Source organism: Synechococcus sp. N19 (assembly GCF_900474045.1).
In the GTDB taxonomy this organism is placed as follows: Bacteria; Cyanobacteriota; Cyanobacteriia; order PCC-6307; family Cyanobiaceae; genus Parasynechococcus.
The window spans coordinates 217,987-271,602 of record NZ_UCNR01000009.1 but is presented as its reverse complement, the minus strand read 5'-3'; the positions used below and the strand labels follow the sequence as shown (position 1 = coordinate 271,602).

62 protein-coding genes (2 of these 62 cut by a window edge) are annotated in these 53,616 nt (G+C 61.8%); 36 read left to right on the top strand and 26 right to left on the bottom strand.

What is annotated here, in order from left to right; translation table 11 throughout:
• The 5 genes from DXY02_RS06485 to DXY02_RS06470 all read right to left on the bottom strand — a co-directional run.
• Nucleotides 1-169 carry the 5' portion of a hypothetical protein gene (locus DXY02_RS06485; RefSeq protein WP_244276180.1) on the bottom strand. The gene continues 125 nt to the left of window position 1, outside the view, so only the first 169 of its 294 coding nucleotides appear in the window; it begins with the start codon at nt 167-169; its stop codon lies off the left edge, out of view.
• Nucleotides 170-186: 17 nt separating this feature from the next.
• Nucleotides 187-375: a hypothetical protein gene (locus tag DXY02_RS06480; RefSeq protein ID WP_244276179.1), complete on the bottom strand. Its 189-nt coding sequence runs from the start codon at nt 373-375 to the stop codon at nt 187-189.
• Between the two features lie 89 nt (nt 376-464).
• Entirely contained in the window at nt 465-701 is a 237-nt protein-coding gene (locus tag DXY02_RS12215; RefSeq protein ID WP_137024457.1) for a hypothetical protein, read from the bottom strand.
• A 75-nt stretch (nt 702-776) separates the two neighbouring features.
• On the bottom strand, nt 777-944 hold the full coding sequence (locus DXY02_RS13205; RefSeq protein WP_371640002.1) for a DUF4278 domain-containing protein: 168 nt from the start codon (nt 942-944) through the stop codon (nt 777-779).
• Nucleotides 945-1,196: 252 nt separating this feature from the next.
• Nucleotides 1,197-1,595: a hypothetical protein gene (locus tag DXY02_RS06470; protein ID WP_114988642.1), complete on the bottom strand. Its 399-nt coding sequence runs from the start codon at nt 1,593-1,595 to the stop codon at nt 1,197-1,199.
• A 440-nt stretch (nt 1,596-2,035) separates the two neighbouring features.
• Between DXY02_RS06470 and DXY02_RS12210 the strand changes: the two genes are divergently transcribed.
• The gene (locus tag DXY02_RS12210) at nt 2,036-2,479 is read left to right on the top strand and encodes a hypothetical protein (protein ID WP_137024455.1); all 444 of its coding nucleotides are present in this window, start codon (nt 2,036-2,038) and stop codon (nt 2,477-2,479) included.
• On the opposite strand, the gene DXY02_RS12205 is transcribed toward DXY02_RS12210, so the two are convergent.
• Complete coding sequence (locus tag DXY02_RS12205) at nt 2,476-3,288, bottom strand: hypothetical protein (protein WP_137024453.1); 813 nt, start codon at nt 3,286-3,288, stop codon at nt 2,476-2,478. The genes DXY02_RS12210 and DXY02_RS12205 overlap by 4 nt on opposite strands.
• Nucleotides 3,289-3,539: 251 nt before the next feature.
• On the bottom strand, nt 3,540-3,824 hold the full coding sequence (locus DXY02_RS06465) for a hypothetical protein (RefSeq protein WP_244276178.1): 285 nt from the start codon (nt 3,822-3,824) through the stop codon (nt 3,540-3,542).
• Nucleotides 3,825-3,908: 84 nt separating this feature from the next.
• Here DXY02_RS06465 and DXY02_RS06460 point away from each other — a divergent pair, with 84 nt between their 5' ends.
• On the top strand, nt 3,909-4,640 hold the full coding sequence (locus DXY02_RS06460; RefSeq protein WP_114988548.1) for a peroxiredoxin-like family protein: 732 nt from the start codon (nt 3,909-3,911) through the stop codon (nt 4,638-4,640).
• 29 nt (nt 4,641-4,669) lie between these two features.
• On the opposite strand, the gene DXY02_RS06455 is transcribed toward DXY02_RS06460, so the two are convergent.
• Nucleotides 4,670-5,209 carry a rhomboid family intramembrane serine protease gene (locus DXY02_RS06455; RefSeq protein WP_114988547.1) on the bottom strand — a complete coding sequence of 180 codons (540 nt, stop codon included), beginning with the start codon at nt 5,207-5,209 and terminating at the stop codon, nt 4,670-4,672.
• A 44-nt stretch (nt 5,210-5,253) separates the two neighbouring features.
• Between DXY02_RS06455 and DXY02_RS06450 the strand changes: the two genes are divergently transcribed.
• Together DXY02_RS06450 and DXY02_RS06445 are read left to right on the top strand one after the other, a co-directional pair.
• Nucleotides 5,254-6,789: an NAD(P)/FAD-dependent oxidoreductase gene (locus DXY02_RS06450; protein ID WP_114988546.1), complete on the top strand. Its 1,536-nt coding sequence runs from the start codon at nt 5,254-5,256 to the stop codon at nt 6,787-6,789.
• A gap of 43 nt (nt 6,790-6,832) precedes the next feature.
• Nucleotides 6,833-7,033, top strand: coding sequence for a hypothetical protein (locus tag DXY02_RS06445; protein ID WP_114988545.1), 201 nt, complete (start codon nt 6,833-6,835; stop codon nt 7,031-7,033).
• Here the strand turns inward: DXY02_RS06445 and DXY02_RS06440 are convergent.
• Nucleotides 7,019-7,486 carry a WbuC family cupin fold metalloprotein gene (locus DXY02_RS06440; protein WP_244276177.1) on the bottom strand — a complete coding sequence of 156 codons (468 nt, stop codon included), beginning with the start codon at nt 7,484-7,486 and terminating at the stop codon, nt 7,019-7,021. The genes DXY02_RS06445 and DXY02_RS06440 overlap by 15 nt on opposite strands.
• Before the next feature lie 58 nt (nt 7,487-7,544).
• Between DXY02_RS06440 and DXY02_RS06435 the strand changes: the two genes are divergently transcribed.
• Nucleotides 7,545-8,927: a PucC family protein gene (locus DXY02_RS06435; protein ID WP_114988544.1), complete on the top strand. Its 1,383-nt coding sequence runs from the start codon at nt 7,545-7,547 to the stop codon at nt 8,925-8,927.
• Nucleotides 8,928-8,980: 53 nt separating this feature from the next.
• Nucleotides 8,981-10,462, top strand: a complete 1,482-nt coding sequence (locus DXY02_RS06430) for a deoxyribodipyrimidine photo-lyase (protein WP_114988543.1) — start codon at nt 8,981-8,983, stop codon at nt 10,460-10,462.
• Here the strand turns inward: DXY02_RS06430 and DXY02_RS06425 are convergent.
• From DXY02_RS06425 to pyrH, 3 genes are read right to left on the bottom strand one after another with little or no spacing between them, the layout of a single operon-like run.
• Nucleotides 10,459-11,604: an NAD(P)/FAD-dependent oxidoreductase gene (locus tag DXY02_RS06425; RefSeq protein ID WP_114988542.1), complete on the bottom strand. Its 1,146-nt coding sequence runs from the start codon at nt 11,602-11,604 to the stop codon at nt 10,459-10,461. The two genes, DXY02_RS06430 and DXY02_RS06425, sit on opposite strands and share 4 nt — an antisense overlap.
• Entirely contained in the window at nt 11,601-12,149 is a 549-nt protein-coding gene (frr, locus tag DXY02_RS06420; protein ID WP_114988541.1) for a ribosome recycling factor, read from the bottom strand. The genes DXY02_RS06425 and frr overlap by 4 nt, the downstream gene beginning before the upstream one ends.
• Nucleotides 12,150-12,190: 41 nt before the next feature.
• Nucleotides 12,191-12,904 carry a UMP kinase gene (gene pyrH, locus DXY02_RS06415; RefSeq protein WP_114988540.1) on the bottom strand — a complete coding sequence of 238 codons (714 nt, stop codon included), beginning with the start codon at nt 12,902-12,904 and terminating at the stop codon, nt 12,191-12,193.
• 83 nt (nt 12,905-12,987) lie between these two features.
• On the opposite strand from pyrH, the gene DXY02_RS06410 reads away from it, so the two are divergent.
• Nucleotides 12,988-13,182, top strand: a complete 195-nt coding sequence (locus DXY02_RS06410) for a hypothetical protein (RefSeq protein WP_114988539.1) — start codon at nt 12,988-12,990, stop codon at nt 13,180-13,182.
• A gap of 18 nt (nt 13,183-13,200) precedes the next feature.
• Here the strand turns inward: DXY02_RS06410 and cobO are convergent, their stop codons facing one another.
• From cobO to DXY02_RS06395, 3 genes are read right to left on the bottom strand one after another with little or no spacing between them, the layout of a single operon-like run.
• Complete coding sequence (cobO, locus tag DXY02_RS06405) at nt 13,201-13,866, bottom strand: cob(I)yrinic acid a,c-diamide adenosyltransferase (protein WP_114988538.1); 666 nt, start codon at nt 13,864-13,866, stop codon at nt 13,201-13,203.
• Between the two features lie 37 nt (nt 13,867-13,903).
• Nucleotides 13,904-14,536 carry a class I SAM-dependent methyltransferase gene (locus DXY02_RS06400; protein WP_114988537.1) on the bottom strand — a complete coding sequence of 211 codons (633 nt, stop codon included), beginning with the start codon at nt 14,534-14,536 and terminating at the stop codon, nt 13,904-13,906.
• 32 nt (nt 14,537-14,568) lie between these two features.
• Nucleotides 14,569-15,723 (bottom strand): site-specific integrase, encoded by a 1,155-nt coding sequence (locus DXY02_RS06395; RefSeq protein WP_114988536.1) that lies wholly within the window; start codon nt 15,721-15,723, stop codon nt 14,569-14,571.
• A 72-nt stretch (nt 15,724-15,795) separates the two neighbouring features.
• On the opposite strand from DXY02_RS06395, the gene hemH reads away from it, so the two are divergent.
• From hemH to DXY02_RS06365, 6 genes are read left to right on the top strand one after another with little or no spacing between them, the layout of a single operon-like run.
• Nucleotides 15,796-16,971 (top strand): ferrochelatase, encoded by a 1,176-nt coding sequence (hemH, locus tag DXY02_RS06390; RefSeq protein ID WP_114988535.1) that lies wholly within the window; start codon nt 15,796-15,798, stop codon nt 16,969-16,971.
• Between the two features lie 56 nt (nt 16,972-17,027).
• Nucleotides 17,028-18,815, top strand: coding sequence for a biosynthetic-type acetolactate synthase large subunit (gene ilvB, locus DXY02_RS06385; RefSeq protein ID WP_114988534.1), 1,788 nt, complete (start codon nt 17,028-17,030; stop codon nt 18,813-18,815).
• A complete protein-coding gene (locus DXY02_RS06380) occupies nt 18,812-19,159 on the top strand; it encodes a nuclease (RefSeq protein WP_114988533.1) in 348 nt (115 codons plus the stop codon). Before ilvB ends, DXY02_RS06380 begins: the two co-directional genes overlap by 4 nt.
• Nucleotides 19,152-19,388, top strand: coding sequence for a GIVxVP protein (locus tag DXY02_RS06375; protein WP_114988532.1), 237 nt, complete (start codon nt 19,152-19,154; stop codon nt 19,386-19,388). Before DXY02_RS06380 ends, DXY02_RS06375 begins: the two co-directional genes overlap by 8 nt.
• Before the next feature lie 46 nt (nt 19,389-19,434).
• Nucleotides 19,435-19,665: a hypothetical protein gene (locus DXY02_RS06370; RefSeq protein WP_179948726.1), complete on the top strand. Its 231-nt coding sequence runs from the start codon at nt 19,435-19,437 to the stop codon at nt 19,663-19,665.
• A 22-nt stretch (nt 19,666-19,687) separates the two neighbouring features.
• A complete protein-coding gene (locus DXY02_RS06365) occupies nt 19,688-21,349 on the top strand; it encodes an NAD(P)/FAD-dependent oxidoreductase (protein WP_114988531.1) in 1,662 nt (553 codons plus the stop codon).
• 3 nt (nt 21,350-21,352) lie between these two features.
• On the opposite strand, the gene pgeF is transcribed toward DXY02_RS06365, so the two are convergent.
• From pgeF to DXY02_RS06350, 3 genes are read right to left on the bottom strand one after another with little or no spacing between them, the layout of a single operon-like run.
• On the bottom strand, nt 21,353-22,147 hold the full coding sequence (gene pgeF / locus DXY02_RS06360) for a peptidoglycan editing factor PgeF (protein ID WP_114988530.1): 795 nt from the start codon (nt 22,145-22,147) through the stop codon (nt 21,353-21,355).
• A gap of 11 nt (nt 22,148-22,158) precedes the next feature.
• Entirely contained in the window at nt 22,159-23,043 is an 885-nt protein-coding gene (locus DXY02_RS06355; protein WP_114988529.1) for a Tab2 family RNA-binding protein, read from the bottom strand.
• Nucleotides 23,040-24,287 carry a S1 RNA-binding domain-containing protein gene (locus DXY02_RS06350; protein ID WP_114988640.1) on the bottom strand — a complete coding sequence of 416 codons (1,248 nt, stop codon included), beginning with the start codon at nt 24,285-24,287 and terminating at the stop codon, nt 23,040-23,042. Before DXY02_RS06350 ends, DXY02_RS06355 begins: the two co-directional genes overlap by 4 nt.
• A gap of 74 nt (nt 24,288-24,361) precedes the next feature.
• Between DXY02_RS06350 and DXY02_RS06345 the strand changes: the two genes are divergently transcribed.
• From DXY02_RS06345 to folE, 6 genes are all read left to right on the top strand, one after another.
• Nucleotides 24,362-25,204: a creatininase family protein gene (locus DXY02_RS06345; RefSeq protein WP_114988528.1), complete on the top strand. Its 843-nt coding sequence runs from the start codon at nt 24,362-24,364 to the stop codon at nt 25,202-25,204.
• A gap of 76 nt (nt 25,205-25,280) precedes the next feature.
• Nucleotides 25,281-26,000, top strand: coding sequence for an aldehyde oxygenase (deformylating) (locus tag DXY02_RS06340; RefSeq protein WP_114988527.1), 720 nt, complete (start codon nt 25,281-25,283; stop codon nt 25,998-26,000).
• A gap of 114 nt (nt 26,001-26,114) precedes the next feature.
• Nucleotides 26,115-27,155 (top strand): long-chain acyl-[acyl-carrier-protein] reductase, encoded by a 1,041-nt coding sequence (locus DXY02_RS06335; protein ID WP_114988526.1) that lies wholly within the window; start codon nt 26,115-26,117, stop codon nt 27,153-27,155.
• A 19-nt stretch (nt 27,156-27,174) separates the two neighbouring features.
• Nucleotides 27,175-28,164: an acetyl-CoA carboxylase carboxyltransferase subunit alpha gene (locus DXY02_RS06330; protein ID WP_114988525.1), complete on the top strand. Its 990-nt coding sequence runs from the start codon at nt 27,175-27,177 to the stop codon at nt 28,162-28,164.
• 24 nt (nt 28,165-28,188) lie between these two features.
• Nucleotides 28,189-28,896 carry an SDR family oxidoreductase gene (locus DXY02_RS06325; RefSeq protein ID WP_114988524.1) on the top strand — a complete coding sequence of 236 codons (708 nt, stop codon included), beginning with the start codon at nt 28,189-28,191 and terminating at the stop codon, nt 28,894-28,896.
• A gap of 9 nt (nt 28,897-28,905) precedes the next feature.
• A complete protein-coding gene (gene folE / locus DXY02_RS06320) occupies nt 28,906-29,655 on the top strand; it encodes a GTP cyclohydrolase I (protein WP_114988523.1) in 750 nt (249 codons plus the stop codon).
• Between the two features lie 36 nt (nt 29,656-29,691).
• Here folE and DXY02_RS06315 read toward each other — a convergent pair whose 3' ends face one another.
• Entirely contained in the window at nt 29,692-30,366 is a 675-nt protein-coding gene (locus tag DXY02_RS06315) for a phosphoribosylanthranilate isomerase (protein ID WP_114988522.1), read from the bottom strand.
• Between the two features lie 62 nt (nt 30,367-30,428).
• Here DXY02_RS06315 and DXY02_RS06310 point away from each other — a divergent pair, with 62 nt between their 5' ends.
• Nucleotides 30,429-31,679: a site-2 protease family protein gene (locus DXY02_RS06310; protein ID WP_114988638.1), complete on the top strand. Its 1,251-nt coding sequence runs from the start codon at nt 30,429-30,431 to the stop codon at nt 31,677-31,679.
• Here DXY02_RS06310 and DXY02_RS06305 read toward each other — a convergent pair.
• Nucleotides 31,637-32,353, bottom strand: coding sequence for a lipoate--protein ligase family protein (locus DXY02_RS06305; RefSeq protein WP_244276176.1), 717 nt, complete (start codon nt 32,351-32,353; stop codon nt 31,637-31,639). The two genes, DXY02_RS06310 and DXY02_RS06305, sit on opposite strands and share 43 nt — an antisense overlap.
• 27 nt (nt 32,354-32,380) lie before the next feature.
• Here DXY02_RS06305 and DXY02_RS06300 point away from each other — a divergent pair, with 27 nt between their 5' ends.
• Nucleotides 32,381-33,148, top strand: coding sequence for a sulfite exporter TauE/SafE family protein (locus DXY02_RS06300; protein WP_114988521.1), 768 nt, complete (start codon nt 32,381-32,383; stop codon nt 33,146-33,148).
• A 4-nt stretch (nt 33,149-33,152) separates the two neighbouring features.
• Here DXY02_RS06300 and DXY02_RS06295 read toward each other — a convergent pair whose 3' ends face one another.
• On the bottom strand, nt 33,153-33,623 hold the full coding sequence (locus DXY02_RS06295) for a CRR6 family NdhI maturation factor (RefSeq protein WP_114988520.1): 471 nt from the start codon (nt 33,621-33,623) through the stop codon (nt 33,153-33,155).
• Between the two features lie 83 nt (nt 33,624-33,706).
• Between DXY02_RS06295 and psaM the strand changes: the two genes are divergently transcribed.
• From psaM to DXY02_RS06280, 3 genes are all read left to right on the top strand, one after another.
• Nucleotides 33,707-33,811 carry a photosystem I reaction center subunit XII gene (psaM, locus tag DXY02_RS06290; protein WP_025362433.1) on the top strand — a complete coding sequence of 35 codons (105 nt, stop codon included), beginning with the start codon at nt 33,707-33,709 and terminating at the stop codon, nt 33,809-33,811.
• Between the two features lie 139 nt (nt 33,812-33,950).
• Nucleotides 33,951-34,253, top strand: a complete 303-nt coding sequence (locus tag DXY02_RS06285; RefSeq protein ID WP_114988519.1) for a hypothetical protein — start codon at nt 33,951-33,953, stop codon at nt 34,251-34,253.
• Nucleotides 34,254-34,322: 69 nt separating this feature from the next.
• The gene (locus DXY02_RS06280; protein ID WP_114988637.1) at nt 34,323-35,273 is read left to right on the top strand and encodes a protochlorophyllide reductase; all 951 of its coding nucleotides are present in this window, start codon (nt 34,323-34,325) and stop codon (nt 35,271-35,273) included.
• 74 nt (nt 35,274-35,347) lie between these two features.
• Here the strand turns inward: DXY02_RS06280 and bchL are convergent, their stop codons facing one another.
• The 4 genes from bchL to DXY02_RS06260 form a co-directional block, all read right to left on the bottom strand.
• Entirely contained in the window at nt 35,348-36,238 is an 891-nt protein-coding gene (bchL, locus tag DXY02_RS06275) for a ferredoxin:protochlorophyllide reductase (ATP-dependent) iron-sulfur ATP-binding protein (protein WP_114988518.1), read from the bottom strand.
• Between the two features lie 149 nt (nt 36,239-36,387).
• The gene (locus DXY02_RS06270) at nt 36,388-37,962 is read right to left on the bottom strand and encodes a ferredoxin:protochlorophyllide reductase (ATP-dependent) subunit B (protein ID WP_114988517.1); all 1,575 of its coding nucleotides are present in this window, start codon (nt 37,960-37,962) and stop codon (nt 36,388-36,390) included.
• 4 nt (nt 37,963-37,966) lie between these two features.
• Nucleotides 37,967-39,244, bottom strand: coding sequence for a ferredoxin:protochlorophyllide reductase (ATP-dependent) subunit N (locus DXY02_RS06265; protein WP_114988516.1), 1,278 nt, complete (start codon nt 39,242-39,244; stop codon nt 37,967-37,969).
• A gap of 112 nt (nt 39,245-39,356) precedes the next feature.
• Nucleotides 39,357-39,734 carry a hypothetical protein gene (locus DXY02_RS06260; protein ID WP_038556224.1) on the bottom strand — a complete coding sequence of 126 codons (378 nt, stop codon included), beginning with the start codon at nt 39,732-39,734 and terminating at the stop codon, nt 39,357-39,359.
• 118 nt (nt 39,735-39,852) lie between these two features.
• On the opposite strand from DXY02_RS06260, the gene DXY02_RS06255 reads away from it, so the two are divergent.
• Entirely contained in the window at nt 39,853-40,638 is a 786-nt protein-coding gene (locus tag DXY02_RS06255; protein WP_114988515.1) for a BMC domain-containing protein, read from the top strand.
• A 19-nt stretch (nt 40,639-40,657) separates the two neighbouring features.
• Here the strand turns inward: DXY02_RS06255 and DXY02_RS06250 are convergent, their stop codons facing one another.
• Nucleotides 40,658-41,239, bottom strand: coding sequence for a non-canonical purine NTP pyrophosphatase (locus DXY02_RS06250; protein ID WP_114988514.1), 582 nt, complete (start codon nt 41,237-41,239; stop codon nt 40,658-40,660).
• 355 nt (nt 41,240-41,594) lie between these two features.
• Here DXY02_RS06250 and DXY02_RS06245 point away from each other — a divergent pair, with 355 nt between their 5' ends.
• The 11 genes from DXY02_RS06245 to DXY02_RS06195 form a co-directional block, all read left to right on the top strand.
• Entirely contained in the window at nt 41,595-41,906 is a 312-nt protein-coding gene (locus DXY02_RS06245) for a BMC domain-containing protein (protein ID WP_006169870.1), read from the top strand.
• 72 nt (nt 41,907-41,978) lie between these two features.
• A complete protein-coding gene (locus DXY02_RS06240) occupies nt 41,979-43,394 on the top strand; it encodes a form I ribulose bisphosphate carboxylase large subunit (protein WP_011363747.1) in 1,416 nt (471 codons plus the stop codon).
• Nucleotides 43,395-43,453: 59 nt separating this feature from the next.
• The gene (locus DXY02_RS06235; protein WP_006043651.1) at nt 43,454-43,795 is read left to right on the top strand and encodes a ribulose bisphosphate carboxylase small subunit; all 342 of its coding nucleotides are present in this window, start codon (nt 43,454-43,456) and stop codon (nt 43,793-43,795) included.
• 101 nt (nt 43,796-43,896) lie between these two features.
• On the top strand, nt 43,897-46,257 hold the full coding sequence (locus DXY02_RS06230; protein WP_114988513.1) for a CsoS2 family carboxysome shell protein: 2,361 nt from the start codon (nt 43,897-43,899) through the stop codon (nt 46,255-46,257).
• A 7-nt stretch (nt 46,258-46,264) separates the two neighbouring features.
• Nucleotides 46,265-48,010, top strand: coding sequence for a carboxysome shell carbonic anhydrase (locus DXY02_RS06225; protein ID WP_114988512.1), 1,746 nt, complete (start codon nt 46,265-46,267; stop codon nt 48,008-48,010).
• 2 nt (nt 48,011-48,012) lie between these two features.
• Nucleotides 48,013-48,324, top strand: coding sequence for a carboxysome peptide A (locus DXY02_RS06220; protein ID WP_006850911.1), 312 nt, complete (start codon nt 48,013-48,015; stop codon nt 48,322-48,324).
• Nucleotides 48,324-48,575, top strand: a complete 252-nt coding sequence (locus DXY02_RS06215; RefSeq protein ID WP_011363752.1) for a carboxysome peptide B — start codon at nt 48,324-48,326, stop codon at nt 48,573-48,575. Before DXY02_RS06220 ends, DXY02_RS06215 begins: the two co-directional genes overlap by 1 nt.
• Nucleotides 48,576-48,628: 53 nt before the next feature.
• Nucleotides 48,629-49,165, top strand: coding sequence for a BMC domain-containing protein (locus DXY02_RS13150; protein WP_114988511.1), 537 nt, complete (start codon nt 48,629-48,631; stop codon nt 49,163-49,165).
• A gap of 111 nt (nt 49,166-49,276) precedes the next feature.
• Nucleotides 49,277-51,121 (top strand): NAD(P)H-quinone oxidoreductase subunit F, encoded by a 1,845-nt coding sequence (locus tag DXY02_RS06205; RefSeq protein WP_114988510.1) that lies wholly within the window; start codon nt 49,277-49,279, stop codon nt 51,119-51,121.
• Between the two features lie 10 nt (nt 51,122-51,131).
• Nucleotides 51,132-52,622 (top strand): NADH-quinone oxidoreductase subunit M, encoded by a 1,491-nt coding sequence (locus DXY02_RS06200; RefSeq protein ID WP_114988509.1) that lies wholly within the window; start codon nt 51,132-51,134, stop codon nt 52,620-52,622.
• A protein-coding gene (locus DXY02_RS06195; RefSeq protein ID WP_114988508.1) for a CO2 hydration protein crosses the window boundary here: on the top strand, nt 52,619-53,616 show its 5' portion. The gene runs 142 nt beyond the window's last position; 998 of the gene's 1,140 nt are visible here — the first part of the coding sequence; its start codon is at nt 52,619-52,621; its stop codon lies off the right edge, out of view. Before DXY02_RS06200 ends, DXY02_RS06195 begins: the two co-directional genes overlap by 4 nt.

The window sequence follows — 53,616 nt, the reverse complement described above, 5'->3', positions numbered from 1 at the left end:
CAGCCGTGCTGTCCTTGCCTTCCGCAATGATCAAACGGTTGATGGCCATGGCGTTGCCCAGGCGATTCAGCACCTGATCGATCAAGCGACACTGATCAAATTCGGCGCGCCCCGCAGCCGGGATCCCCAGCAGGATCAGGCTCCACCACGCAGCACGCCAGCCTTTCATCGATCAGCTCAGGGGCTCTAGGTGATGGTGCACTGATAGCGGCTGCTGGCTCCCACATCAATGCTCTTGCAAGTGGTGTTGGTGATCGTTGCCCCTTTCGGGATCACCCGCATCGCCTCAGCGGTGGCGAACTGCTCGGACGGCCCTTGGGCTGTGGCTCGCTTGCCACCTGCAAAAGCCATGGATCCCAGAAGGATGCTGGCCATCAACAGCGCCGCGTTTCGCATCGTTAGGGCCCGAAGGGGGTTCTCCTTTCGGTTTGCACAGAACGCTTCCAAGTGACAGCCGTGCTGCACTAGCAGCCACCCCGGCACCAGCGTTGGCGTTGCGGCCTTGGTTCAGCGTTGGCTTCGCTGGCTGGACTCGGTGCAGGGATTGGAGGTGGCGGCAACAACCCTGCGGGCTGAACGGGAAGACGTCGCGACCCCCATGCGGCATCGAAGGGAACCACCACGAGGGGGATCGGTTCCGCACTCTTTGCCGGCCAGGCCAAAGCACTGGACGCGATCAGGACTGTGATCAGAAGTCTCATCGCGCCATTGTGCCGATCCCGCAGCGTTATGCCGTCACGTCGGCTGCGTTCTTAGTGCCCTGCCCCAAGGCCTCTTCAGACTTTGGAGTAGGAGACGCCGCGGTAGGTGAGAGCAACGCTATTGCGAACGGATTTGATCTGCTCAGCCCGATATCTTTTACCCATGTATTTCAGTTGGATTGTTGGCCGCGTCGACACTGCTTCTGTTTTTGCATATTTGTTGCCCAAGAAAGTGAGTTCCATGGCGTGAATAGGGATGAGTAAAAACTTTTTGAGTTCTACGTTCTCGCCCGAATGCAGCAAGGTTCCGCTTGATATCTTGCTCTTTAGTCATTGTTAAGGCTGCGTCAGCTTGATACAAGTTCTGCTACTAACCCTGCAATGACAGGAGAAAGGGGTTGATTCGACTTGTGGGACTTTGTGTTTGTTGATGTGAAGCCGTTGAAATATTTATTGGTTTTGTGTGCGCTGTTTAACTTGTCTTGATTGATTCTCTCAGGCTTCAGGCTTGGAGCGCTCCTCTGTTTGCGCTTTGCTGCAGCGTTGGCATGCAGCAATCCTGTCTTTGTGGTGTTCCGGCAGCGTTAGCCGGAATGGGTCCACGTCAAATTCGTAGCCACAGGAGCAGCGGGCATGGAACTTCAGTTTTTTCGCTTTTTTGAGTCGCTTTAAAAGGGTGACGTTGCCAAAAACTTGATCGGGCTTGAACCGCTCCAGCTTGGTGCGTTCCTCCGGCGCATGCTTGACCCGGGCCTTGTGCAGGGCGTTGCGCACGGAGTTTTCACTGCCTTTGCCCAGGATCTTGGGTATCTGCAGGATCGATCGCCCTTCCTGCAGATACAGACGCTTGATCTCCTCGATCTCAGCACCTGTGAAGCCAGATTTCTTGCCCACCTGCTTCCTGCCTTTGATTTGAGTCTTTCGTTTGCTGGCCAAGTGTGCAGGTGAAAGCCACACAACTGAGACCCTCTCTTAACTTACGTTATTGGCGGCTAACAACCAGCATGGTGTACTGCCACTAGTGGCACCAGTTAATGGCTGCTCTGCTTTTCGTGGTCAGAAGCGGAGTTGCGCCTACATATCAGCAACTCACTGCTGGTGTTCTTCAGTCTTCCACTCTCCCCACTAGTGGTTGCTTGAAGCTTTGGGGGGAATTGCTAGAAGCCTTGCAATCTGTATCAGAGCAATGGGTGTGTCGCGCGGAGCAGGGCTTATCCATTTGGTTTGAATATTACTAATTCAGCTCGAGAGCTAGATATGAAAAGTTGTCTTAACAGAGCTTCTTTGACATATGTCAATTATTTCATCACACTGGTGATAGTCATGTCATCCACGTGAAACGTTTTCTTCTAGCTCTATTAGTTCTATCTTCGCCGGCCTTGGCTGATTTGGGTCCGGCTGATATCAGGCCTGGAATAGAGGTGACTCCATCGAAAGTGAGTCTCAGCGCCTGGTGTGTCAGTAAATATTCCGATTGTCAAGTAGAAGTAGATGGTAGTTCTATTTCAGTTAATCGAGGCGGTGGAGTCAAGTTAGAGAGAATAGTTGCATGGAAAAGAACTGATCGGTTTAGAGATTATTCTGGTTTTATTGGCGCTCATCATCTATATGAGTATGAACTTAAATATTTGGCTGACGACAAGGGTGTTGCGATGGCTAAATTTGTTTTTCAGAACTCTCGCTCATCGGACAAATTTTACCAATTTTTAAAGAGCATGGCTGGGAGCAAAGAAGTTCGCTGCGAATATAACTTTGAGACTAGAAGTGTTGATTGTTAGTTCAGTATAATAGATTCACCTGTTCTTGTGTTGTATCGATATCTTACCTTGGGAAAAGAGCATAAGCTTGGTGATACAGTTTTATTCGCTGAGATTCCGTTTCGCGTATAAGTTATACGCACCGGCCTATTGCTCTTTGCTGCATTCCCAAGTAGCTCGTAATCATATCTGTCGTCTCCAATTGAAAATCCTTGGCCATCAAAAGATTGAAGTTCGTCACCTTTTAAGAAGCCCGCTTTGGCAAAAGCACATCCAGGAATAACTCGAAGAATCTCTAAGGCTCTTTCGCCTTTTAAGGGCTTTGGTACAAAGCCGAATGAAACTTTTCTCTGAGCTTTGCTTTCTGTGATTATAAACCCTTTGTTTATTTCGTCTTCCGATAAGCCATTTTGGCAAGAGTTGTTTTTGCCGACTTCAGGTTCTACAAGTGGGCATCTTTCGTCTGAAGTCGCTCTTAAAGGGGAGCCTGCGAATTGCAAGGTATTGCCACCTCTGCAAGACCAGCCTTTACCTCCCAGTCGAGAATCATGCCCTCGATAATTAGGGATGCAAATTACTTTTTCGCAGTATCCAGCCCCTGAATATGCATGGGTGGATGGACAGGAGTTTCCCGATGTTCTAATCATGTCTATGTCGACGCTCTGTCTGTTGGAAGGAGTGCTGCTGCCAGTCATCGCTTTGACGCAGCCTAAATAATCTTTTGCCTCTATGCATAGCTTATGAATAGCCGGATCGACTTCAGATGCTGCTGCAACTGCTCCCATGTTTATGGCAGCGGATGTAAGGCAGATGGTGAGTAATTTTTTCATTTGCTCAAGCTTTTAGAGTAGCGGCTATGTCGTTGTGTCTATTTTGCAGTTGGAAGTCTAATGAGCAATAGTGCGACTTCATGTTTTTATCAGGCATGAGATTTCGTGATTATTCTAAATGGTGTTCCTCTTGCTTAGCCGCTTGCCCCGTAGGCGTGAAAGGGTATGGATTAAGTTAAGTAGGGAGGACTCAAGTGATCAAATATGCGAATGTGGCACTACTCTTTCGTTGAACTGAATGAGTTTATCGGTTACCACGTTTTCTTAATTAGATCTATCTCTTGTGAATAGGTGTGGCTTCTGATCCGTGGTGAAAGGGTGACATTGCCAAAAACTTGATCGGGCTTGAACCGCTCCAGCTTGGTGCGTTCCTCCGGTGCATGCTTCACCCGGGCCTTGTGCAGGGCGTTGCGCACGGAGTTTTCACTGCCTTTGCCCAGGATCTTGGGGATCTGCAGGATCGATCGCCCTTCCTGCAGATACAGACGCTTGATCTCTTCGATCTCAGCACTTGTGAAGCCAGATTTCTTGCCCACCTGCTTCTTGCCTTTGATTTGAGTCTCTCAGGCGGTGTGCAAGCGCCATCCACGTTTTCGGAGGCGAAATGTCAGCCTGTCGGGATGATTCCACTGGACCCACTGCTGCGACGGCTGGCCGGAGTTGCCGGCATGGAAAGCGGCTGCAAGCGCCTTGTTGTTGTGCAGGGCCAGCTGGGGGATTTCGACTCGATCGAATACGCCCAGGCGCTGGTGCCAAGGCTTCCCCAGTTGGCGGCAGCAGGGGTCAAGGTTCAGCTCTTTGGCATCGGCAACGCCGCCAGTGCCGAACGCTTCGCGGCCTTCACCGGCTTTCCCCTGCAGCAGCTGATCGCTGATCCATCACCCAAGTTGCATCAGGTCCTGGGGTTGGAGGCCGGCCTCAAGCTCCCCGGTGGGCCCTGGCCTGGTTTTCTGCTGATGTGCGCCGGCGTGGGTTCGCCGGGCACCCTGCGCGAGGTGCTGCGCGGTTACACCGGAGATCGCTCGGCGGCCCAGATCTTCGACGATGAAGAGTGGGTTGAAGCCTTTCCTCTGCCGCGCTTCCGGGGGGCTCTGTTCCGCCAGGCCGGTGGTGCCGGGTTCCAGCGACCGTTTGAGCTCGCCACCAAGCGTTTGCGCAACATGAATGAAGTGCTCCGCAACTGGCGCACCTACGTGCCCTGTGACGACTACATCACCCAGCGCGGCGCCACCGTGTTGCTCGACTCCGATGACAGCGTGATCTATTGCCACCGCGATCAAAGCCTGCTCGGCTACTCCGCCACCATGGAGCGCCCCTTGGCGTTTCTCGATGAGGTTCTGGCCGAGGGCTGAGCTCAACCGGTGTCTTCAACCGGGTGTCCTTAATTGGCGGTGGGCTCGCGATACACCGCAAGAGCTGCCACAAGGCCGCCGATGAATCCTGCGCTGTGGCCGATCCAGCTGACGTCAGCGGGTGAGACACCGGGGATTAAGGCGATCAGGGCTGAGCCGTAAAGCCAGAACGCCACCAGGCCCAGAGCGATGGAGAGGATGCGGCGTTCCAGCCAGCCGATCAGCAGCAGATAGCCCAGTAGTCCGTACACCACGCCTGAGAGTCCATGGCTGCGGGCGGGCCAGAACAGGGCCACCGGAATGTTGATCAGCAGCACCGACAGCCAGACGCTCAGGTAATCGCGCATCCCTCGGCTGAGCACCAGCCAGCTCAGGGGCAGAAACGCCAGGCTGTTGGAGATCAGATGCCCGAAGCCGGCATGGCTGAATGGCGCTGTGATCACCCCCCACCACGGTTGATCCGGCCCCATCAGCAGGTTCCACTGCCCTGCAAACAGCAGTTGGTCGATCAGCTCCTGCCCCCAGGCCAAGGCCAGGATCAGCAGGGGGAGCAGCAGTCGAGTGCGCATCGTCTTGCGCCAATGACCACAATGATGACGCGGATGCTGAGCGGATGATCAGAAGCGACGTCGACGTTCTGGTGATCGGCAGCGGTATCGGTGGGCTCTGTGCCGCAGGTTTGTGTGCCCGTGCCGGCCGTGAGGTGCTGGTGCTGGAAGCCCATCACCAACCCGGTGGAGCCGCCCATGGCTTTCAACGCCAGGGGTATCACTTCGAATCCGGTCCATCCCTCTGGAGTGGCCTGGGGCGTTGGCCCAGCAGCAATCCCCTGGCCCAGGTGTTGCGCGCGCTGGGGCAGACCGTGGAGGTGATTCCCTATCGCAGCTGGGATGTGCTGTTGCCGGAAGGGGATCTGAGCATCGCCGTTGGGCACGACGACTTTGAGGCTGTGGTGCGCAGCCTGCGCGGCCCCGAAGTGGCCGCCGAATGGCGGCGTTTTGTGGAGGCGCTTCAGCCGATTGCCGCCGCTGCCGATGCTTTGCCCTTGCTGGCCCTGCGGCCTGGGGTGGATGGCATGGCGCAACTGCTGAAGCGCGGAGGACGTCTGTTGCCGCACCTTGCGGCGATGCGTCACCTCTCCGGTTCCTTTGGGCCTCTGGTGGATCGTCACCTCAGCGATCCTTTCCTGCGCCATTGGGTGGATCTGCTCTCCTTCCTGATCAGCGGCATGCCGATGGGAGACACCAACGCCGCAGCCATGGCCACGCTGTTCGGCGAGTGGTTTGAGCCGGATGCCCATCTCGACTATCCCGTTGGCGGCAGTGCAGCGGTGGTTGAGGCCCTGGTGCGTGGCTTGAAAGCTCATGGCGGCAGCCTGCACACCGGCAAGGCGGTGCAGCAGCTGCGGGTGGAGGGGGATCGTGTGGTGGGGGTGACGTTGGCCGATGGAACGCAGATTGCGGCGCGGCAGGTGATCTGCAATGCCGACATCTGGTCCACCCTTGCTCTGTTGCCGGAGTCCGTGGCGCCGAAGTGGCAGCGTCAGCGTCAGGCTACGCCGGCTTGCAACGGCTTCCTGCATCTGCATCTGGGCTTTGATGCCACGGGGCTGGAGGATCTGCCGATCCACACCGTCTGGGTCGACGACTGGGAGCGTGGGATCGACGCCGAGCGCAATGCGGTGGTGTTGTCGATTCCGTCGGTGTTGGATTCCTCGATGGCACCGGCCGGTCGCCATGTGCTGCATGCCTACACACCGGCCAGCGAACCCTGGGAGCTCTGGGCTGATCAGGAGCGCGATAGTGCGGCGTATCAGCAGAGAAAACAGGAGCGATGTGCTGTGTTCTGGCGGGTGCTGGAACGCCGTATTCCCGACATCCGCGACCGCTGTGAGCTGATCATGGAGGGAACGCCGCTGACCCACAGCCATTTCCTCAATGTTCATCAGGGCAGCTATGGCCCTGCCCTTTCAGCAGCTGAAGGCCTCTTTCCGGGCGTGACGACGCCCCTGGCCAATTTCTGGCTGTGTGGTGCCAGCACCTTCCCCGGGATCGGCATTCCCCCCGTGGCGGCGAGTGGTGCCATGGCGGCCCATGCCGTCCTCGGCCGGGAGATGCAAAACAGTCTGCTGCGGGAGCTGGAGCTTTGAAGCAGCTGCGTCATAACCTCGCTCTGGAACGCCGACGCAGTTCATGACTTCCAACGCCCGGATCGATTCGCTGCAGCTGATGCTCACGGATCTGCGCATGCGCAACGAGCCGATCCGTCACAAAGCGGCGTTTCGTGGTTGCCAGCCGGAATTTCAGGCGTTGGTGAGTCGTTTGATCGAGCAACTGGAAGGGGAACTGCTGGATGAGAAGCAGCGCTCCCGTGAAGCCTCACGTCAGGCCTGATCCTGAAAGAAGGTCGCGCCACTGCGACTCCTGCCTGGCGGCCTCCGTTGTGCCCTCCTGGGGGAAGCCGTTGAGAAAGTCTTTGTCTTGAGTGGGCTGGTAAGGCCCCTGCTTCAGCTCGAAAATCACGCTGTCGGCCTCCAGAGCCACCAGGGTGTGGAATTGATCTTCTGCAACCTCGATGCCGTGGGTAGGCCCCTTGGCGCTCAGATGCAGCTGCTGCTGAATCTCCCCCTCACTGTTGAACAGCAGCAGTCCGATGGCGCCCTGCAGCACCAGAAAACATTCGAAGCCTGTGCCGGAACCGTTGCGCCGGTGGCGGTGGGGCCGCACATAGGTGCCGGGCTGCAGCACGTTGAGGAAGCGCTGAACCGAATCCTGTTCCCGGTGGAAATTGTGGTTCAGGCGTAGGCGGGGGTGCTGCCGGGCCTCAGTGGCAACCTGCGCGAACAAATCACGATCGATTTTTTTGATATGCAGTGATACTTGCCTCAGGTTTTGAAATTCTGCCTTGGGCACGCTGACTCTTGGTCTGCGTTTGGGGCTGTTCCAGCTCAGCCTGGGGATTCTCGGAGTCCTGATCCTGGGACTGCTGAACCGTCTGTTGATTCAAGACATCCAGGTCCTGGCGGTGCTGGCGGCTGTTGCTGTGGGTGGTCAACAGTTGATGGGGTTTACCCTCGTCTGGTTCGGCCATCGTTCCGATCGCATCCCCATCAGCCGGCTGCGGCGCACGCCTTTCATCGTCAGCAGCACTGTGGTGATTGCTCTGTTGTTCGGTGCGGCCTGCCAGTTGGTGCTGCGCTTGGCCACCAGCATGGAGGCCTCTGGAGGTGAGCTGAATGTGCTGCTGATGGGTCTGTTGATCCTGGCTTTCGTTGGGATCGGAACCGCGATTGCTGCTGGTGGAACCGCCTTTTCGGCCTTGATCGCCGATCGCACCACGGAAGCCGAACGGCCGCGGGTGCTGTCGGTGGTGTGGGGGATGCGTCTCCTGGGGGTGTTGCTGGGAAGTGTTCTGGTGAATCAGGTGTTCGGCAGTGCCTGTGCGGCTGATGCCAGCCGTACCGCGGTGCTGGCTGGTTTGGAGCGTCTGTCGCTGGTGACGCCGCTGCTGCTGCTGGGGCTCGGGGTGGTGTCGGTCTTTGGCGTGGAGCGCCGCACCACAGGCTTGATGGTGCCGGCCGGGCCGGTCCCCCCCGATGTCCTCCAGCGGTTGGCTTTGCCCCAGTTGTTGTTGCAACTGCGCACCATCCCCCAGGCTGGCCGCTTCCTCGGGGTGCTGTGCCTGTTCACCTTCAGCATGTTCCTCAACGATGCGGAGCTTGAGCCCTACGGCGCGGCCGTCTTTGGCATGAGTGTCTGTGCCACCACATCGCTGAATGTGTTGATTGCCCTTGGCTTCTTTGCTGGCCTGGGTCTGAGTGGCTTTTGTTTGATTGAGCGTGCGGGCAACATCAGAACGGCCCGGGTGGGTGCGGTGCTGGCTGCTTTGGCTTTGCTGGTGATGCTTTGGGCCGGCTCTGGGCAGTCCATCCCCCTGTTGCGGACTGCTGTTGGTTTGTTTGGCCTGTCACTGGGGGTGTGCATGAATGCATGCCTCACCTTGATGTTCAGCTTTGTGCAGCCCGGCCGCACCGGCTTGCTGCTTGGTGTTTGGGGGGCGGGCTATGCCTATTCCTGCGGCCTGGCCACCATCTGTGGAGGCGGGCTGCTCACCTTGCTCAAAGCCTGGAACGGAGGTGATTTGTTTGCTGCCTATGGCGGCGTGTTCGGCCTGCAGATGGTTTGTTTCCTCGCTGCCGCGTTGATGACGCGCCGTTTGGATGTGGTGGGTTTCCGCAACACGGTGAACACTCGCTTTGCCGATGTCATGGAAATGGCAGTGGATTGAAGCTTGGCGGGAGCTCCGGATCCACTAGAACCGGGTCCTCTCCATTGCAGTGAATGGCAGCGCTGCAGATCGTCTGGTTCAAGCGTGATCTGCGCATCGTTGATCACCGGCCCCTGGCTGCTGCTGCGGAGCGGGGTTTGGTGCTGCCGCTGTATGTGGTGGAGCCGGAGTTGTGGCAGCAGCCCGATGCCTCCGAGCGGCAGTGGATGTTTTGCCGGGAGTCGCTACTGGAGTTGCGCCAGGCCCTAGCGGATCGGGGCCAACCCTTGGTGGTGCGCGCTGGGGATGTGGTGCAGGTGCTGGAACGGGCCCGTCGTCAGTTCGGCATTGATGGGCTGTGGAGCCATGAGGAAACCGGCAATGGCTGGACGTACCAGCGCGACAAACGCGTTGGAGCCTGGGCCCGTCGGTACGGCACCGCTTGGACGGAAATCCCGCAGTTCGGGGTGACGCGCCGGATGCGCAGCCGCAATGGCTGGGCCAAACGCTGGGAGGTTCAGATGACGGAGCCCATCACACCCGAGCCGGCCGCGTTGCAATCGCTGGAGGGTATTGATCCCGGCGTGATCCCGGAGCGCCCCTGTTCAGACCTGCTCTCGGATGCATGTCCGCAGCGTCAGATCGGTGGGCGGTCGATCGGCCTGGAGGAGCAGAACGACTTTTTGCAGCACCGCGCCCCGCGCTATCAACGGTCGATGTCGAGCCCCAACACCGCGTTCACCGGTTGTTCGCGCCTGTCGGCTTATCTCACCTGGGGTTGTCTCTCGATGCGGGAAGTGCTTCAGACCAGCCGCACCCACAGCGGCCGCGGCGTCAGCAGCTTTGAATCACGGCTGCACTGGCATTGCCATTTCATTCAGAAGCTGGAGGACCAGCCGGCGATTGAATTCAGGGATTTCCATCCGTTCATGCGCGGCATTCGCGCAGCCGACGCCGAGCGCTTGAGGGCCTGGAGCGAAGGTCGCACTGGCGTCCCCTTTGTGGATGCCTGCATGCGCGCCTTGCGGGCCCATGGCTGGATCAACTTCCGCATGCGGGCGATGTTGATGTCTTTTGCCAGCTACAACCTCTGGCTTCCCTGGAGAGACAGTGGCCTGCATCTGGCCCGTCAGTTTGTGGATTACGAACCGGGGATTCACTGGAGCCAGTGCCAGATGCAATCGGGCAGCACCTCGATCAACACGATTCGGATCTACAACCCGATCAAGCAGGGCATGGACCACGACCCCCAGGGGCTGTTCATCCGCCAGTGGTGCCCTGAACTCAAGGATGTGCCCACGATTCACATCCATGAGCCCTGGATGCTGGGTGGTGGCATGCCAGCACCGATCGTTGATGTCACCGCATCGATGCAGGATGCCAAAGATCGCATCTGGGAGATTCGCCGATCAGCCGGTTTTGATCGCCATGCCGATGCGATTCAGCGCAAGCATGGCTCACGTAAGGCGGGGTTGAAGCCAACAACGGCTCGCCGACGCAGGCGCAAATCACAGCAGCCCGACAACGGCAGCCAGCAGCTCAGCCTCGGTCTTTAGTTGCGCTGCAGCAGCAGCCGCTTGATCACCCGTTGGGCGATGTCGCCATAGCCCATCTCCCCGGAGAGGATCTGAGCAATGCGCCGTGGTGCGGTGGGCCGCTTGATCCCCAGCTGATAGCCCACACCGGGGAAGCGATAAAACACCTGGGCAATGCGCCGGCCCCAGGCCATCGACTCACCCCAGCGCTCCCGCATGCTGCGGCTGTAGCCCCGCAGATCCTTGCTGTCGCCCTTGAGCCATGGGCTTAGATGTCGGGCCGCTTCGCAGCCACTCATCAGGGCAGGGCGTAGCCCTTCCGCCAAAAAGGGGTCGCAAAGCGATGCCGCATCCCCCACCACCACAATGCCGTTGCCATCAAGACGGTGATGGCCGTTCCACACCCGCAGTTGGCCGCGCTGACGGATGCCTGCATCGGCGGCGAAACCCAGATCCGGCAACAGCTGAGCCAGCACCTGCTCCGGGTCGGCGTCCTGCTTGCCGATGAAACTGCCCACACCGATGTTCACACCACCTGCGAGTGGAAAGGCCCAGGCGAAGCCCTGTTTCACCAGGCCGAATTCAAAGCGGGTGGTGCCATTGCTGAGGTTGCCTTGACCCTCGAGCCGCACCGACATGGTGGTGGCCATCTGGGGCTGTTTGGCCCCCAGGCCGAGCCGTTGGGGCCAAGGGGATCCCGAACCGTCGGCGATCACCACGCCCCGCCCCTTCCAATGGCGTCCGTCGGTTGCCGTGACGTGCCAGACGTCTTCATGGCGCCGGATGTCATTGACTTCAACGCCTGAAAGGCGTTTTGCCCCAGCCTGAATGGCCTGATCTGAGAGCAGTTGATCCAGGGTTTCGCGGCGCACAATCCAGAACGGTGCATCCCCTGGCAACTCGGCCACCACCGGATCCTCCAGGCACCAACTGAAATCCACCTGCCGGATCACCTGCTCCACCGCTGGCTCCAAGGAAAAGGGGAACCACTGCTGAACTGAGGCCGCCATGCCTCCTCCACAGGGTTTGATCCGCGGCTCGGCGTCGCGCTCCAGCGTCAGAACGTCATGGCCTGCTAATGCGAGATGAACTGCCGCGGCACCGCCAGCGGCCCCGGACCCGACGATCAGGACGTCGTGGGTCCGATCTGATTCGTTGCTCACACCTTGAGGATGTCGGCCTCCTTGGTGGCCAGGTGCTGTTCCAGTTCGGCGATGAATTTGTCGAGTGTTTTCTGAATGCCGTCCTGCTCGTCGCGGCTCTGGTCTTCGGAGAACTCGCCCTCCTTTTCCTGCTTCTTGATCTTGTCGATCGCGTCGCGGCGCAGGTTGCGCAGGGCCACCTTGCCTTCTTCGGCGTACTTCGAGGCCAGCTTGCAGAACTCCTTGCGGCGCTCCTCGGTGAGGGGCGGCACATTGATGCGGATGATCTTGCCGTCGTTGTTGGGGGTGAAGCCCAGCTCACTCATCGCAATCGCCTTCTCGATCGAGGCCAGGGCGCTGATGTCGAACGGTTGGATCTGGATGGTCTGGGAGTCCGGGGTCGACAGGGTGGCCAGCGACTTCAGCGGTGTGTCAGCGCCGTAGTACTCAACGCTGATGCGGTCCAGCAGGGAGGAATTGGCCCGGCCGGTACGGATCGTGTTGAAGTTGCGCTGGGTGGCCTCCACCGACTTGCGCATGCTGGCTTCGAGGTCCTGGGTCGACATGGTTGCTGAGGGAGGAGGCGTGCGAACTGGGTTGGCGTTGTTTAGGAGGGGTCGCCGATGCGGGACCCGATCGGTTCCCCGGCCACGGCTCTGCCGATGTTGCCAGGTTCAAACAGGTTGAAGACAACAATCGGGATGTTGTTGTCTTTGCAAAGGGCGATGGCGGTGCTGTCCATCACGCCCAGCTCTCCGCTGAGCACATCCTGATAGCTGAGCTGCGCGTGCTTCACCGCGTCGGCGTGCTTGGCCGGGTCTTTGTTGTAGACCCCATCCACCTTGGTGGCTTTGAACACCACATCGGCATTGATTTCGGCGGCCCTCAGGGCAGCCGTGGTGTCGGTGGTGAAAAACGGGTTGCCGCAACCGGCGCCGAACACCACCACCCGGTTTTTCTCCAGATGCCGAATTGCCTTGCGACGGATATACGGCTCCGCCACTTCCTGCATGGCGATGGCGGTCTGCACACGGGTGGGAACACCAGCCCTCTCGAGCCCGTCTTGGAGGGTGATGGCGTTCATCACCGTGGCCAACATGCCGACGTAGTCAGCTGTGGCTCTCTCCATGCCCGCTGCAGACCCCTTCAGCCCGCGGAAGATGTTGCCGCCGCCCACGACGATCGCCAGCTGGGTGCCATTGGCCACCACCTTGGCCACATCGGAAGCAATCGACTGAACAATGGCGGGATCGATGCCATAGCCCTGAGATCCCATCAGAGCTTCGCCGCTGAGTTTCAGCAGGACGCGTGTGTAGGTCATCTACGGTCCAGATCCTTTCGACAGTAGCAAGCACTGGCATAAGCCTCTGATCGCCGCTTGGATGGGGAAACCGCGGCTGTTTGATGCCAGAGACCGATGCCACCCAAAGCGGTGTGATGGCCCGTCTCACGCTTTCAGCCCTGGAACGGGCCAGTCAGGATCCCGACTGCTGGCGTGAACCGGTGGTGCATCGCGCTCTGTTGGTGAGTGGGCTTTCGGTGCTTACCGCTGCCACCCGTCATCTTCAAGATGATCTCGAGGCGGCTGAAGCGGCCTGAGGCCGGCTGGTTCAACCCTTAAAACTCGATGCCTGCCTGGGCTTTCACCCCCTGTTCGCGGAAAGGGTGGTGCACCAGGGTCATTTCTGTCACCAGATCGGCTCGCTCCATAAGCTCGGCTGGTGCACCTCGGCCAGTCACCGCCACGTGGGTGAACTCCGGTCGCTCGTTCAATCCGGCGATCACCGTATGGGCCTCGATGTAGCCCAGTTTCAAGGCCACGTTCAGTTCGTCGAGCAGCACCAATTTCACGCTGGCATCGCGGAGATAGCCCAGGGCCGTCTGCCAGGCCGCCTCCACCAGTTGCTGATCCCGCTCTCGGTTCTGGGTTTCCCAGGTGAAGCCTTCGCCCAGGGCATGCCAACTCACCTGATCACCGAAGGCCTGCAGTGCCCGTGCTTCGCCGGGCTCCCAGCCCCCCTTGATGAATTGAACAATGGCCACCCGCTCGCCATGGCCAAGGGTGCGCAGCACCAGCCCAAGCCCGGCGGTGGTTTTTCCCTTGCCCTGGCCGGTGAACACCAGCACCAGCCCCTTCTCCTTATTTCGTTCCTCCACCCGTTGCTTCTGTACCTGCTGGCGCCGCTCCATCCGTTTGCGGTAACCGGCATCGTCGGTTTCTGGGGCGAGCTTGCCCCCCATGCCCAGTTCCGCGGCGGATTGATCGAGGTCGTAGGTGCTCATGGGGAGAGGGGCTGTTGGTTCTGGAGGGGTGTTGGTTCTATCGAGGCCGAGTGGCGGTGATGCGTTGCAGGGCCCGACCCGCCAGCAGCTCCTGGCTCACGCTGCTGAACCCGAGTTGCTCCAGCTCGGTGGGGAGGTCGTCCTCCAGCATGGCGGTGGCGGTGTCGGTTTCAAATAGGGCACAAAACAGTTGCTGGGGAAGCTTCAGCCAAGGGCCGGCCGGATGCAGATCCACAAGCACCAACCAGCCGCCCGGTTCCAGCAGCCGTAGGGCACTGTGGAGCACCCGTTCCCGATCGCTGCGGGGGAATTCATGCAGGGCCACGCTCAGCTGGATGGCGCTGAAGCTGGCATCGGCCAGGGGCGGATCTTCGGCCAGCCCTTCCACCCGCTTCAAGTTGGGGTGGCGTTGGGCGGCGAGATCCAGAGCCCGGGGGGAGACATCGAGCCCCGTCACGGCGTAGCCCGCCGCCAGCCAGGGGGCCGCTGCTTCGCCACTGCCGCAGCAGAGATCCAGCACCGAAGCGCCGGGCTTGAGATGGGGCTGCACCGCCTCGAGCCCGAGGCCCCGCAGGCGCTCCACCCCGCCAACACTCAGCGACGACACCGCCGTGACCGTGTCGTAAATCCAGCGGTAGCGGTAGGCCAGCGGCCTCAGAAATGAGCTCATCGTTGAAGTGAAAACAAGCAGACAGGGTGTAGTCAGGCCGGTTGCCGGGCCAGGGCTGCATCCACCGCCTGCTGCTGATCACGCCGGGTGATCCAGTGGTGATAGGTGCGGGTGTGGATCGTCACCGAGTGGCCCATCATCCTGGCGGCGACGGTGTCCGGCAGGCCGACATGGATGGTGCGCACCGCCCAGGCGTGGCGCAGGTCGTAGGGGGTGATCGGCAGGTCGTAGCGGCGGAACTGCTCACTCACCCGTCGTCCCACTTGCTGCAGGGTGGTGCGCCGCAGATCGGTCTGGATGGCTGGCAGAGCGGCCGGGTTCTCCGCCAGCTCCCGCAACCCGAAGTGCTCGACCCAGTCGGGGTGGAACGGCCAGCTCTGGTGTTCACCGGTTTTGGTGGTGGGCAACACCCGCAGCACCTGATCCCCGCCCGCTGCCAGGGAGGAGCAATCGCAGAAGAACACCTCGTGGTTGCGCAGGCCGTAGGTGGCCATCAGGGCAAAGGCCAGGCGCCACTGTGGATTGGGGATGCGGCCTGCGGCCTCGAGGATCTGCGGATCGGTGGGCAGCTGGCGGAAGCGGGCACGGTGCAGGCCATAGCCGCCGGCCTCCTGGCGCCAGGAGGCCGGCAAGGGCAGCTCCAGGTGCCGGGCCAGGGCGGCCAGGGCTGTGGCGCATTGCTGCCGGCTGCGGCTGCCGTCCTCGTAACTGGTCAGCGTCTGCATCAGCAGCGCTGGCTCCAGCGGCTGATCACCGCACTGACGCGCCAGTCGCCGGAGGTAGGGCAAATAGGCACTGGTCCAGGTGGTGCGACTGCTCGCCGGGGAACGGCGTCGGCGCGGGTCGGCAAAAAAAGCTGCTTCGAAGCCCTCGATGGCGGCCTGGATCCCGATCGAACGCCCTCCGGCCGTGGCTGCAGAGGAGGAGGCCGACCAGAGCGTCCAATCAAAACTGCGCTGCTCCAGTTGCAACTGCACCAGGGCAGCGGTGCTGAGGGCCTGATTCAGTCCTGCTGCATCGGCCATCAGCCCCAGGCTGATCCGTTGCAGGCCGTTGCGGCTCGGATCCCCGCGCAACGGCAGAGACCCGCGCAGGTTCAGCCGCCGACCCCGCTGTTCGATGCGCAGGCGCGACCCCTGTGCCGCCAGCTGCGCATTGGCGGTCTCCAGCGCACTTTTGAGCTCCATAAATGTGTCGTTGGAACCAAGGATCGCGTCCGTGGCGGCTACGCTCAACCCCCGAAAACCGTTCTGATCGGTATGTCTCGCGTCGGTGTCGTCCTGCTGAACCTGGGTGGCCCGGAGCGGATCCAGGACGTTGGCCCGTTTCTCTACAACCTGTTCGCCGATCCGGAGATCATTCGGCTTCCGAGTCCGGCGCTGCAGAAGCCGCTGGCTTGGTTGATCAGCACCCTGCGCAGTGGCAAGTCGCAGGAGGCCTATCGCTCCATCGGTGGCGGATCACCGCTGCGGCGCATCACCGAGCAGCAGGCCCGTGAACTCCAGAGCTTGCTGCGCCAGCGCGGCATCGATGCCACCAGTTATGTGGCCATGCGCTATTGGCATCCGTTCACCGAATCCGCTGTGGCGGACATCAAGGCCGATGGCATGGATGAGGTGGTGGTGCTCCCCCTATACCCCCATTTCTCGATCAGCACCAGTGGATCCAGTTTCCGTGAGCTGCAGCGCCTGCGTCAGGCGGATCCGGCCTTTGAGAAGTTGCCGATTCGCTGCATCCGCAGCTGGTTTGACCACCCGGGCTATGTGAAGGCCATGGCCGAGCTGATCGCGACAGAGGTCCGCAACAGCGACGACCCCACGAAGGCTCACGTCTTCTTTAGTGCCCACGGTGTGCCGAAGAGCTACGTCGAAGAGGCGGGCGACCCCTATCAAAAAGAGATCGAAACCTGCACCGGTTTGATCATGAAGGAGTTGGCCGTTCAGATGGGCCACGAGAACCCCTTCACCCTGGCCTACCAAAGCCGTGTGGGTCCGGTGGAGTGGCTCAAGCCCTACACCGAGGAGGCCCTTGAGGAATTGGGGCAAGCCAAGACCAACGATCTGGTGGTGGTGCCGATCAGCTTCGTCAGCGAACACATCGAGACGCTTGAGGAAATCGACATCGAATACCGGGAGTTGGCCACCGAAGCCGGTGTGGTGAATTTCCGTCGGGTGCGTGCTCTCGACACCTATGCCCCCTTCATCGAGGGATTGGCGGATCTCGTGTCCACCAGCCTGCAGGGCCCTGAGGTGAGTCTCGATGCGGCGGCGGAGCTGCCCAACAAGGTGAAGCTCTATCCCCAGGAGAAGTGGGAATGGGGTTGGAACAACAGTTCCGAGGTCTGGAACGGCCGTCTGGCCATGGTTGGTTTTTCAGCCTTTTTGCTCGAGCTGATCAGTGGTCAAGGGCCGCTGCACGCCCTCGGCTTGCTCTGACCAAGCCAGGGGAGCTGCGGGCCCTTAACCTTGGGGGTCATTGACCCGTCGCCTCTGTGACTCTCACCTCAGCGTCTTCGGCCGTCACTGGGCAGCAGGCCGGTCACGGTGGCCAGAGAATGTCTGGGGCGACAGCCCTGATGGATGCGTTGCGGCGCCATGGCGTCGACACGATTTTCGGCTACCCCGGCGGCGCGATTCTCCCGATCTACGACGCACTCCATATCGCCGAGAGCGAGGGTTGGGTGAAGCACATCCTGGTGCGGCATGAGCAGGCCGGCACCCACGCGGCCGATGCCTATGCGCGTGCCACCGGCAAGGTGGGCGTTTGCTTCGGCACCTCGGGGCCGGGTGCCACCAACCTGGTGACCGGCATCGCCACCGCCCAGATGGACTCGGTGCCCATGGTGGTGATCACCGGTCAGGTGCCGCGTCCGGCGATTGGCACCGATGCCTTCCAGGAGACCGACATCTTCGGCATCACCCTGCCGATCGTGAAACATTCCTGGGTGGTGCGCGATCCGGCTGATCTCGCCTCCATCGTTGCCCAGGCCTTCCTGATTGCAGCCAGTGGTCGTCCGGGCCCCGTGCTGATCGACATCCCGAAGGATGTTGGCCAGGAGATGTTCGATTACATGCCGGTTGAGCCCGGATCGATTGTTCCCAAAGGCTTCCGCAAGCCTCAGCCCCCCCGGGATGAACCGATCCTGTCGGCGCTTGAGCTGATCGCCGAGGCGGAGCGTCCGCTGCTCTATGTGGGCGGTGGTGCGATCTCAGCCGGTGCTCACGACAGCCTGCGGGTGATCGCTGAGCGCCATCAGATCCCTGTCACCACCACCTTGATGGGGAAGGGTGCCTTCGATGAAAACGACCCTCTCTCGGTGGGCATGCTCGGCATGCATGGCACGGCCTATGCCAACTTCGCCGTCACCGAATGCGATCTGCTGATTGCTGTTGGCGCCCGTTTTGACGATCGGGTGACCGGAAAGCTCGACACCTTCGCCCCCCGGGCCCGGGTGATCCACTTTGAGATTGACCCGGCCGAAATCGGCAAGACCCGCCGCCCCGATGTTGCGGTGCTCGGTGATCTGGGCCTGAGCGTGGCGCGCTTGGTGGAGCTGAGCCTGCAGCAGCAGGTGCAACCCCGCACGGCCCCTTGGTTGGCGCGCATCGCCGAGTGGAAACAGACCTATCCCCTCACCGTGCCTCCCACCGAAGGCCCCCTCTTCCCCCAGGAGGTGCTGCTTGCCGTTCGCGAGCTGGCACCGAATGCCATCGTCACCACGGACGTGGGTCAGCACCAGATGTGGGCGGCCCAGTACCTGCGCAATGGGCCCCGGGGCTGGATCAGCAGTGCCGGTCTTGGAACCATGGGCTTCGGCATGCCGGCCGCCATGGGCGCCCAGGTAGCGTGCCCCGATAGTCAGGTGGTGTGCATCGCGGGTGACGCCAGCATCCTGATGAACATCCAGGAGTTGGGAACCCTGGCGGCCTATGGCCTTCCGGTGAAGGTGGTGATCGTCAACAACCACTGGCAGGGCATGGTGCGTCAGTGGCAGGAGAGCTTCTACGAGGAGCGTTATTCCGCCTCCGACATGCTCAATGGCATGCCGGACTTCGTGGCTCTCGCCCGCTCCTTCGGTGTGGACGGCGTGCACATCCGCGAGCGGGACTCGTTGAAGCGTGATCTCGAGGCGGCGCTCAAGGCCCCCGGCCCGATGTTGATCGACATCCACGTGCGTCGTGGTGAGAACTGCTATCCGATGGTTCCCCCGGGCAAAAGCAATGCTGAAATGGTGGGCCTTCCGGCTCCCATGCCGGTCCTCAACGCCCCGACCTCTTGATTCGTCTTGTCTTAATCGGCGTTCTGCTGCTGCTTTGGGCGGTACCGGTACAGGCTGCAGAGGTGCTTCAGGTGCGCAGCAGTTCCCTGCTGCAGGTGGGAGACCACAACCGCACTTACACCGTTGCCCTGGCCTGTTCCGCCGTTGATGCAAGCCAAGAGGCCGAGGCCACTGCATGGTTGCGTCAGGAACTGCCGCGCCGTCGCAAGGTCAATCTGCGGCCGGTCGGCTCCAGCGAGGGGCAGCTGATGGCCAGAGTGACCCCGCTCGGTGCTGAGCGTGACCTCAGCACCGGCTTGATTGCCGCTGGTTTGGCCAGCAACAGCTGTGGGGTCGATGGCTGATAACCGCATTGCCCGGGGCATTGTCTTGGTGCCCTGTCTGCTGCTGGGGGGTGCCTTTCTGGCCACAGCGGCCTGGGGGCAGGGCGCCGCAGCTGAAAACCGCACCCTGGCCATCGGCATCGGTGCTGGCTTGCTTTTGGCAGGTTGGTTGTCCCAGTTGGGTGGCGGCTCAGACGGTGGGCCTGAATCCTCTGTGACAAAACCGGACGAGTCCGACCCCTCTCCCTAATTGCGGGGATCGGGTTGCTTCCCTCCGATCCCATGTCGAAGCCTGAGTGGCGACGTTGGCCTTGGCCGATGCAGCACCCTTGCCGTTGTCCGCTGACGGGGGCATCGATGCGATGGGTTGGTTGGACCCTGATCAGAAGGAGGTCGTTCCGATTTGCCAGGCCTTTGATCAGCGTCGCCGCGGGGAGCGTCTTCGACTGAAGGCGGTGGCCAGTGATTCCCGCTTTCGTGCTGGCCTTGCACCATCGGGCCAGGCCATGGCCGGTCTGATCGAATGAGGTCTGGGGACACGACCTCGAGATGCTGCGCCTGAGTGAACTGAAGCTGCCCCTCGACCATGGGGAGGAAGCGCTGCAGGAGGCGGTGCTCAAGCGTTTGAGGATTCCGCCGGATCGTCTTCTGGGTCAGACCCTGGTGAAGCGCAGTGTTGATGCGCGACGTCGCGACCGGATTCAGCTGATTTACAGCGTGGATGTGCAAGTGAAGGGTGAAGCCGCCCTGTTACGGCGCATCGGCAACAAAGGCCGGGTGCGTCTGGCTCCAGACACCCGCTACCGGTCTGTGGGTCATGCCCCCGATGGCTTCCCCTTGGATGCGGCCGATCGGCCTGTGGTGGTGGGGGCAGGTCCCTGCGGTTATTTCGCTGCTCTGCTGTTGGCACAGATGGGGTTCCGACCGCTGTTGCTGGAACGGGGTCAGGCCGTGAAGCAACGCACCGCTGACACCTTTGGCTTCTGGCGGGGCACCAGCCCCTTCAATCCGGAATCCAATGCCCAATTCGGTGAGGGGGGAGCCGGCACCTTCTCCGACGGCAAGCTCTACAGCCAGGTGAGCGATCCCGAGCACTACGGCCGCAAGGTGCTGGAGGAGCTGGTGGCCTGCGGTGCCAGCGAGGAGATCCTCACGCTGCACCGCCCCCACATCGGCACCTTCAAACTCGCCACCGTGGTGCGTGGCCTGAGGGCACGGATTGAAGCCCTAGGCGGTGAGGTGCGTTTCAACAGTCGCGTCACACGCCTTCAGCTCAGCGACAGCAGCGCTGGCAAGCCCCATCAACTCGATGGCTTGGTGCTGGCCGATGGAACGGAGATTCCCTGCCGCCATCTGGTGCTGGCTCCCGGTCATTCCGCGCGCGACTGCTTCGAAATGCTGGAGCAGATCGGTGTGCAGCTGCAGCGCAAACCGTTTTCCGTGGGCGTGAGGATTGAGCATCCGCAGCATCTGATTGACGCAGCCCGCTGGGGAGAGGCGGCGGGCCATCCGCGTCTCGGGGCCGCCGAGTACAAGCTGGTTCACCATGCTGAAAACGGCCGCTGCGTCTACAGCTTCTGCATGTGTCCCGGAGGATTTGTGGTGGGTGCCACCTCGGAGGAAGGCCGGGTGGTGACCAATGGCATGAGCCAGCACTCCCGCAACGAGCGCAACGCCAACAGCGGTTTGGTTGTGGCTCTGGACGCCGATGACCTGGCACCGTTTGAACGCTTCCCCGGGGATCCGCTGGCGGGGATTGCTCTGCAACGGGAGCTCGAGGAGCGCGCCTTCAGGCTTGGAGGGAGCAGTTACGCCGCACCGGCGCAGCGGTTGGAGGATTTCCTGGCGGCCCGTCCCTCCACCCGTCTGGGTGGCATCGCCGCGTCGTATCAGCCGGGTGTGCATCCCGCCGATCTGGATGACCTGCTCCCTGCTGCCATCGTTGAGGCCTTGCGGGAGGCGTTGCCGGCCTTTGCCCGCAAGCTGAAGGGGTATGACCATCCCGATGCGGTGCTCACCGGCGTGGAAACCCGCACGTCATCGCCCGTGCGGATCCCCAGGGATGAAGCGTTGGAATCGCTCAATGTGAAGGGGCTGGTGCCCGCGGGTGAAGGGGCGGGCTATGCCGGCGGCATCCTCTCGGCCGGAATCGATGGCATTCGAGCTGCTGAAGCCTTGGCCATTCAGATCCTGGGGAGCAAGCCTGTTTAAGTTTCAGCTGCAGACGTGGGCTTGCGCAACGATTCCGCTCCACTGAACGGCTTTCACCTGATCCCGTCGCCAGGAATGGAACAGCTCGGGCTCACTGACGGTGCACAGCGGGCAGTGGGCGATCCGTTCGCTGGGGATTCCTGCGCCGTGGAGCTGCACTCTGGCGGCGGTTCGAATGTCCAGGCGATGCCGCCCCGGTTGCTCATCCGGCAGCAGGGCCCCTGCATCGGACAGGGAAGCCTCGTTGGGGACCGCGGCGCTGACGGCCTTCACCACCTCATCGCCCACCTGGTAGCAGGGGCCGCTGACGGCCGGGCCCAGGGCAACCACCAGATCCTCTCGCCGGGCCCCCCTCTCCACCAACCGATCCAGGGCCGTGATCAGGATTCCAGCCGCCACCCCCCGCCAACCGGCATGACAGGCCGCGGCATGCCCGGTGCCGGGATCCGCGATCAGAACCGGTGTGCAGTCGGCACCGCACACCCAGAGGCTCTGGCCCCCGCGATCACTCACCAGGCCATCGGCCTCAGGCCAGGGATCCTGCGGGGCGTCGCTGGCGTTCAGAACGATTCCACTGTGGATCTGCTGGGGCCTGTGGACGCTGATGCCGGCGCTGACGTACCCCGCCAGTTCATCAGGACCACGGCCGTGCCAGAGCCGGGTGAAGAAGCCGTGCTCGAACCCCCGCTCATGCAGCAGATCGCTCTGGAGGTAATAGCCCCCGTAACAACCGATCCAGGTCCAGCCCTTCAACGTGTTGAAGCGGCTGTCTGGTCGATCAAACGGCCCGTCTTTCATCTGCCCTGCAATCAGGCCATGGGGATGTCCCGCAGCATCCAGAAGCCGCCGAAGGTCTGTTCTTCGGGGCTGGACTGGATGGCGATGAACTGGAGGCCGCGCACCTGCTGCTGCGAAGTGGCCAGGGCCTCGGAGATTTCAGCGGCGATGCCCGGCTCCAGGTCGCTCACCAACCAGCGGTCGTCCTGACCAGCCTCCAGCACCAGCTGGCGGTCTTCAACGATCATCCGCACCGGTTCCAGACCCCCCAACCAGCCCGCCATGGCGAGGGAGCGGCTCTGGCTGAACAGGCGCAGACCCGGCACAGAGGACTCGGGGTCGATGCCATCGGGCACCGGCAGCAGCCCGCTGAAACTCATTGGCCATTCCGATGCCTCCAGCAGGAGGCTCGCCGGCAGGGCGGCCCAGCTCCAGGCGTCTCCTTGAACTTCCTCCGGCAGGGGCACTGGAGGGGTGGGAACAGGCGCCGGCGGTGGTGCCAGTGGGCCGGCCATGAAGCCCTCCTCCTCGGGATACACCTCCCTTTCGCGCTGCTGAAGCCAGTCGAGCAGGGCGAAGGTGCGGCGACTTGGAATCACCTCGAGGTCTTGTTCGGCGGCGGCGCGCTGCACCATGGTGCGCATCGAACTGCGCCAGCAGCGCAGGCGGACGGGCGAACCCCAGCCCCCGCTTGCGGATGCCTGTTTGGCTTCAGCTAGGGCTTGGCTCAACCAAAGCGAGTTCACCTCACCAGAGGGGCAAACCTTGGCGAAGCGAAATGGCTCTGCATCCCCAGTTGCAGCGGGGGTGGAGGTGATCAGCAGTTCCCAACGCTTGCGGCCATCGGCCTCAAGGATGGGTCGGGAGTAGAAGTCGAGTTCCCAGTCTTCGGCGGCTGTCAGGGCAGCAGTGCTCATCCGGCCGATTGCTCCTGCTGTTTCAGGGTGTTCTGGGCGCGGCTGGCTCGATCGGCGGCCTCAGCCATCACTTTGTCTTTTTCGATCAGCAGCTCTCCAGGAGGCCCCTCCAGCAGGGCTGTGTTGAGGCCGATCCGTCCGCGGCCCGGGTCCAGTTCCGTGATCAGGGCCGAAACGCGGTCGCCCTGGTCGAACACCTCACGGATCGAGCGCAGGCTGCCATTGGTGATGGCTGATTGGTGCAGCAGTCCGCTGATGCCACCAAGGTCGATGAACAGGCCGTAGGGCTTCACCGCAGCAACCTGCCCTTCCACCAATTGGCCTACTTCCAGATCCTGGAAGCGTTCAGCGACGGCGGCTCGTTTTTCGGACAGCACCAGCTTGCGCGTCTCCGAATTCACCTCGATGAAGGCCACGCCCAGGGTCTTGCCCACCAGCTCCTGGTGGTTTTCACCGTTTTGGAGTTGAGAGCGGGGAATGAAGCCGCGCAGCCCTTCGAGATCGCAGGTGACACCGCCGCGGTTGAAGCCATTGACTATGACTTGAACCACTTTTCCCTGCTTCTCCAGTTCCTTCACCCGGTCCCAGCTCTTGCGCAGCTCAAGGGCGCGACAGCTGATCGTGACCATCCCATCAGCGTTCTGCTCACGGGTCACCAGAACTTCAACCTCCAGTCCCTTGGGAAAGCGCTCCCGGAAGTTGGTCACCACGCCAAGGCCCGCCTCGCTCTTGGGCATGTAGCCGGGGGCTTTGCCGCCGATATCCACGTACACGCCATCGCTTTCGATGCCGATCACCGTGCCCTTGATCACCTCACCGGTGGTGCCCACCGGAGCGTTCTCGTCCAGGGCGGCGAGGAAGGCTTCTTCATCGAAATCGAAGTCATCCACGCTGCGCGGCTGATTGCGCTGCTCCTTCTTGGGTTGTTGATCCGGCGCGCCCATCAGGTCGGCCATGGTCATGCCTTCCATGCCGCCCATGTCGAACAGAGCGTCGTCATCCGTGCCTGGAGACGAGGTGGAGTCCTGCTGGACCGGTCTCGGCGGGGTGGCGAGACCCGCCCGTTCCTCAAGGATGCGTGCCTTTTCCGCCGCAGCCTCTGCTGCTGCCCGTGCTTCAGCCGCTTCACGAGCCAGCTTTTCCTGCTCTTCGCGGCGGTTGATCTGCATCACCTGCAGCGGTTTCGTCGCTGCCGGCTTGGGTGCCTTGGGGCGGTTGGGCTGCGGACTGCCGGCTGCGGGCATGGACCATTGGGCTTGTCGATCGCTCATTTTGACAGGCTGGGTCGGGATCAGCACCCCCGTGCCTGTGCAACGCCATGGACCAGCTCCGCAAGCGATTTGATCAGTTGACCTGGCCCGAGGCCAGCCGTGCTGCCAGCCAACCTGGTGCCACGGTGATCTGGCCGTTCGGAGCCTGTGAGCAACACGGCCCCCAACTGCCGCTTTCGACGGACGCTGTTTTTGCTGAGGGCATCCTCGATTCAGTGTTGCGCGAGCTTGAGCCAGCTCTGCCGATTTGGCGACTGCCCTGTCAGGCCATCGGCTTTTCGCCTGAGCACCAGAACTTTCCCGGCACCCTCAGCCTTTCGGCTCCTCTGCTTCTGGATCTGGTCGACCAGGTGGGCATGCAGCTGGCGGCGATGGGGGTGCAGCGCCTGGTTCTGTTCAACGCCCATGGCGGCCAGATCGGTTTGCTGCAGGTGGCAGCCCGACAGCTGCGCTCTCGCTGCCCGTCGTTGGCTGTTCTGCCTTGCTTCCTCTGGAATGGTGTGGAGGGGCTGGCGGATCTGTTGCCCGAGCAGGAGTTGGCCCATGGACTTCATGCCGGCCAAGCCGAAACCAGCTTGATGCTGCAGATGGCCCCAGAGCTGGTTGGATCCGCCCGCCCGGTGGATGGACATCCAGCACCGGGATCCGCGCAGGATCCTCCAGCGGGCTGGAGTCTCGAGGGGGCGGCGCCCTGCGCCTGGCTCACCGACGACCTCAGTGCGACGGGAGTGATCGGTGATGCGCGCCAGGCCTCCGCTGATCTGGGACGTTGCCTGCAAGATCGCTTGATCAACCACTGGCAGGAGCGTTTTCAAGCCCTTCTGGCCAGTGACTGGCCACCCTCGCAAAGTCTTCTCCCCAAACCGTCCAACATCACGCCCAAGTCCTGAACCTTGGACGCATGTGTCACCAACTCTTGGGGCTCTGGTTATTGTCAGTCCCACTAAACGTGGTGGACAGCGTCCTATGACGACCCTCAATGCACCTGAAGCACCCGTGCTGGAGGGCCAGGACGCACTGCCCGATTTCACAACCGAGGCCTACAAAGACGCCTACAGCCGGATCAACGCCATCGTGATCGAGGGCGAACAGGAAGCCCACGACAACTACATCTCTCTGGGCACGCTGATCCCCGAACAGGCCGAAGAACTCAAGCGTCTGGCGCGGATGGAAATGAAGCACATGAAGGGCTTCACCTCCTGCGGACGCAACCTCGGGGTTGAAGCCGATCTTCCCTTCGCCAAGAAGTTTTTCGAACCCCTTCACGGCAATTTTCAGGCCGCTCTCAAGGAGGGCAAGGTGGTCACCTGCCTGCTGATTCAGGCCTTGCTGATCGAAGCATTCGCCATTTCGGCCTATCACATCTACATCCCTGTGGCCGATCCCTTCGCCCGCAAAATCACTGAGGGTGTGGTGAAGGACGAATACACCCACCTCAACTACGGCCAGGAATGGCTGAAGGCCAATTTCGAGGCCAGCAAGGACGAACTGTTCGAGGCCAACAAAGCCAACCTGCCTCTCATCCGCTCGATGCTGGAAGACGTGGCTGCTGATGCGGCCGTCCTTCACATGGAGAAGGAAGACCTGATCGAGGACTTCCTGATCGCTTACCAGGAAGCTTTGGGTGAAATCGGCTTCACCTCCCGCGACATCGCCCGCATGGCCGCAGCAGCGCTTGCTGTTTGATCCGTTTCAGGGCCTTATCCAACGCCGGTTTATCGACAGGCACGTTGCCGTCGATACCGGTTGCCATGGGAGCATGGTTGTTCGAGGTGTTCTTTGAGACGTCAGCGGTAAGACATGTTTGGTCTGATCGGACATTCAACGAGTTTTGAGGCTGCTCGCCGCAAGGCGATGGAACTCGGGTTCGATCACATCGCCGACGGTGATCTGGATGTGTGGTGCAGTGCACCTCCGCAGCTTGTTGAGCATGTGCAAGTCACGAGTCCCGTGGGCACCACCATTGAGGGTGCCTACATCGACTCCTGCTTCGTGCCCGAGATGCTGAGCCGCTTCAAGACGGCCCGGCGCAAGGTGCTCAACGCCATGGAACTCGCCCAGAAGAAGGGCATCAACATCACTGCCCTGGGTGGCTTCACCTCGATCATTTTCGAGAACTTCAACCTGCTTCAGCACCAGACGGTGCGGAGCACCACCCTGGATTGGCAGCGGTTCACCACCGGAAACACCCACACGGCCTGGGTGATCTGCCGTCAGGTGGAGAACAATGCTCCAAGTCTCGGGATCGATCTCCGCAAAGCCAAGGTGGCCGTCGTTGGTGCCACTGGTGATATCGGCTCCGCCGTCTGCCGTTGGCTGCAAGCACGCACCGGAGTTGGTGAGCTCCTGCTGGTGGCGCGTCAGCAGCAACCGCTGCTTGATCTTCAGCAGGAACTGGGCGGAGGCCGGATTCTGTCGCTCGATGAGGCCTTGCCTGAGGCCGACGTGGTCGTCTGGGTGGCAAGCATGCCCCGCACCCTTGAGATCGATCAAGACAGCCTCAAGAAGCCCTGTCTGATGATTGATGGGGGCTACCCCAAGAACCTTGATACGAAGGTTGCCGGTGGTGGCATCCACGTTCTCAAGGGTGGAATCGTTGAGTTCTGCCGCGACATCGGCTGGTCGATGATGGCTATTGCCGAGATGGAGCGGCCGCAGCGCCAGATGTTTGCTTGCTTTGCCGAAGCCATGCTGCTCGAGTTTGAGCGCTGCCACACCAACTTCAGTTGGGGGCGCAACAACATCACCCTGGAGAAGATGGATTTCATCGGCGCGGCATCGGTGCGCCATGGGTTCAGCACCTTGAACCTTCAACCCAACCTGCAGGCCACTGCTGCCTGACCTTCGAAGAGCCAGAGCCATGCCCCGTCGCCCCCTGCTTGAGTTCGAAAAACCGCTCGTCGAGCTGGAGCAGCAGATTGAGCAGATCCGTCAGCTGGCCAGAGATTCGGAAGTCGACGTCTCGCAGCAGCTTCAGCAACTGGAAAGCCTCGCGGCCCGACGGCGTCAGGAGATCTTTCAGGGGCTGACTCCCGCTCAGAAAATTCAGGTCGCCCGTCATCCGCAGCGTCCGAGCACGCTGGATTTCATCCAGATGTTCTGCGACGACTGGGTTGAACTGCACGGCGATCGTCGCGGTAACGACGACCAGGCCTTGATCGGCGGTGTCGGCCGGGTGGGCGATCGCCCCGTGATGTTGATCGGCCATCAGAAGGGCCGCGACACCAAAGAGAACGTCGCCCGCAATTTCGGGATGGCGGCTCCGGGTGGATACCGCAAAGCCATGCGGTTGATGGATCATGCCGATCGCTTCCGCCTGCCGATTCTCACGTTCATCGATACCCCTGGGGCCTATGCCGGCCTTGAGGCCGAAGAGCAGGGTCAGGGTGAAGCGATCGCCGTCAACCTGCGGGAGATGTTCCGCTTGCGCGTTCCGGTGATCGCCACCGTGATCGGTGAAGGCGGATCCGGCGGTGCCTTGGGCATCGGGGTGGCCGATCGCTTGCTGATGTTCGAGCACAGCGTTTACACGGTGGCCAGCCCTGAGGCCTGCGCCTCCATCCTCTGGCGTGATGCGGCTAAAGCGCCTGATGCGGCGGCAGCCTTGAGGATCACCGGCCGGGACCTGCTGGAGCTTGGGGTGGTGGATGAGGTGCTTGAGGAGCCCTCCGGCGGCAACAACTGGGCACCATTGGAGGCCGGAGAAAACCTGCGTGCGGCAATCGAGCGTCATCTCGACCAACTGCTGAGCCTTTCGGAACAGCAACTGCGCGAGGCCCGTTACTCCAAATTCAGGGCTATGGGACGGTTTCTCGAAAAAACGTCACAGGATGTCGACAAAGCCGCTTAAAGTGTCGCGGTTTGCTAACGGTTTTTGCCAACGGCTCTAATCACAGGTGCGAGCCGAGGCATAGGTCGCCGAACTGCTGAGCTTCTGGCTCATCGAGGATGGGATTTGCTGCTCACCGCCCGCAGCGCTGATCAACTGGAGCAGCTGAGTGCTCAGCTCAGCACCAAAGGTGTTTCTGTGGCCTCTGCCGCCATCGACCTGACGCAACCCGATGGCATCGCAGCTGCGATGGCTGGCTTGTTGCAGCAGGGTGAGACCCCTTCCGTGTTGATCAACAACGCGGGTGCGGCCTACACCGGCGATTTATTGGCCATGCCGATCGAGCGTTGGCAATGGCTGCTACAGCTGAATGTCACCAGCGTGATGCAGGTTTGTTCTGCTGTTGTTCCAGCTATGCGTGAGAACGGTGGACTGGTGATCAACATCAGCAGTCACGCCGCCCGCAATGCCTTTCCTCAATGGGGGGCGTATTGCGTCAGTAAAGCTGCCTTGGCCAGCTTCACCCGCTGCCTGGCGGAAGAGGAACGGAGCAATGGCATTCGTGCCTGCACCCTCACTCTTGGGGCCGTGAACACACCACTGTGGGACGCGGAAACCGTACAAAGCGATTTCGATCGTCGTGCCATGCTCTCTGTCGATCAGGCGGCAGAAACACTGGCGAATCTGGCGTTGCAACCCAGCAACCAGTTGATCGAAGACCTCACCCTTATGCCGGCCGTCGGCGCCTTCTGAACGAACACCATGACCTCCACAGTCCCTTTCGTTTCCAACGGCGTCGCCAACGGCAACGGCAATGGCAGCTTGAATCCCCAGATTTCTGCGCGCATCCGTGATCGCCTGAGGGAAGCGGGTGCTTCCTTCCTGGCGAACGACAACATCGCTGATCACCTCCAGCCGGGTGAGCTGGATCAGCTTCAGGTTGAAGTTGCAGACAAGATTCGCGACCTGCTGCGCAGCCTGGTGATCGATATCGATAACGACCACAACACCCATGAGACGGCGGAGCGCGTCGCCAAGATGTACCTCCAGGAGGTGTTCAAGGGGCGCTACCACCAGCAGCCCAAGGTGGCCAGCTTCCCCAATGTGAAACAGCTGGATGAGATCTACACCGTTGGCCCGATCACGGTTCGTTCCGCCTGTTCACACCACCTGGTGCCGATCATGGGCAACTGCTGGATCGGGATCAAACCTGGTGCCCGGGTGATCGGTCTCTCCAAATTCACCCGCGTGGCTGACTGGGTCTTCTCCCGCCCTCACATCCAGGAAGAGGCTGTGATGATCCTTGCCGATGAAATCGAGAAGCTCTGTGAGCCTCAGGGTCTCGGCATCATCATCAAGGCGCAGCACTACTGCATGAAGTGGCGTGGGGTGAAAGAGCCCCAAACCAGCATGGTGAACTCCGTTGTGCGCGGCGATTTCCGCCACGACCCAAGCCTCAAGCAGGAGTTCTTTGAGCTGGTGCGTCAGCAGGAAGCGCTGCTCAGCACCTGATCAGCCGCGATTCAACGCTCTTTCAACTCCTCGACTTCACGGTCTCGACCTCACAGCCTCGACAAGGGCTTGCACCTTGTCGAGGTTTTTCCATCCCGGTCGTTCCTCAAGCCGACTTGAGGCATCGAGTCCCTGGGGAGTGACTCGGCTGAGCAGTTCTGGAACCCACTCCGCACTCACTCCCCCTGCCAGCCACCACGGCACCGAAAGCTCGGTTTCGGCCAGCCAATCAAGGGGGATCCGGTGCCCGGTGCCGCCCAGTTGATCGGCGCTCCAGGCATCGAGCAGCAGAGCATCCACATGGGGCGCGTACTGCTCGAGCTGCTTGAGATCGTTGGGTTCACGCACCCGCAACGCTTTCCACCACTGCTGCCGGGGGTAGCGCTGTTTCAGGTGTTGGCAGCGTTGGTCTGACTCTCTGCCGTGCAGCTGCACCACGGAGGGCTGCCCAGCACCGTTGAGCGCTTCCTCGAGAGCGGCATCGTCGGGATCGGCCACCACCCAAACGCGATGCAGCTGGGGGTGCTGTTGTTCCAGCAGCTGGAACAAGCCCCTGCGCTGGGCTGGTTCCACAAAGCGTGGGGTGGCGGGAACGCCGATCACGCCAATCGCCTGCACCCCCATCTGTGCGATGGCTTGAGCCTGCTCGGGGTCGGTGATCCCACAGATCTTGAGGTTTGGAGTGGGGCGGGGATCACGCAAGGGCTGCATGGGTTGCTCTCCCTAGGATCGTGGATGACAGTCCGCAGCAGCGGCACACGACGGGATTGGCGGTGGGAGAGGGCTGGCAGGTGCTCAAGATTGGCGGAATTCCCCTGCGGCTTCAGCCCAGCTGGTTGTTTGCCGTGGCGATCTTCACCACGTTGTTTCAGTCCCGCTACGCGACAACGGCCTCGGTAACGGCGAGTTGGGGGCTGGGATTGCTGACCACCTTGTTGCTGTTCAGCTCCGTGCTGCTGCATGAATTGGGCCATGCCCTGATGGCCCTGCGGGAAGGGGTGAAGGTGTTGAGCATCACCCTGTTTCATCTGGGCGGCATCGCGCGGGTGGAGAAGGAATGCCCCACCGCCATGGGCAATCTGCGCATTGCGGCTGCTGGCCCGATTGTGAGTTTGGTGTTGGCCTTCGGGATGCTGGCGGGGGCTGCAGCGCTGTCGGACACCCAGCCCTTGGCCACACAGTTGTTGAGCCAGGTGGGTTTGCTCAACTTGATGCTCGGCTTGTTCAATCTCTTGCCCGGGCTGCCCCTCGATGGCGGGCTGATCCTCAAGGCCTTGGTTTGGAAGCTGAGCGGTAGTCAGCAGAAAGGCGTTCAGGTGGCCTCGGCGTCCGGACGGGCTTTGTCGATGCTGATGATCCTGTTGGGTGGTGTTTTGCTCTGGCAGGGCTGGGGGCTCAACGGCGTCCTGCTGATGTTGATCGGTTGGTTCGGCCTGAGTGCCAACCGCAGTCAGACCCAGATGCTGCAGTTGCAGACGGTGCTGCGGGAGTTGAAGGTGGAGGCTGCGGCAGGCAAACGTTTCCGCGTGCTGGAGGCGGATCAGACCTTGCGGCGCCTCAGTCAGCTGCGGCTGATCGCCAGCGAGGCGGAGGGACCTGCCGATTGGGTGCTCGTCTGCAAGAGCGGTCGTTGGGTGGGTTGGATTGACGATCAACCCTTGAAACTGCTGCCGGTGCAGCAATGGGACCAACAGCGCCTCGAGGATCATCTGCGCCCCCTCACTGAACTGCCGTCCATCGCCAGTTCGGCTCCCCTAGTGGAGGCGGTGCCGGCCTTGGAGGCGGCCTCCCAGGGACGCCTGTTGGTGATGAGTGCTGCGGGCCTTCCTTCCGGCACCCTTGACCGCATGGATCTGGGCGATGCGGTGCTGAAGCGGCTCGGGGTGAGCCTGCCCCCCGCGATCCTCGACGAGGCGCGCAAGCGCAATGGATACCCCCTGGGTTTGGCGATGCTTCCCCAGATGGTGCAGTCGATGCAGGCTCAGAGCGCAGAGCAGGACGCCAGCTCAACCTCGAACTCCTGAACTTCCTCAGCCTTCAGAGGCTGCATCTGCCACGAGCAATGGCTCCAGGATTGAACCAGGCTCTGGCGCAGTCGCTGATCCAGGTCCAGCCGGTTGATCCGGGCTGGAGCCGCCGCTGGAGCCGCTTCCTCAAACACCTCCTCCCAGAGCTCAGCAGGGGGATCCAGCAGGATTTCACCGTGTTGAAGCAGGCGACCGTTCTGCCAGCGCTGGGCGCTACCGATCCGTTTGACGCCGGACGGATCCACCAGGTCGGCCACCGTTGCCGAGGCGAAACAGTTGTTTGCTTCAGCACCCGCCGTATCGGAACCGAAGTGCAGCGCTAGCCCGAGATCCTGGAAGCCATGGATCAACCACTGGCAGGCCTGGCGGTAAGCCTCCTGGCGTCGCCGGGGTGCATCCGGCCAGATCAAGGAATAGGTGAGACCGCCGGCATGAAGCACGGCCCGACCTCCGCTCGGGCGTCGCACCAGGCTGATGCGGCCGCGGCGGGCCAGCTCATTCCAGTGTTCAGGCCAGTGGCGTTGATGGCGTCCGAGCGAGAGCCAGGGCCCATCCCAGCGGTAAAAACGCAGAACCGGACCGTTGCTGCGCTTCAGAAGCCAGGCATCCAAAGCCATCTGGGTGTGTCCATCCGCTTGCTGGGTGGGGAGCAAACGCCCGGTTGCGGGCATGCTGGAGGGAAGCATCGATCGCACGCCATGGTGCCTTGGTGGGATGTGCCGATCCTGATCGCCCTGGGCCTGCTGGCGGGGGGCTTGGCCGGGTTGTTGGGAATCGGCGGTGGCTTGATCTTTGCCCCGCTCCTGCTCTGGCTTGATCTCCCGCCCCATCAGGCCCTGGCCACCAGCAGTTTCGCCATTGTGCCCACGGCTTTGGCGGGCACCATCACCCATCTGCGCCAGGGCCGGCTGCCGACCCGGCCGGGACTCGCCATCGGCTTGGCGGCCTTTGGCTCGGCACTGCTGTTCGGTGGTTTGGCCGGTTTGGCAGCGGGCTGGATTCTGCTAGCGATGCAGACGCTGATGTACATCGTGCTGGCGTTCTGCGTTCGCGAACGGCCCGAGGCGGATGCCAATGATGACGTTGATGACGGCAGCGCTCCGCAGTTGGCGGGTGTGGGCTGCATCGCCGGCTGGACCGCTGGGATGTTGGGCCTGGGCGGGGGGCTTGTGATGGTGCCCCTGATGAGCGGTCCGATGTCTGTGCCGATTCATCAGGCCGTGCGGCTGAGCACGGTGGCGGTGCTCTGCTCGGCCAGCGCAGCATCCCTCCAGTTCCTGCATGAAGGACGCGGCGTTCCTCTGATGGGCCTGCTGCTGGGGGCGGTGGCGGCGATCGCTGCGCAGTGGACGGCCAGCCGGCTCGATCAGTTTGATGCGGCCCTGCTGGTGCGCTGTCTGCGGGCACTCGCCATCATCCTGGCGATCGACAGCTCCAGGCGGGCCCTGCAGCTTTGGCTGAGCTGACTGGTCAGCCCAACAGGTTCCAAAATCCCGCATCCAGCTCGTAGCCCAGGGCTGCGGCCATCTGGGAGAGGTTGCCCCGCATCGGGCGTCCGAGCTCTCGCTGGCAGAGGTCGTCCAACAGCATCAATCGATGCGTTACCCAGAGTTCCAAGGCTTCCGGGTCAAAACGCAGCCCTTCGCTACGGCTGAAACTGTGGGGCACCACCAGGGCCACATGGCGAATAAGGCTGCCCTGGTCGCGTTCAAGCAAGAGCGGCAGCCAGGGGTAGCGTGCATCGGCCCGCAGGGCCCAGAGCCGAGGCTCGGGGCATTCCGGCAGTTCGCGTGGGTCATCCTGCGCCCGGGGCCAATCGAAACGAAGCTCGAGCACTGGCCCCTGGCTCAGTAGTGCATCCAGCGGCTGAGTGCTCCAGATCTCCAGCGGCCCTAGATCCAAGGCGCGGATAGCAGGGGCATCGATCAGAACCGGATCCATGGGCTGGTGTGACAGGCCTTTGCGAATGATGGCCTGCAGCCCTTCCCTCAGAGAAGAATGGGACCGTTTGATGCATGGCTCCCATGGAAACCGTTCTGTCTGCACCTGAGGTGTTCATTGCCCTCGTGGTGGCTGCCCATGCCGCTGTTCTGGCTCTGCGTCTCTCCATCAGCCTTTACGAGGCCTGATTTCAAAGGCAGCCCAGATCAACGGGCGTAGAGCTGGTCTTGGCACTGAGAACAGATTGCGTTACAAGCGGATGTTCTTGCTGATGCGGTGACCCCCAGTCAGGTTCAAAGATCAGCTCCCCGCACGGATGCAGCCAGCATGGCTGCGGCGATTCAGCGGCAGACCGACCAACAGGAACTGCAGTGCAGCCTTCTCGCCTTGGCGGCCAAGGCTGGGCTTGTTCTGTTGGGCGCTGTGAGCTTGATCCGTCTGTCCGTGGCCTATCAAGAACGCATGGATCGCCACAGTGAAATCGCGGCGGTCGTGTCGATTGAGTCGGCGAAATTGGAAACGCTGCAACATCGTTTTGATCGTCTGTTCAGCATCGGTGGAGAGAAGCGTCTGATCAGCGAGCAGGATCAGTGGATCGCCCCCAACCGTCTGCGCGTGATCTGGCGCTGAGATTCGTGACCAGCGGCGTTGGGATTGAGTGCTGACCGGCAGACTGGCAGCCTTCCTGGCCCTGTCTTGATGTCCACGCCCGGCACCGTTCTGATCACCGGCACCACCTCCGGTGTGGGCCTGAATGCCACCTGCGCCTTGGTGAAGCGGGGTTGGACGGTGATCACGGCGAACCGCAGCCCGCAGCGTGCCGCGGCGGCGGCGGATGAGCTGGATCTCCCGAAAGACCGGCTCAAGCACGTGCTGATGGATCTGGGTGATCTCGACAGTGTGCGTCGGGCGGTGGATGCCTTGCCCGAGCGATTGGATGCTGTGGTCTGCAATGCAGCCGTGTACAAGCCGAAACTGAAGCAGCCGGAGCGTTCGCCCCAGGGCTACGAAATCTCGATGGCCACCAACCATTTCGGCCATTTCCTGCTGGTTCAGCTGCTCTTGGGTCGGCTGAAGGCCTCCACTCATCCCTCCAAGCGGGTGGTGATCCTGGGCACCGTGACGGCGAACTCCAAGGAGCTGGGGGGCAAGATTCCGATCCCTGCGCCGGCAGATCTGGGGGACCTCTCTGGTTTTGAAGCCGGGTTCAAAGACCCCGTCACCATGGCTAGTGGCAAGCCGTTCAAGCCCGGCAAGGCCTACAAAGACAGCAAGCTCTGCAACATGATCACCACCCAGGAGCTGCATCGCCGTCTGCACGGGGACACGGGGATCACCTTCACGTCGCTCTACCCGGGCTGTGTGGCGGACACACCGTTGTTCCGCAACACCCCCAAGGCCTTCCAGACGATCTTCCCCTGGTTTCAGAAAAACATCACCGGCGGCTACGTCTCCCAGGCCCTGGCGGGGGAACGGGTGGCTGATGTGGTGGCCAATCCCGACTTCGCCGAATCCGGGGTGCACTGGAGCTGGGGCAACCGCCAGAAGAAGGATGGACAGCAGTTCAGCCAGGAACTCTCCGACAAGGCCACTGATTCAGAAACAGCCCGCCGGGTGTGGGAGCTGTCGATGAAACTCGTTGGCCTTTGAGCTGAGCTCATCACAACAAGGCCCCGGTTGCAGCGGCCAGGGCTTTGTTGATGGCTTTGTTGATCAAGTGAGGATCAATCGAATCCCAGCAGGTCGAAGATTTCGCGGTCTTTGAGGGATGTGGCCTCGAGCGGCTCCACCTTGTCGAGCATGTTCTGGGCCAGCCGCAGATATTCGTTCTGCACCGCTTGCACAGCCTCATCGGCATCATCCATTTCAAAGATGGTGCATTTCTTGAGTCGGGATCGCCGGATGGCATCCACATCCCTGAAATGGGCCATGGTGCGCAGGCCGGTGCGATCGTTGAACTTGTCAATCTGATCGGTGTCTGCCGAGCGGTTCGCAACAACGCCGCCAAGCCGCACCTTGTAGTTCTTGGCTTTTGCTTGAATCGCCTGAACGATGCGATTCATCGCGAAGATCGAATCGAAATCGTTGGCGGTCACAATCAGGCAATAGTTGGCGTGCTGAAGCGGGGCGGCGAAACCACCACACACCACATCGCCGAGCACATCGAAGATCACCACATCGGTGTCTTCCAGCAGATGGTGCTCCTTGAGCAGTTTCACGGTCTGCCCGGTCACGTATCCGCCGCAGCCCGTGCCCGCCGGTGGGCCGCCGCTCTCGACGCACTGCACCCCGTTGAAGCCGGTGAAGACGAAATCTTCAGGCCTCAGCTCTTCGCTGTGGAAGTCCACCTCTTCAAGGATGTCGATCACCGTCGGCACCATCTTGTGGGTAAGGGTGAAGGTGCTGTCGTGCTTGGGGTCGCAGCCGATTTGAAGCACCCGCTTGCCCAGCTTCGAGAAGGCGGCTGACAGGTTCGAGGAGGTGGTGGATTTGCCGATCCCGCCTTTGCCATAGACCGCGATCACCAGGGTTTCTTCCTGGATGTTCAGTGCCGGGTCCTGGTGGACCTGCACGCTGCCTTCACCGTCTGCCGGTCGCGTCAGGGTTGTGGTCATGCAGCGACCTGTGCAAGAGAAGTCGATTTCATTCAACAGCAGCAGATGTGCAGTGGTTGGTTTTCACCAAGAAATGAAAGATCTGGTTCTTGGTTGAGTTGCAATAGCAGAATTTCTTTCGATTAAATAAAAAAAATGAGTGCAAATGCTCATGCCTTGAAGTGGGCTTTTGCGTCATAAAGCGTTTCGCTGCTGATCTCTCTGCAGCCCACATCGCGCGCGTAAGCCTCCGTGTTGCGTCGCACCTTTCCCCGTACGAAGAAGGGGATCTTCTTCAGCTCGGCTTCTCCATCGGCCGTCCACTGCAGAGCGCCATCGCCCTCCCCTGGGATGTCACTCAAGCCGGAACTGTCGGCGGCGCCGGCACCACCGGCATGGCCCAGGTGGCTCTGATGGCCATCCACGAATTCGAAGTCGTGGCGGAACATGCCGATCAGGTGTTCCTCCAGGCCCATCATCAGCGGGTGCACCCAGTCGTCGAAGATCACGTTTGCTCCTTCCCAGCCCATCTGGGGGCTCATTCGGGCAGGAACGTCCTGCACATGCATGGGTGTGCTGATCACCGCGCAGGGAATCCCCAGCCGCTTGGCGCTGTGGCGCTCCATCTGGGTTCCCAGCACCAGTTCCGGTGCCGCTTCGGCCATGGCCGCTTCCACCGCCAGGTAGTCGTCACTGATCAGGGCCTCCAGGCCCAGGGCTTTGGCGGCGGCCCGCACGGGCCGGGCCATCTCCCGGCTGTAGGTGCCCAGCCCCACCACCGTGAAACCCAGTTCCTCGCTGCAGATCCGGGCTGCGGCGAGGGCGTGACTGCCGTCGCCAAAGATGAACACCCGCTTGCCTGTGAGGTACGTGGAGTCCACGGATTCCGAATACCAGGGCAGGCGTGAGCGCCGGTAGCCCTCGTCGGGGGCGGGGGGCTCCATCCCCAGCATTTCGTGTACTTCGACGAGGAAATCGTGGGTGGCGCCCACGCCAATCGGCACCGTTCGGCTGAAGGGCATGCCGAAATTGCGCTCCAGCCAGCTGCAGCTGGATTCCGCCACCTCTGGATAAAGGCAGACGTTGAGATCGGCATCGGGGATCCGCTGCAGATCCTCCACGCCTGCCCCGAGGGGCGCCACCACACCTACATCGATGCCGTGCAGGGTGAGCAGTTTCTGCACCTCCAGTACGTCGTCGCGGCAGCGGAAGCCCAGCAGGGATGGACCCAACAGGTTCACCCGGGGCCGGCGGCCCTGGTGTTGCCATGCCCTGGGGTCGTGCTGGCTGTTGGCTGGCGCCTGCTCCTTCAGCAGGTTGCGCACCAGTTGGTAGAAGGTTTCCGCGGCTCCCCAGTTCTCTTTTTTGCTGTAGGCCGGCAGCTCCAGACTCACCACCGGCATGGTGAGCTCCATGCCCTGGGCCAGGGCACCGGGCTGATCCTGAATCAACTCCGCGGTGCAGCTTTCCCCCACCAGCAGGGCATCGGGTTGGAAGCGATCCACCGCTTCACGCACATGCCGTTTCACCAGTTCGGCGGTGTCCCCGCCGAGATCCCGGGCCTGAAAGGTGGTGTAGGTGACGGGCGGACGCTGTCCGCGCCGCTCAATCATCGTGAACAGCAGATCGGCATAGGTGTCCCCCTGGGGGGCATGGAGCACGTAATGAACGCCGCGCATGGAGGCGGCAATGCGCATGGCCCCCACATGAGGTGGCCCTTCGTAGGTCCAGAGCGTGAGTTGCATGGGATCAGGCGTGCACGGTTGGGTCGGGGCTGCTGGGGTGGAGGCCAGGTCGAATCAGTTGCCGGCGACGCAACGGCCGCGAAAACAGTTCCGCCAGGTCGCCGGCCTGGTCGATGCCGTGGATCGGGCTGAACACCAGTTCGATCGACCATTTGGTGGCGATGCCTTCGGCCTCCAGCGGATTGGCCAGGCCCATCCCGCACACCACCAGGTCGGGCTGGCTGGCGCGAACCCGGTCCAGTTGCTGCTCCACGTGTTGCCCCTCCATCACCGGGACGTCATCGGGGAGCAAGGCCAGCTCGGCAGCCATCTGTTCGCGGTTCAGATAAGGCGTGCCCACCTCCACCAGTTCCATGCCGCATTCCCGTTGCAGAAACCGGGCCAGGGGCAGTTCCAGCTGGGATTCGGGAAGCAGGAAGATCCGCTTGCCCTCCAGCACGGCGCGATGGCGGGCCAAGGCGCTCTGGGCGCGCTCCATCAACGGGTCGAGCACAGCAGCAACCCGTTCATCAGGCAGATGAAAGGCAGCAGCAGCAGCCTCCATCCAGCGGCGACTCCCCTCGGCCCCCAACGGGAAGGGGGCCGTGAGCACTGTGGCGCCGCGGTCGCTGAGCAGGCGCGCAGTTTCCGTGAGAAAGGGTTGGGTCAGCAGCACCGTGGTTCCAGCTCCCACGGCGGGCAGGTCAGTCGATTGCCGGGGCGGAAGGCTGCGAATCGTCTCGATGCCCATCCGCTGGAACAGGTGCATCTGCCGGTCTTCCACTGCATCAGCGAGGGTTCCCACCAGCAGCAACTGACGCTCATCGCTGGCGGGGAGCAGGGGAACGAGGGCTGCCAGTGCCCCGTCTTCTCCCTGGGTGAACGTGGTTTCAATGCCGCTGCCGGAGTAGTTCACCACCCGCACCCGGCCTGTCAGTTCTTCGTTGAGCCGTTCGGCGGCCCGGGCCAAATCCAGCTTGATCACTTCGCTGGGGCAGGACCCCACCAGAAACAGCGTGCGGATTTCGGGGCGGCGTTGCAGCAGTTCCCTGCAGACCCGGTCGAGTTCGTCGTGGGCATCGGCGAGGCCAGCCAGATCCCGCTCGCTGAGAATGGCTGTGCCGAAACGGGGTTCGGCAAAAATCATCACCCCTGCGGCGCTCTGGATCAGATGGGCGCAGGTGCGTGATCCCACCACAAGAAAAAAGGCATCGGGCATGCGCCGATGCAGCCACACAATCGAGGTGAGGCCGCAGAACACTTCGCGCGGCCCCGACTCCTTTAGCAGCGTTGGCCCGGCCATCGGCCGCTCCCTTGATGATCAACCTCTCCAAGTTGCGAAGAAATCCGCTGAGGAGTGGAAAGGTCGCTCAAACTCTTTGGGATCGCCTAAGCCAGGCAGGCCCTGCCGCAGCTCAAAGGCGGCGACGGAATCCGTCGTAACGATCTGAGCGATCGCTCTCCTCTGCTTTGCTCAAGCGCCAGACGTTGCGGCTGACTCGGCGGGCAACGAGGCCACCGCGTTCCACCCGTTCCGTTCCGGGGCGGGCCCCCAGCAGCATGCTCACCTCCGCGGTGGTGAGTGGAGCACCGGTTTCGATGGCCAATGACGTCAGTTCCAGCCGTTGACGCAGCTGGCGCAGACGCTCACTGTCTGCGTTTCCTGATGCCTCCAGCCAGGGCAGATCCACCTGGCCGTCCTGAGCAAGCCGTTGCATCAGGCCGAAGCTCACCATCCCGAGGGCTTGATCAGCGTTGAGATCCACTGGCTTCAAAGAAGACTGCTCAGTCATTGCAAGATCTCTAGAGGGGTTCTCCGGACGGTATCGGCTGTTTTTCAAGGCGCAAGACCGCAGGCTCTAACTCTTTATTGGCCCGTTTCAGCTGAATTCGTCCGGTACACTCCCCGCCATGACCCGTTTTGCCAGCTTCGATGCTCGGGAGCGGCGACGCGGCGGTAGTGCTCTCGTCACCGGCACTGAGGTGACCCCCCAGCAAGGGGGGGCGAGCTGTGTTGTGACAACGGATTCGGAGTCGCCTCGACTGTTGCGGCAGAACAGCCATGTTCAGTCGATCGAACTGCGCACCCACGTCTTCATCGACTCGCTCCAGCCGCAACTGGCGGCCTACATGGGTTCTGTGAGCCAGGGCTTTCTGCCCATCCCTGGAGATGCCTGCCTCTGGATGGAGGTGTCACCGGGCATGGCGGTGCATCGGGTGACGGACATCGCCCTGAAGGCAAGCAACGTCCGTCTCGGCCAGATGGTGGTGGAGCGGGCGTTCGGCTCGATGGCCCTCTATCACCGCGACCAGAGCACGGTGCTCCATTCCGGAGATGTGGTGTTGGAAGCGATCGGGAGCACCATCGATCAGCGTTCTCCAGCCGATGTGAGCTGGACGGAAGTGATCCGGGCGATCACCCCCGACCATGCCGTGCTGATCAACCGGCAGAACCGACGCGGCTCAATGATCGAAGCCGGGATGAGCATGTTCATCCTGGAGACGGAGCCGGCCGGATACGTGTTGATCGCTGCCAACGAAGCGGAAAAAGCCTCCAACATCACCTTGGTGGACGTGAAAGCGGTGGGTGCCTTCGGACGTCTCACCCTGGCGGGACGGGAAGGTGATGTGGAGGAAGCGGCCGCGGCGGCGATGCGCGCCATCGACCACATCAACAGCAACGCAAGGCTGAGCTGAGCGCTCAGGCCAGCTCGGATCAGCTCAGGTCCAGCAGCTCACGCAGCTGTGGAGCAAGAGCGCGCGCGGCCTTGCCGCGGCTGCCCAGGCGGCTGAGCTGAGCTGCATTCAGTTCGCCGTAGCTGCAACGGGCTTCCCGCACCCAAAGCAAGGATTCGAATCCGCCGCCGGCGTAGGCCGGGGCACTCAGGAGTTCGCCCCAGCAGATTCCCTCCGCCGCGGCACGACAGTTGCCGGAGGGATCACACAACACCATCGTGCTGCGAAAACAGGCACTCCGATAAGGAGATCCCATCAGTTCCTCCAGGATTCGCTGCACCTTGGCGTCGTTTCCCTCGGCGTAGCGGGCGGAATACAGACCCGGTGCCCCTTGAAGCGCATCCACCTCAAGCCCTGAATCGTCAGCCAGGGCCCAGCAGCCGGTGCGAAGGGCGGCAGCGCTGGCTTTCAGCTCAGCGTTTTCGCGGTAGGTGCTCCCCGTCTCTTCAACGTCCAGATCGGCAGGTTGACGCTGCACGTCCAGAGGAAGAGGTCCCAGCATGGCCTCGATTTCGGCAACCTTGATCGGGTTGCCCGTGGCGATGGTGAGCTGAAGCTCCAAGGAGGGCCAACAAAGGGGGCCTCCATTGTGCGGGCTGGTTGGGGCTAGGGACTAACAATCTCTGGATTCGACCCAGCGACACCCATTTGGGTTGAACATTCCACCCCGCAGCAAGGCTTTGGGAAGGTGACGCAACGTGAACCTATGGAGCTTCACCACTGCCGACAACGACTTGTGGGGATGTGATCACATGAACTACCACAGCAGACCGGAACAGTGAGGCACAGGGTGATAAGCCTGGCTTATTTGGTTCACTATGGACAGTGATCGGGAAAGTCGTCCAAATCGCTTGACGGGAAGGGTTCTGGCGAAGCAATGTCCCCAGCGAACATTCCACCCCTTCTCCCGGTAGGCAATGGCTAACGAAACCATGGGCATCGCCCTCGGCATGATCGAGACACGCGGTCTGGTCCCCGCCATCGAGGCAGCTGATGCCATGACCAAGGCTGCCGAAGTGCGCCTGATCGGTCGTGAGTTCGTCGGCGGCGGCTACGTCACCGTTCTGGTTCGCGGCGAAACTGGCGCTGTCAACGCTGCTGTGCGCGCTGGTGCTGACGCTTGCGAGCGCGTCGGTGACGGCCTGGTCGCCGCTCACATCATTGCCCGCCCCCACCGCGAAGTGGAGCCTGCTCTGGGCAACGGCAACTTCCTTGGTCAGAAGGACTGAGATCTTCCGCTGAGCCTCTCAACGAGGCACGCGAACGTCTCAACCTCTTCACCGACCTAACGGAGTTTTCCCATGAGCAAGAAGTACGACGCTGGGGTCAAGGAGTACAGGGATACCTACTGGACTCCTGATTACGTCCCCCTCGACACCGACCTGCTGGCCTGCTTCAAGTGCACCGGCCAAGAAGGTGTGCCCAAGGAAGAAGTTGCCGCTGCTGTGGCTGCTGAATCCTCCACCGGCACCTGGTCCACTGTTTGGTCCGAGCTCCTCACCGATCTCGACTTCTACAAGGGCCGTTGCTACCGCATCGAAGACGTCCCTGGTGACAAGGAGTCTTTCTATGCCTTCATCGCCTACCCCCTTGACCTGTTCGAAGAGGGTTCCATCACCAACGTTCTGACCTCCCTGGTCGGCAACGTGTTTGGTTTCAAGGCTCTGCGCCACCTACGTCTGGAAGACATCCGCTTCCCGATGGCGTTCATCAAGAGCTGCTACGGCCCGCCGAACGGCATCCAGGTCGAGCGCGACCGGATGAACAAGTATGGCCGTCCTCTGCTGGGTTGCACCATCAAGCCGAAGCTCGGCCTGAGCGGTAAGAACTACGGCCGTGTTGTCTATGAGTGCCTGCGTGGCGGTCTGGACTTCACCAAGGACGACGAGAACATCAACTCCCAGCCCTTCCAGCGTTGGCAGAACCGCTTCGAATTCGTTGCGGAAGCTATCAAGCTGTCCGAGCAGGAGACCGGCGAGCGCAAAGGTCACTACCTCAACGTGACCGCCAACACTCCCGAGGAGATGTACGAGCGCGCTGAGTTCGCCAAGGAACTCGGCATGCCGATCATCATGCACGACTTCATCACCGGTGGCTTCACGGCCAACACCGGTCTGTCGAAGTGGTGCCGCAAGAACGGCATGTTGCTGCACATCCACCGCGCCATGCACGCGGTGATCGACCGTCACCCCAAGCACGGCATCCACTTCCGCGTTCTCGCCAAGTGTCTGCGTCTGTCCGGTGGTGACCAGCTCCACACCGGCACCGTGGTCGGCAAGCTGGAAGGTGATCGTCAGACCACCCTCGGCTACATCGACCAGCTGCGCGAATCTTTCGTGCCCGAAGACCGCAGCCGCGGCAACTTCTTCGATCAGGACTGGGGTTCCATGCCTGGCGTGTTCGCCGTTGCTTCCGGCGGTATCCACGTGTGGCACATGCCAGCCCTGGTCACCATCTTCGGCGACGACTCCGTTCTTCAGTTCGGTGGTGGTACCCACGGTCACCCCTGGGGCTCCGCTGCAGGTGCTGCTGCCAACCGTGTGGCCCTCGAGGCCTGCGTCAAGGCACGCAATGCCGGCCGTCATCTCGAGAAAGAGAGCCGCGACATCCTCACGGAAGCCGCGAAGCACAGCCCTGAGCTGGCCATCGCCCTCGAGACCTGGAAGGAGATCAAGTTCGAGTTCGACACCGTCGACAAGCTCGACGTCCAGAACTGATCGTCTCAACGGCCGGTTGATGCAACCGGCCACCCCTTTTTCTTACACCCAGGATCCCCATGCCTTTCCAGAGCACCGTGGGTGACTATCAAACAGTCGCCACCCTGGAGACCTTCGGCTTCCTCCCGCCGATGACCCAGGACGAGATCTACGACCAGATCGCCTACATCATTGCCCAGGGTTGGAGCCCGCTCGTCGAGCACGTCCACCCCAGCAACTCCATGGCCACCTACTGGTCGTATTGGAAGCTCCCCTTCTTCGGTGAGAAGGATCTGAACGTTGTTGTCAGTGAGCTCGAGGCTTGCCACCGCGCATACCCCGACCACCACGTGCGCATCGTCGGTTACGACGCCTACACCCAGAGCCAGGGTGCCTGCTTCGTGGTCTTCGAAGGACGCTGATCCTTCGAACCCTTGGTTCCGAGCCCTGACCTGATCAGGGCTCCAGCTTTTTCCGGGGGGGCAAGTGCCCTTCCACATCACGACGACATCCTCGGGCGGACATGGCAAGACTCTCCAGTCGCGAACTCGCACTTGAACGCCGCAAGGCGCTGACCACTTCCGGTAAGAAGTCCTCGGTAGCGGCTGGTGATGGCGCCAACCGTGTTCGCACCGTTGCTGATGCCCGTCCCACCCGCACCAACGCGGCCGCAGCTGCTGAGCCTGCCTCTGCACCTGCCACCCCCGCTGCTGTAGCTCCGCAGCAGACCACCTCCTTCACAGCTGCTCCCGCAAACCGCAGCTCCCAGGTCAAGCCCCATCGCGATCCCAGCCGCGAGCTGGTGCTCGCTCGTCGTGATGCCCTGTCCCGCCGCGGTAAGACCGCCGACACCAGCCGCGATCGCAACCGCGCTGATGTTGCCCGTCAAACCAAGGCAGCCGCTCCTGCTGCTGCACCCGCTGAAACCACCATGAGCTGTGGTTGCGGTGGCAAGCGTGCCGCTGAAAAGGCTTCTCTAATTGCACCGGCTCCCAAGTTGTCTGCCCGCACAGAGCGCCGTTCGGCCACTCCCAAGCGTCGTGCCATCGAGAACCCCAGCCGCGCGCTTGTGCTGGCCCGTCGTGAAGCCATGTCGAAGCACGGCAAAACCGCTGGCAAGCAACCCACCAGTGCAGCAGCCGTTGCCCGTCAGGCCAACCCTGACCTCACCAGCCGTGAGCTCGCACAACAGGTGCGTGAGCTGCGCACCAAGGCCGGTGCCCGTAACAAGCAAAGCGCTGGTGTGACCCGCCCCACCGGTCCCAACCGCCACGGCGCCAAGCAAGCCGCCGCCGCTGATGCCCACTGGAAGGTGGGTGAAAGCACCACGACCGGTGGCCAGACCGTGACCGGCACCCAGGCCAACCGCTCTGTGAAAACCACCGGTAACGAGGCCAGCACCTGCCGTTCGATTACCGGTACCGAGTACCTGGGCGCCGAAGTCTTCCAGACCTTCTGTCAGACCGCTCCCGCTGCCACCACCCCGGCCAAGGTGCGCATCACGGCCACCAGCCACGGCAACCGCGTCACCGGCAATGAAGTTGGCCGTTCCGAAAAGGTCACCGGCGATGAGCCCGGCACCTGCAAGAGCGTGACCGGCACCGAGTACATCTCCGCTAATCAGTCTGCTGCCTACTGCGGTGGTGGCGTGACCTCCCCGCGCAAGGTGGGCCACAGCCTCACGGAACAGGGGCGCCCCGTGAGTGGCGTGATGGTGGGTCGCTCCGCCAGCGTTACCGGTGATGAAGCAGGTGCCAACCGCAGCCTCACCGGCGATCAGTACCTCGGTTCAGATCCTCTGCCCGAAGGTCGCCCTGCCGCCAAGGTGGGTCTCTCCGGAACCCTCTCCGGCACTGGCGTGACGGGCACCATGGTCGGCCGTTCCTCTCAGGTGACCGGCGATGAGTTCGGCTCCTGCCACCGCGTGACGGGTGATCAGTACGTGAGTGCTGAGCAGGTGAATGCGTTCTGTGGCGGCAAGCCCGAGCCCGAGGCCGCCAAGGTTGGCTTCAGCATCACCAACCGCAACCAGGTGGTGAGCGGCACCCGTACGGGCCGTTCGGAGAACGTCACTGGCGACGAGCCCGGCAGCTGCCAGGCCGTCACCGGCACCCCCTATGCAGGTCTTGAGCAAGCCGGCCAGCACTGCGGCACTCCTGCAGTTCAGGCCATCCGTGAGCGTACGCCTGTGCGTGTCGGCACCCCTTCTGCTGCCATGACCGGCATCCAACCCGGTGTGGGTGGTGTGATGACTGGCGACAAGCGTGGTGCATGCGAAGCAGTCACCGGCACCCCTTACGTTGGTGCTGATCAGCTGGCCGCTGCCTGCGGCGCTGACGCTCCTGCCGGCACCGACACCCACGGCCAAGCTCCTGAGGGTGCTGCCTGGACCCGCTTCAGCGTGGTGTCTCCCGCCCGTGCTGCCCAGCAGCAACGTGAGGCCGCCTCTGGTGTGACGGGTACCTCCTATGAGCAGGGAAATCGCATCACCGGCCCTTTTGACATGGCTGGCGGCAAGGTGACCGGTACCGAGCAGTTCCGCTTCGACAACCGCGAGTTCCAGAACCGTCAGCAGCGCCAGTTCCAGCCCACCGTGGCTGTGGTCAGCGAGCCTTCTGAGAAGCCTGCATCCCGGGTAACCGGCGAGGGCTCCTCCACCAAGATCACTGGTGATGACTGGGATCGTGGTGAGCATGTGACCGGTACTGAGGGTGCTTCGGCCCGCCGTCGTAACCCCAGCCGTCCTGGCCCGATGAGTGCCATGTCTCCCTTCGAGCGCAAGCGGAACGAGGAGAACGAATGGCCTGTGAGCCGCGTGACCGGTTCCAGTGGCAACACCGAGAAGGGTTCCCTTATCACCGTCTCCGGCGGCGCACGGGGCTGATTCATTGATGGTTCGCTCCAAGCCTCTCCGTGGCGGGCGACCTCAGGCCCCCTCGGCACCCACCCGACGTCAGCTTCAACAGCTGGCCACAACCTCTGATTCCGTTCAGACCTCGTCTGACGTGGAGTCCTCCACCCGCAAGGCCGCTCTGGATCGGCGCCGTGCCCTCACCACCGCGGGCAAGGCCGCTCAACTAGGCGGCGCTCCAGTCAGTGGTGGTCGGATTCGTTCCAGCAAGGACGTTCAGCTTCCCGCACCCGCTCAGCCAGGCTGGGTCCGCCGTGAGAAGGCTGCCACCCGGGCGGTTCCTATTAATCTGAGTCGCAGCTCTCTGCCGATCACCCACCGGCGCCATCCGTTGACGGATGCAGCGGCCAATGCCCGTCTTCAGGCCTATGAGCAGGAGATCAAGGGCCGCTTTGATCGGATCGTTCCCCTGCTTCAGCAGGTTTCAGCGCTTCAGCACGAAACTGATTTCATTCCCCAGGCCCAGCGGTTGTGCCGGTCCCAACTCGGCTTTGATCTGCCGGATCACATCCTGCAGCGGGCCTGGGTTCGCCCCCTCGACATGCGCGCCCTGTTCGCATGGTGTGTTTTCGAAAGCCACCGGCTGTTCAGTGACCGCTTCTTCCAGGACGATCCCCTGGATGCAAGTACGGGCAGTGCTGCCTCACGGGAGTTCGAACAGTTCCTGCTCGACTGTGGGATCCATCTGCTCGACCTGACGCCCTGTGCCGATGGTCGGTTGGCTCACACCGTGGCCTATGCCATGCGCATTCCCTTCAGCGCTGTGCGTCGCCGTTCCCACGCTGGCGCCATGTTCGACGTGGAGAACACGGTGAACCGCTGGGTCAAAACCGAGCACCGTCGCTACCGCGAAGGTTCACCCAATCCCTCCACGGAACCGACCCGTTACCTGAAGGTGGTGACCTACCACTTCAGTTCCCTCGATCCCTCCCATCAGGGCTGCGCTGCCCATGGCAGCAATGACGAACTGGCGGCAGCGGCCGGTCATCAACGCCTGCTCGATTTCCGTGAGTCGGTGGAAAACAGCTTCTGTTGCGGTGCCTCCGTTGATCTTCTGCTGATTGGCCTCGACACCGACACCGATGCGATCCGGGTGCATCCCCCAAGCCGTGACAGCGAAATGGTGCTCGACCGTTGGCTCTGCGCCAGGGAACTGCATGCCGCCACGGCATCGATGAGTGCCGATCAAGCAATGGCACAGATTGCTGAAGCTGTTGAGAGCTCTGCTCCTGGCCCCATGGATGCCGGGATGGTGTCGTTCCTGACCCGTTTGCTCGCCAATAACTTCTCCCAGATCGACTACGTGCAGGATCTTCACGGGGGCACGTACCCGGATGCCGGGCACGCAGAGCGTTTCATTGGCGTTGGCATCGGTTTCAAAGAGGTGCATCTGCGCAACCTCACGTATTTCGCTCACCTCGACACCGTCGAGGAGGGTGCCCCTGATCTCGATGTGGGCGTGAAAATTTTCAAGGGTCTGAATGTGTCCCGGGATCTGCCGATTCCGGTTGTAGTGCGTTTCGACTATTCCGGCCGCGTGCCGGGTGCTCGGGAACGGGCCATCGCTGATTGCCAACGGGTGAACCAGGCCATCGCCGATCGCTACGCAGCTCTCGTTGATGAGGGTCTGCTCCACACTTGTCTCACCATTCGCGACCGCAACCAGACGGCTCCGGCCGAGGTCGTCGGTTCCACGCTCGACCCGCAACTTCCGGAGGCTCACTGATCATGCTCATCGTCAAGGTCGTCAAGCCGCTCGTTTCCACCAACCGGATTCCCGATTTCGAGCACAAACACCTCCAGGTGGTTCTGGATGGCAGCACCAAGAAGGTGGCCGTTGATGCGGTGGGTGCGAAACCTGGAGACTGGGTGATCTGCGTCAGCAGCTCGGCCGCCCGTGAAGCCGCCGGCAGCAAGTCGTATCCCAGTGACCTCACGATCGTGGGGATCATTGACCACTGGGAACCCGACCCCCCGAAGACCTCCGCCCCCTCTCCATCCCCCAGCCCCAGCAAACCCGCGGGAGGCAAGGCCAGCTGATGGAGATCATGCAGGTGATGGGAACGCTGGTCTGCTCCTACCGGGTTGCCGGTCTGGATCACATGCACCTGCGCATTCTCAAGAACAACAAGGGCAAGAAGCTGGTGGCTGTTGATCCCGTGGGTGCCCGTGAGGGCAACTGGGTGTTCACCGCCAGCGGTTCGGCTGCCCGGCATGCCTGCCCTGACAACACCGTTCTCACCGATCTCACCATCGGTGGCATCATCGATTTCTGGAATCCGGACGGATAGGGATCCTTCACTGCCCTCCGCCGTTTCCGTTCCGCTTCCACACCTACCAATCCATGGCCACTCCTTCCCCCACCCCCCGTCGTCGCACCACCCGCAGCACCGCCGCGGCGAACAAGACTGTGGACGTGAAGCCTGTGGCCAGCACTCCTGCTCCCGCGTCGACTCCCGCCAAGGCAGCTCCTGCTTCAACCACCCGTCGCGCGTCCACCACAACGCGTCGCAGCAGCGCTTCCAACACCGGATCCGGAGGCGGCTCAGCCGTGACCAAGCCCGCTGCCACCCCTTCCCCCATCGTTCCCGGTGTGGCACTGGGCATGATCGAAACCCGCGGCATGGTTCCTGCCATTGAGGCAGCCGATGCGATGACCAAGGCTGCTGAGGTGAGCCTGATCTGCCGTGAGTACGTGGGTGGTGGCTACGTCACGGTGATGGTGCGTGGCGAAACCGGTGCAGTGAATGCCGCTGTGCGTGCCGGTGCCGATGCCTGCGAGCGCGTGGGCGACGGTCTTGTCGCAGCTCACATCATTGCCCGTCCTCATAAAGAGGTGGAGCCGGTGTTGGCCGGCAGTGGTGCAGCTCGCCGCAGCTGACTGCATAAAAGCCTCCTCACAGCCGTTCACAAAGAGCCCTTTTGCTCCTGACCGGCTCCTAGATTCGCCGGCCAACCAGCGACCAGCTCGATCACCATCCCGCTCGCCGTTTTGACCCCGGAGCTTTCGCTTCCCATCCAGACCGCCTGGTTGATCCCGCTCTATGGGTTCATCGGGATGCTGGTTTCTCTCCCTTGGGCCTGTGGCTGGTTCCGCCGAGATGCCCATCGACCGGCGGCCTACCTCAACATTCTTCTCACCCTGCTGGCCTTCGCCCACGGAAGCCTGATCCTGCAGGAGGTGTACCAATCAGGGCCGGTGGATCTGGCCTTCCCCTGGCTCAGCGTGGCTGATCTGGAGCTGAACATCAGCTTCAGCCTGTCGCTCACCAACCTGGTGGCCCTGGAACTGATCACGGGCCTCAGCTTGCTGTCGCAGGTGTATTCCCTGGGCTACATGGACAAGGAATGGGCGTTGGCCCGCTTCTTTGCGCTGCTCGGTTTTTTCGAGGGTGCGATGAGTGGTGTCGTGCTCAGCGACTCCCTGTTCCAGAGCTATTTCCTGCTGGAGATGCTGACGCTCTCCACCTATTTATTGGTGGGTTTCTGGTACGCCCAACCCCTGGTGGTCACAGCAGCCCGGGATGCCTTCCTCACCAAGCGCGTTGGTGATGTGCTGCTGCTGATGGGTGTGGTGGCGCTCTGCAGCTATTCCGGGGTGATGGGGTTCAACGACCTCTACGCCTGGGCTGCTCAAGACACCCTCTCTCCCTTGGCGGCAACGCTGTTGGGTTTGGGCCTGGTTGCAGGCCCAACGGGCAAATGCGCCCAGTTCCCCATGCACCTCTGGCTGGACGAAGCCATGGAGGGTCCGAACCCTGCTTCGATTCTGCGGAACTCGGTGGTGGTGACCTGCGGCGCCATCGTGCTGCTGAAGGTGATGCCCATCCTTCAGCTCTCTCCCATCGCCATCGGCGTAATGCTCGTGATCGGCAGCATCAGTGCGATCGGTGGCTCTTTGGTGGCCCTGGCTCAGGTGGACATCAAACGCACGCTGTCGTATTCCACAACGGCCCACATGGGTCTTGTCTTCATTGCCATTGCGCTGCAGATCCCTGTTCTGGCCTTGTTGCTGCTGTTCACCCATGCCGTGTCCAAGGCGCTGCTGTCGATGAGCATTGGCGGCGTGATTGCCTCCACCAACTGTCAGGACATCACCGAGCTGGGGGGATTGGGCAGTCGCATGCCGGCTACCACCACGGCGTTTCTGGTGGGTGGTGCTGGTCTCGTGGGATTCCTGCCCCTGGGTGGCTTCCTGGCCCTGGCCCAATCGATTGAGCTGCTGAGCGTACGCTCGGTGCCGTTCATGGCGGTGTTTCTTCTCACCAACGCACTCACCGCCATGGGTCTGGTGCGGGTGTTCCGCCATGTGTTCATGGGAGATTCCCTGATCAAGTCCCGCCGGGCTGCCGAGGTGAACTGGCAGATGGCGTTCCCGATGGTGGCGCTCACCGTGATCGTGCTGATCACCCCGCTGCTGCTGGTGCGTCTTGAATCCCTTGATGGTTTGTTGGCCTTTCCCCTCTGGGCAGCAGCTCTGGTGGTGGGAAGCGGCCTGCTGGGCCTGCTGGCTGGTGCCGTTCTTCCCCTGAGCAAGGCCTGGTCCCGCTCGCTGAATCCTGTGCTGCGCTGGTGGCAGGACCTGCTGGCCTACGACTTCTACACCGAGCGCTTTTATCGCCTCACCATCGTCAACGTGGTGGCTGGCTTCTCTCGCCTGGCCTCCTGGTTCGACCGAAATGTGGTGGATGGTCTTCTCAATGGAGTGGCTCGCTTCTCCCTGGCCAGTGCCGACAGCCTCAAGCTCAGCGTCAGCGGCCAGAGCCAGTCGTACGTGCTGACGGTGCTCCTGGCCATCGTTCTTTTCCTCACCGCGGTGAGCTGGTTCCTCACCTGATCGCCCCGAGATGCTTCTTTCCCTCCTGCTTCTGATTCCCTTCCTCGGGGCTCTGGCTCTGATCCTCTGGCCGGGATCCCCGTCCAGTGCACGTCTGCGCGATGTATCCATCGTGCTGCTGGTGGTGCAGTGTCTGGCGAGCTTCGCCCTGCTGCTGCCCTTCGATGCCGCCGACGCAGGTTTGCAGTTGGTGGAACAGGCCCGCTGGGTGCATGCCATCGGCCTGGATTACGCCTTGGCGCTGGACGGTCTGTCGTTGCCGCTGGTGTTGATGAATGGGGTGCTCTGCTTGGTGGCGGCCATCGCGTCGCGAACGATCGAAAACCGCCCCCGGGTCTACTTCGCCCTGTTGCTGGTGATTTCCGGAGCGGTGAATGGTGCCTTTCTGGCCCAGAACCTTCTGCTCTTCTTCCTGTTCTACGAACTGGAACTCATACCCCTCTGGATGCTGATCGCTGTATGGGGTGGTGCCAACCGGGCCTACGCCGCCACGAAGTTTCTGATCGTCACCGCCGTCTCAGGCGTGCTGATCCTGGGTGCCTTCCTTGGCATTGCTCTGGTCACCGGAACCATGGACTTCAGTCTCCGGCCGATCCTTGCCGGTGAACTGGGCATGACCGCCCAGCTGCTGCTGATGGGTGCTCTGTTGATCGGCTTCGGCATCAAGATCCCACTCTTCCCCTTCCACACCTGGCTTCCGGATGCCCACACCGAGGCCTCCACACCGGTGTCGGTTCTTCTGGCAGGTGTGCTGCTCAAGCTGGGCACCTATGGCCTGCTGCGTTTCTGCCTTGGCTTGTTCCCCGACGCCTGGCAGGTGGCTGCTCCCTGGCTGGCCGGCTGGGCTGCGATCTCAGTGCTCTACGGATCCCTTGCGGCGATTGCCCAGACCGATATGAAGCGCATGGTGGCCTACAGCTCGGTGGGCCACATGGGCTACGTGCTGCTGGCCGCCGCCGCCGCAACGCCGCTCGGGTTGATGGGGGCCCTGTTCCAGATGGTGAGCCACGGCCTGATCTCTGGCGTGCTGTTCCTTGTTGTGGGTGTCGTTTATGCCCAGACCGGCACCCGCGACCTCAACGTGTTGCGTGGCCTGCTCAACCCCCAGCGCGGCCTGCCTCTCACTGGATCTCTGATGATCATCGGGGTGATGGCCAGTGCCGGAATCCCCGGCATGGCCGGCTTCATTTCCGAATTCCTGATCTTCCGCGGGAGCCTGCAGCCCTTCCCCCTGGCCACGCTGCTTTCCATGGTGGGATCAGGACTGACGGCGGTGTATTTCCTGCTGTTGGTGAACCGCGCCTTCTTCGGTCGCCTGGCGATCGCCCCCGGCGAGGTGGTGAATCCCCGTATCCTCAACCGCGTGGCGCTGCGGGAGCAGGCCCCGGCCATTGCCCTCAGCCTCGGTGTGCTGGTGCTTGGCCTTGCTCCGGAGCTGCTGTCGAACCTCAGTGAGGCTGCTACCACGGGCCTCAGCCTGATCACTGGAGATCTGTCATGACCCCGACATCCGCATCCCCCGTTCAACCTCCGGTGCTTCCTGATCAGGAGGAGTTGATCCGTCGTTTGCTCAGCAACACGCCGCTGCTCAAGGACACCCCCGACCATCTGCTGCAGGTGGTGAATGTGCTCGAGAGCTATGGGCTTGTTCTCGATGCATACAGCAAGAACCTGGTGGATCAGGGCGAGCAGCAGATGCTCAATCCTTTTCCGGTGTTCCGCTTTTTCCACGAGGGGTTCAACTTCAAGCGCCTCTGGACCCATCTGATGGGGGATCGCATCAACTTCGAGTACGCCGAGTACTGCCAGAAGGCGATGTTCTGGCATGGCACCGGCGGGCTGGATGCCTACCTCGACACGCCCGAATTCGCCGAGGCCTGCCAGCGGATCATCAAGCGCAAGTCGGCGCGGGACCCTCTGCTCGCCCTCAACAACCGCCTCTATCCCGATTTCGCCCCCGAGGCCATCCGTTCGCTCACCACGATCTACTGCCTCGGTCTGTTCTGGCGGGTGATGAGCGACATCTTTGTCGACCTGGCCCGCCGCTATGCGATTAAGGAAGTCACCTGCGTCAACGATGTGGTGCATCACATCCGTGATGGCTTGGTGGCGGCGGCGGGAAGCCCGATTGAATACAAGGTGACGATCGGTGGCGAAGAGATCTGGGTCCTCCCCCCCGATGCGGGTCTCACGTTCCTCGTGGATGTAGCGGTGCCCTACGTGGAGGCTGTTTTCTTCCGCGGCATGCCCTTCCTTGGAACGGTGTCGTACAACGCCCAAGCCCGTCAGATTTCTCCGGACATCAGTGACTTCAAGTACGGCGCTCTTTATGCCGATCCGATTCCGAGCATGGGTGCGGGCATTCCCCCCAGCCTCTGCATGCAGGATATGTATCGCCACCTGCCCGAGGAACTGAGCCTCTGGTACGACGACAACGGTCGTGGCCAAACGGACGTGCACGTCCAGATCTGCGTCAGCTTCCAGAAGTCGATGTT

What these genes read in the sequence shown, in the direction of transcription:
- DXY02_RS06240 (WP_011363747.1), top strand. Translation starts at nt 41,979, where the DNA reads ATGAGCAAGAAGTACGACGCTGGGGTCAAGGAGTACAGGGATACCTAC.
- DXY02_RS06220 (WP_006850911.1), top strand. Translation starts at nt 48,013, where the DNA reads ATGCTCATCGTCAAGGTCGTCAAGCCGCTCGTTTCCACCAACCGGATT.
- DXY02_RS06235 (WP_006043651.1), top strand. Translation starts at nt 43,454, where the DNA reads ATGCCTTTCCAGAGCACCGTGGGTGACTATCAAACAGTCGCCACCCTG.
- DXY02_RS06255 (WP_114988515.1), top strand. Translation starts at nt 39,853, where the DNA reads ATGACCCGTTTTGCCAGCTTCGATGCTCGGGAGCGGCGACGCGGCGGT.
- DXY02_RS06295 (WP_114988520.1), bottom strand. Translation starts at nt 33,623, where the DNA reads ATGGATCCGGTTCTGATCGATGCCCCTGCTATCCGCGCCTTGGATCTA.
- DXY02_RS06480 (WP_244276179.1), bottom strand. Translation starts at nt 375, where the DNA reads ATGGCCAGCATCCTTCTGGGATCCATGGCTTTTGCAGGTGGCAAGCGA.
- DXY02_RS06305 (WP_244276176.1), bottom strand. Translation starts at nt 32,353, where the DNA reads ATGCCCGCAACCGGGCGTTTGCTCCCCACCCAGCAAGCGGATGGACAC.
- DXY02_RS06260 (WP_038556224.1), bottom strand. Translation starts at nt 39,734, where the DNA reads ATGACTGAGCAGTCTTCTTTGAAGCCAGTGGATCTCAACGCTGATCAA.
- DXY02_RS06365 (WP_114988531.1), top strand. Translation starts at nt 19,688, where the DNA reads ATGCTGCGCCTGAGTGAACTGAAGCTGCCCCTCGACCATGGGGAGGAA.
- DXY02_RS06300 (WP_114988521.1), top strand. Translation starts at nt 32,381, where the DNA reads ATGGTGCCTTGGTGGGATGTGCCGATCCTGATCGCCCTGGGCCTGCTG.
- DXY02_RS06245 (WP_006169870.1), top strand. Translation starts at nt 41,595, where the DNA reads ATGGCTAACGAAACCATGGGCATCGCCCTCGGCATGATCGAGACACGC.
- DXY02_RS06265 (WP_114988516.1), bottom strand. Translation starts at nt 39,244, where the DNA reads ATGGCCGGGCCAACGCTGCTAAAGGAGTCGGGGCCGCGCGAAGTGTTC.
- DXY02_RS06270 (WP_114988517.1), bottom strand. Translation starts at nt 37,962, where the DNA reads ATGCAACTCACGCTCTGGACCTACGAAGGGCCACCTCATGTGGGGGCC.
- frr (WP_114988541.1), bottom strand. Translation starts at nt 12,149, where the DNA reads ATGTCGACCCAGGACCTCGAAGCCAGCATGCGCAAGTCGGTGGAGGCC.
- DXY02_RS13150 (WP_114988511.1), top strand. Translation starts at nt 48,629, where the DNA reads ATGGCCACTCCTTCCCCCACCCCCCGTCGTCGCACCACCCGCAGCACC.
- DXY02_RS06200 (WP_114988509.1), top strand. Translation starts at nt 51,132, where the DNA reads ATGCTTCTTTCCCTCCTGCTTCTGATTCCCTTCCTCGGGGCTCTGGCT.
- hemH (WP_114988535.1), top strand. Translation starts at nt 15,796, where the DNA reads ATGTCTCGCGTCGGTGTCGTCCTGCTGAACCTGGGTGGCCCGGAGCGG.
- DXY02_RS06450 (WP_114988546.1), top strand. Translation starts at nt 5,254, where the DNA reads ATGATCAGAAGCGACGTCGACGTTCTGGTGATCGGCAGCGGTATCGGT.
- DXY02_RS06225 (WP_114988512.1), top strand. Translation starts at nt 46,265, where the DNA reads ATGGTTCGCTCCAAGCCTCTCCGTGGCGGGCGACCTCAGGCCCCCTCG.
- DXY02_RS06355 (WP_114988529.1), bottom strand. Translation starts at nt 23,043, where the DNA reads ATGAGCACTGCTGCCCTGACAGCCGCCGAAGACTGGGAACTCGACTTC.
- DXY02_RS06330 (WP_114988525.1), top strand. Translation starts at nt 27,175, where the DNA reads ATGCCCCGTCGCCCCCTGCTTGAGTTCGAAAAACCGCTCGTCGAGCTG.
- pyrH (WP_114988540.1), bottom strand. Translation starts at nt 12,904, where the DNA reads ATGACCTACACACGCGTCCTGCTGAAACTCAGCGGCGAAGCTCTGATG.
- DXY02_RS06375 (WP_114988532.1), top strand. Translation starts at nt 19,152, where the DNA reads ATGGCTGATAACCGCATTGCCCGGGGCATTGTCTTGGTGCCCTGTCTG.
- DXY02_RS06315 (WP_114988522.1), bottom strand. Translation starts at nt 30,366, where the DNA reads ATGCAGCCCTTGCGTGATCCCCGCCCCACTCCAAACCTCAAGATCTGT.
- DXY02_RS13205 (WP_371640002.1), bottom strand. Translation starts at nt 944, where the DNA reads ATGGAACTCACTTTCTTGGGCAACAAATATGCAAAAACAGAAGCAGTG.
- DXY02_RS12205 (WP_137024453.1), bottom strand. Translation starts at nt 3,288, where the DNA reads ATGAAAAAATTACTCACCATCTGCCTTACATCCGCTGCCATAAACATG.
- DXY02_RS06455 (WP_114988547.1), bottom strand. Translation starts at nt 5,209, where the DNA reads ATGCGCACTCGACTGCTGCTCCCCCTGCTGATCCTGGCCTTGGCCTGG.
- DXY02_RS06340 (WP_114988527.1), top strand. Translation starts at nt 25,281, where the DNA reads ATGACGACCCTCAATGCACCTGAAGCACCCGTGCTGGAGGGCCAGGAC.
- bchL (WP_114988518.1), bottom strand. Translation starts at nt 36,238, where the DNA reads ATGACCACAACCCTGACGCGACCGGCAGACGGTGAAGGCAGCGTGCAG.
- DXY02_RS06430 (WP_114988543.1), top strand. Translation starts at nt 8,981, where the DNA reads ATGGCAGCGCTGCAGATCGTCTGGTTCAAGCGTGATCTGCGCATCGTT.
- DXY02_RS06285 (WP_114988519.1), top strand. Translation starts at nt 33,951, where the DNA reads ATGGCTGCGGCGATTCAGCGGCAGACCGACCAACAGGAACTGCAGTGC.
- DXY02_RS06400 (WP_114988537.1), bottom strand. Translation starts at nt 14,536, where the DNA reads ATGAGCTCATTTCTGAGGCCGCTGGCCTACCGCTACCGCTGGATTTAC.
- DXY02_RS06230 (WP_114988513.1), top strand. Translation starts at nt 43,897, where the DNA reads ATGGCAAGACTCTCCAGTCGCGAACTCGCACTTGAACGCCGCAAGGCG.
- pgeF (WP_114988530.1), bottom strand. Translation starts at nt 22,147, where the DNA reads ATGAAAGACGGGCCGTTTGATCGACCAGACAGCCGCTTCAACACGTTG.
- psaM (WP_025362433.1), top strand. Translation starts at nt 33,707, where the DNA reads ATGGAAACCGTTCTGTCTGCACCTGAGGTGTTCATTGCCCTCGTGGTG.
- DXY02_RS06215 (WP_011363752.1), top strand. Translation starts at nt 48,324, where the DNA reads ATGGAGATCATGCAGGTGATGGGAACGCTGGTCTGCTCCTACCGGGTT.
- DXY02_RS06445 (WP_114988545.1), top strand. Translation starts at nt 6,833, where the DNA reads ATGACTTCCAACGCCCGGATCGATTCGCTGCAGCTGATGCTCACGGAT.
- folE (WP_114988523.1), top strand. Translation starts at nt 28,906, where the DNA reads ATGACCTCCACAGTCCCTTTCGTTTCCAACGGCGTCGCCAACGGCAAC.
- DXY02_RS06395 (WP_114988536.1), bottom strand. Translation starts at nt 15,723, where the DNA reads ATGGAGCTCAAAAGTGCGCTGGAGACCGCCAATGCGCAGCTGGCGGCA.
- cobO (WP_114988538.1), bottom strand. Translation starts at nt 13,866, where the DNA reads ATGAGCACCTACGACCTCGATCAATCCGCCGCGGAACTGGGCATGGGG.
- DXY02_RS06410 (WP_114988539.1), top strand. Translation starts at nt 12,988, where the DNA reads ATGCCAGAGACCGATGCCACCCAAAGCGGTGTGATGGCCCGTCTCACG.
- DXY02_RS06345 (WP_114988528.1), top strand. Translation starts at nt 24,362, where the DNA reads ATGGACCAGCTCCGCAAGCGATTTGATCAGTTGACCTGGCCCGAGGCC.
- DXY02_RS06350 (WP_114988640.1), bottom strand. Translation starts at nt 24,287, where the DNA reads ATGCCCGCAGCCGGCAGTCCGCAGCCCAACCGCCCCAAGGCACCCAAG.
- DXY02_RS06335 (WP_114988526.1), top strand. Translation starts at nt 26,115, where the DNA reads ATGTTTGGTCTGATCGGACATTCAACGAGTTTTGAGGCTGCTCGCCGC.
- DXY02_RS06460 (WP_114988548.1), top strand. Translation starts at nt 3,909, where the DNA reads ATGATTCCACTGGACCCACTGCTGCGACGGCTGGCCGGAGTTGCCGGC.
- DXY02_RS06280 (WP_114988637.1), top strand. Translation starts at nt 34,323, where the DNA reads ATGTCCACGCCCGGCACCGTTCTGATCACCGGCACCACCTCCGGTGTG.
- DXY02_RS12215 (WP_137024457.1), bottom strand. Translation starts at nt 701, where the DNA reads ATGAGACTTCTGATCACAGTCCTGATCGCGTCCAGTGCTTTGGCCTGG.